This window comes from Parapedobacter defluvii, from assembly GCF_014642075.1.
Taxonomy (GTDB): domain Bacteria; phylum Bacteroidota; class Bacteroidia; order Sphingobacteriales; family Sphingobacteriaceae; genus Parapedobacter; species Parapedobacter defluvii.
Genome location: NZ_BMIK01000007.1, coordinates 57,672 through 115,342, shown reverse-complemented (window position 1 = coordinate 115,342; position 57,671 = coordinate 57,672). Strand labels below are relative to the sequence as shown.

The window sequence follows — 57,671 nt, the reverse complement described above, 5'->3', positions numbered from 1 at the left end:
GGGAAGCATCCCTACGACGTTGAATAACGGAAGTTCTTCAATCTGGTTCGTAAAGCTCACGCGAAATGACTTAGGTGCCTGGTTGGCTAATACATAGACAACCGACGGCGTAGGTTGTGAAGGTTGGCCGGGTTGGTTGATCCTGCCTTGCATCAGGAAGCCACGGTACCGTTCAAACAGAGAAGCAAAACTGGTATCCACCACGACGATGGCATCTTTTCCGCCAACGGATGCATCGCGGAAGCGCTGGGCAAAATCATCGCCGGCCTGGATCTGTATCAGCGATACTCCCGGTTCGTCGTTCCAGTTGATACCAGGGCTATTGCTTGATATAATGACATGTTCAAGGGGAATATCCGCCCCGTCAAATGCAACCTCCCAGGTTGTGGGACGGATACGGGATACATGGAACGTTTGCCGGTAGTCATCCTGCGCATAAGGTTGTAAACCGATTTTATCGAATTCTGTCGCAATGAAATCGGCTGCCCGTTCAATACCGGAAGAAAAGGCGGCCCTACCCTCCATATCATCTGCAGCCAGTGTATTCAATATCCGCTTCACTTCGGCGGTGTCAACAATCCGATCGGATGACTGGCGAACGGTACAGCCCGTCAATAGAAGTACGGCGATCCAGATGCAGTGGTTGAAAACGTTCATGGCTTATCTATTTGTATATGGCCAAACTTAGGTAAAGTTGCTTTTATATACAATACAACAATTTTCATCCTTACATTGTTCCGTTTAGTGAATAAGGCGGAAGCGAGATCGGTAAACCGCGTAAGCGCTCATGAATGCAATTGAAAACAAACCCATCATGAAATATTCGCTGTTATATTCAACGCGAATATATTGCATATAACAGCGAATTTATCTAAGTTTGGATACACAAAAGAGAATAAATTATGAAAGAGATTACGGTTGAAGAACTTAAGGATAAGATCGATAATAACGAAGATTTCCAGTTGATAGATGTTCGTGAAGAGTTTGAATACGAAACTTCCAATATAAACGGTGAGCATATCCCGTTGGCGGATGTTGTTTTGGAGCAGGATAAGATATCCCGGGATAAACCGGTGGTCATTCATTGCCGCAGCGGCAAGCGTAGTGCCCAAGCCATTATGTTGCTGGAACAGGAAGGTTTTGATAATCTGTATAACCTGCAGGGAGGAATACTGGCATGGCGTGATGCGTTTGATCCCGATATGCAGGTTTATTGATTGCTTAGGCAGTCGGCATGAAACTATATTTTCTTTATAATACGCTATTGAATATCAGTCTCATATTGATGTTGTTAGCGGTGGTAGCAGCCTATCAGAGTAGTGATTATCTTGTGCTAGCTATCTCAGTTTTGATCATTTTAATACTAGGCTACCTGAAGTATCGGCTATTGAAGCGGGTGAGACAGCGTTAGGGAAACGAGCTCGTAACCATTTAGAATCGGTATAACAGACACCTGGTCTTGTTGGAGGCAGAATGCGATGTCTTGCGTAATGTGGAGATGTTGCATCCGTTTGCTGTGCGAGGCTTTACTGAGGTATGAGGCTAAATCACCTTGTGCTTCCCGGTAAAGACTTTCTGCGGCATGGGCGGCGTCATCAAGGTCTACGTCTGCTGTTTTGAGGCGATGAACAAGTGCTCCGGCAAATACCGTATCTTCTAGGTTAAAATGGTTTTTCCAGCCTGCACATACAAGCAGAATATGGTGCGGCTGATTTTTAAGCCAATCTGTAAGGACAGTGATATTGAGAAACGATCCAAGCACGACCGCATTCGCACGGGCACATCGTTGGATAGCCCGCGTACCATTGGTGGTGGTCAACACAATCGTTTTTCCGGCTACTTTTTCCCGGGTATACGAAAAAGGAGAGTTGCCGAAATCAAATCCTGCTACGACCTGACCGTCACGCTCTGCAGCCAACAGATGTCCATTGCCCCGGTAGGAAAGACATTCCTCCAATTCTTCCACAGGAATGATGGCCCGTGCTCCGTTTGCCAGTCCATAACACATGGAGGAGGTGGCCCGGAAGATATCGATTACCACCGCAATTGTATCGTCAAGTTCGTAAAATGGGAGCAGTGCGGGGCTCAAACAGACACGGATGCTTTTCGGACTCATCAGGTGGGGTTTGCTTAGGTTACTTGACAAATGGAGGCTTCACTACAACAGCTTTTACGTTACTGTTGCGTATGTCGATGTATATTTCGGTTCCTTCCTTTGCATAGGCGATGGGTACGTATCCCAATCCGATGGATTTCTTGAGGGTCGGGGACTGTGTTCCCGATGTAACGTGCCCGATCGGATGACCATCGGCATCAACAATGGTATATCCATGGCGCGGGATTCCCCGGTCGACCATTTCGAACCCGACCAGTTTGTGTTGCGGGCCGGTCTCTTTTTGTTTTTTTAATCCCTCGGCATTCACAAAGTCTTTGGAAAATTTCGTAACCCAGCCCAAACCGGCTTCCAAGGGAGAAGTGGTGTCGTCGATATCATTTCCGTACAGGCAGAAGCCCATTTCGAGCCGTAGGGTATCACGGGCACCTAAACCGATGGGCTTGATGCCATAGGGTGCTCCTGCCTCAAAAATCGCACCCCACACGGTTTTTGCGTCTTTATTGGCTACGTATACTTCAAATCCGCCTGCTCCGGTGTAGCCCGTGGCAGACACCAGTACATTTTCTACCCCAGCAAACTTACCTTTGGCAAAGGTATAATATTCCATGGTAGGGAGATCGATCTCCGTAAGGCTGGTCAAAGCTTCCGTGGCTTTTGGTCCTTGTACGGCAAGCAGAGACGTTTCGTCCGAAATATTTTTCAACGTAACGCCAAACGTATTGTGCTGGGAAATCCAATCCCAGTCTTTTTGGATGTTTGATGCATTGACCACAAGTAAGTAGGTTTTTTCGTCAATGCGGTAGACCAAAAAATCATCGATTATCCCACCCATTTCATTGGGCATGTAAGCATATTGCACCTTGCCATCGTGGAGCTTCGAGGCATCGTTGGAGCTGATTTTCTGTACCAGATCCAGGGCATGGTCTCCCTTGAGTATAAATTCGCCCATATGGCTCACATCAAATACACCTACGTTATTGCGTACGGTCTCGTGCTCATCGTTGATGCCTGAATATTGAACCGGCATGTTGAAACCCGCAAAAGGAACCATCTTGGCACCCAAGGCCATGTGTAAGTCTGTGAGGGCGGTATGCTTGATCATGTGGCGTTTTTTATTCCGCCGCAAAGCTACTGAAACCTGCATGAATTGCCAATCAAAAAAGAATAAACAACCCGGCACGTTTTAAAACCTGCCAGGTTGGAGCAGACATCACTCGGGTTTACGGTTGAACTGAAGTATTTCATTTACGTTAACTTCCGTGACATAACGTGTTGCACCATCTTTATCCACGTACTGGCGGTTGACCAGTTTGCCTTCAATGGCGATCTCTGAGCCCTTGCTAAGGCTTTTTTGAGCAAACAATGCCTGTTTTCCCCAAAATACGAGGTTATGCCATTGGGTGTCCGTGATCCACTCACCCTGGCTGTTGCGATACCGTTCATTGGTCGCAATGGAAACACGGGCAAAGGTTTTGTTGTTACTGAATGTTTTTACCTCGGGGTCGCTACCTAAAAAGCCGGTGAGACGTACGCTGTTTTTTAATGTGTTCATAATGTGATCATTTAAGTGAGAAACATGCGATTAACGAACGATGGGCTCTTAGGACCATCGACCCTACAAAGATGAGGCGATCAAAACCGATTAGCCGGATAGTAAACGGATATAACCGTTTATAAACGGTTATAGACGATTAGCTTACCCTGGTTGGGCTCACCGATTACCGATGTTTTTCGTACCTTTGGAAAATGGGTGTAGGACAGCCTAAAGGGAAATAAAACTACATGAACGGATAATAAGGAAAAACCATGTCAATCACCAGCGAATCGGAATGGATCGGAATGCAGCGTGTCAGCGAAGTGGTAGCTACTACCTTAAAAGCGATGCGGGAATATGCCAAACCCGGCATGACCACCAAACAATTGGATGACTACGGACAGGAGCTTTTGGCAGCCAAAGGGGCACAATCTGCTCCGACGTTGACGTATGGATTTCCGGGCTGCACCTGTATTAGTCTGAATGGCGAAATTGCACATGGGATTCCCACCGATGACCGTGTCATGGAAGAAGGTGATTTGGTAAATATCGACGTCTCTGCTATGCTTAACGGCTATTGGGCGGACAACGGTGGGTCGTTTGTACTGGGCCGGGATGTCCATGGTCACCAGCGGTTAATCGACGCATCCAAAGACATTTTATGGAAGGCCATCCATCAAATCAAAGGGGGAGTGCGCATTGCAGACATCGGAAGACTGATTGAAACTGAAGCAAAGAAACGTGGATACACGGTCATTAAAAATTTAACGGGTCATGGAGTCGGCAGGAGTTTACACGAAGAACCCAGTGAAATTGCTAATTATTACGATCGGTTCAACCGGAACCGGTTTAGGAAAAATACCGTAATAGCCGTTGAAACATTTATTTCGAACCGTTCTACGCTTGCGCTTACCGCGAAAGATGGATGGACATTGGTCGGAAATAAGGGTGGTTTTGTGGCTCAACACGAGCATACCGTTGTGGTTACCGATGGCAATCCCGCCATCCTGACCCAGAACAATGAAATATGGAATTGATCAGGGGAGGGAATCAGGAGCTGTATGTTATTCAATGAAGTCGTCGGGCAGGCCGCAATCAAGCGGAGCCTCATCAATACGGTAAAAGAAAACCGCGTAAGCCATGCCCAGCTTTTCCTGGGCCCTGGAGGCAGTGGAAGTCTCGCATTGGCGGTAGCCTATGCGCAGTACATCAATTGCGAAAACAGACAACCCGATGATAGCTGCGGCGAATGTGCGTCATGCCGTAAATATAATAAACTCATCCACCCCGACCTGCATTTTTCATACCCTTTCTTTGCCAAACACAAGGAAGATACTGCGGCAACCTATGCAGAAGAATGGCGCAAAGCCTTCTTGGAGAACCCCTACCTCGGTCTTGATTATTGGCGGGGGCAGTTTGATGCCGAAAATAAACAAGCGAATATTAACATTGCCGAGGCACACCACATTATCAAAAAGTTAAGCCTGAAGGCGTTTGAAGCGGAATATAAAGTGCTGATTCTATGGTTGCCGGAATATTTGGATTCACAGGGTAATGCACTATTGAAACTCATTGAAGAGCCACCTGAGAAAACGCTTTTTCTTTTGGTATCGGAAAGCCAGGACCGGATACTCAATACGATCATTTCCCGTACCCAACTTGTCAAAATAAACCGCCTAACGGATGCCGAGGTAGCCGGGTACCTGATGGAAAGACATCAACTGGGTAAACATCAGGCAGAAGAAATTGCCTTCATCAGCGGGGGAAGCATTCAGCAGGCCATTCATTTACTGGGTGAAGATACAAAAGACCATTTTGACTTGATGATCCGATGGCTGCGCCACTGCGTGACCGATTCCGGCTCTTCGCTGATAAAGATCTGCGAAGATGAGTTATCAAAACTGGGACGTGAAAATCAAAAAAGTTTCTTACTTTACACCCTAAATATGATGCGGCAGGTGGTGTTACTGAAGGAAGATATGGGGCAATTGGTTCATCTGCCAAGCGGTGAGCTCGACTTTGTGCAGAAGTTCAGTAAGCACTACCGGATGGAGCAAATTGAAGCGGCAATCCGTCTATTCGAAGAGGCGCATTACCACATTGAGCGGAATGCAAATCCGAAAATATTATTTTTAGACGTATCTTTGCAACTAGTTTTAATTTATAAATATCAAACGTTCCGCCAGTTGGCGGACTCGACATATATCGATCATTATGGGATGTAGCAGTTGCTCATCCGGCGGAGGGTGTGGTACGACACCGGCAGGTTGCCAGAATAATGGTGCCTGCATGACGAGCGGATGTAATAAATTGGATGTATACGATTGGCTGGCCGACATGGACATGCCAACAAACTATAAACCCTTCAACATTGTGGAGGTCAGGTTTAAAGGGTCTCGAAAAGACTTTTTTATCAATCCTGAAAACCTGTACCTTGAAATGGGTGAAATGGTGGCCGTTGAGCCGAATGCAGGTGGCTATGACATTGGCCATATATCAATGACGGGTGAGTTGGTACGTCTGCAACTGAAGAAAAACAACGTGGATGCAGCAAGTGTAACCAAAAAGATCTACCGGAAAGTTACCGATGCAGACATCAAGAAATGGCAGGCTGCCAAAGATCTTGAATGGGAGACCATGCACCGTGCCCGTAAACTGGCGTTGGACCTGGGACTTTCCATGAAGATCAGTGATGTGGATTATCAGGGCGACAAGTCCAAGGCTACGTTTTACTACACCGCCGATGGAAGGGTGGACTTCAGGGAACTGATCAAGCGCATGGCCGAAGCATTCCGTATCCGGATTGAAATGCGGCAGATTGGAATGCGGCAGGAAGCGAGCAGGCTGGGTGGAATCGGTTCGTGTGGACGGGAGCTCTGTTGTTCTACCTGGCTTACCGACTTTAAGACGGTATCAACTTCTGCAGCCCGCTATCAGAACCTTTCACTCAATACCCTGAAACTGGCAGGACAATGCGGAAAACTGAAGTGCTGCCTCAACTATGAGTTGGACAGCTATATGGATGCCCTGAAAGATATTCCCAACAATATCGAACGTATCGAAACGCAGAAAGGAGTTGCTTTTCTCCAAAAAACGGATATCTTCAAGAAATTGATGTGGTTTAGCTATCCGGGAGAGGAAAACTGGATCCCGCTTACGACCGATCGGGTAAAGGAAATTTACCACTTGAATAAGGAGGGTGTGAAGCCCGCAGAAATCGGAGCCGTCATCTTAGAGGCACCGGAGGAAAAGCCTGTCATTTACGATTACGAAAACGTGGTGGGTCAGGATAGCCTCACCCGTTTGGATGACCGGAGTAAGAAGAAGCGTTCGGGTAAAAGCAAACGGAAACCCGATGGAAAAAAAGCAGCCGCAGCCCCACCGCAGGGAAAAGCAGCGGAGCCGGGAATTCCTGCAAAACAACCTGCAACGGAGAAGGAAAATAAGCCTGCTGAAGCGAAAGCACCTAAATCCAAGAAGCGCTTCCGCGGGAACAACCGGAAAGGGAAAGGCGGTGGACAACAGCAAACCGGACAAAATAGTTAATAACCGATGGGCATTAAGTGGACAACCTTACTTGGTATTTTCCTAATGACCTCCGGCGCATTGTCCTGTACGGATACTGCGGTTCTGGATCAGAATGTTGCCATCACCGATCGTGCCTGGCGCTACGAAGATCAACCTCAGCTGACCGCACATATTACCGATATTACCCGGCCGTATAATATCTACCTTAATCTGAGGCACACGCCCGGTTATAAGTACTCCAACGTATTTATCTTGTTGCATCAACGCCTGCCCAACGGGCGTGATACAACCGAAAGGTTTGAATTGGAGCTGGCCGAACCCGATGGTAGGTGGTTGGGCCGCAGCACTGGAAGTGTCTATACGCATCAGCAACTGATCAAGGAAGCTATCCGCCTTCCGGATACGGGAAATTATGTATTTACCCTAGAACAAAATATGCGTGAGAATCCCCTGCTTGAAATCACTGATGTAGGGATCCGCATCGAACCTGCCGAGTAATCCGATAATCTCAATCGATTGATTTTATTTTTTATTATTGATTACCAATAATTTATGTTTCTATATACTACTATGTATTGCATAGTACAAAATAAAACATATATCTTTGTATTATGATAGTAGATAATACGCAAACCCAAATGAGGAAGGGGATACTGGAATACTGTATCCTTTCAATTATCTCGCGGGGTGAGATTTATGCCTCAGACATCATCGGCGAGCTGAAGAAAGCGCGGTTGCTGGTGGTAGAGGGTACTTTATATCCCTTGTTAACCCGGCTTAAAAATAACGGACTGCTAAGTTACAGTTGGAAGGAATCCACCTCAGGCCCCCCTCGCAAATATTACCAGATTACACCTGCTGGTCTGGAAGTACTCAACAAATTGGATACGACCTGGGAAGAATTGGTCTTCGCCGTGAAGACATCTATGGAAGGGCGTGTGGGAAGAGAAACATCAGACGCCAGGCAGGGAACCCCGGTAGACGATAACCATCAAGATCCATCAGAAAACGAAGAATAAAAAACCACAAAAAAATGAACAGGACCATCATTATTAATATAAACGGCATTGTTTTTCACATTGAGGAAGATGCTTACGAAGTGCTCCGCACCTATATGATCGATGTAAAGCGGCACTTTGGCTATACGGCGGATAGTCACGAAATTGTGGGTGATATTGAAAACCGGATCGCCGAGATGTTCAATGAACGTATTGTACAAGGCAAAAAGGAAGTCATCACGATGCAGGATGTCAATGACGTGATCGCCCAGATGGGAAGGGTCAGTGATTTCGAAGCTGGCGATCCCGACGAAGCCTATACACCGCTCGATGACACCTACGAGATTCCGCCGGCAAGTGGACAGCGCAAGCTGATGAGGGACCCTGATGACAAAGTGTTCGGAGGCGTATGTAGCGGATTGGGCCATTATTTTGGTATCGAATCGCGGTGGGTCCGGCTTATTCTTGTGTTGATGTTTATTTTCGGGGGGGCGGGATTCCTGCTGTACATCATCCTGTGGATTGTGATGCCCTTGGCCCGCACCCGCGCCGATCGCATGGCCATGCGGGGAGAGACCCCCAATCTGCAAAACTTCAAACGCAGCTTTCAGGAGGAGATGGAGGGCCTCCGCTCAAATTTTACCGGGGCCGAGGAAGGGCTTAAGAGGGGCTTGAACTCGGCCGGAAATTTCCTGATGAGAGCCTTTATCGTCCTGGCTAAGGTAATCGGTGTATTGTTCCTGGTCGGCCTATGTGGCGGTCTGGTCGTCTTGGTCATCAGTATCGTAGCTTCCTTCGGTTTCTTTGGCAGTGATACAGACATGGCGATGTTCCCCCTCAACGTTGTCGAGCCAGCCTACCGTACGCCAATGCTAGTCAGCGCACTTTTTGTTGCGATTATTCCTTTCATTGCATTGGTGGCATTGGTTATCCGGATCGTGTTTAATAGATCGGCGATGGGACAATATACAGGCTTTACCTTGTTGGTCATCTGGCTGATCGCGGTGGGATTCACGACGGTGTATGGGGTCCGTACGGTCAACGACTTCCGGGAGGAAAGCACGGTGGTTGAGGAACGTCCGTTGGAAAGACAACCCGTATACCACCTGTCAAAAAACGATATGACGGTTATCCGGTTACAAAGTGATTCTGCCGACCGTACCTCATTTATCCGGCAACGTGCCGTCATCCGCAACCGCAATATGATGGAGTGGCAAAGCCGAATGTATATGCGCATCGTAAAAGTGGATTCCACCCAATCTCCTTCCCTTACTTACGAATATTCAGCACATGGGATAACCTATGAACTTGCTGCCGAACGTGCGGGTAGGATCAACTATCATTTCCAGCAGCAGGCAGACAGGCTGATTTTCGACAGCCATTTCAGCTTGGCGGATGACGATCTCATGCGCGACCAGCGGTTGTACCTGAAATTGAATATTCCGGTAGGGGCCCGGCTTGTTATTGACAGGGAGCTCCAGCGGCATATTTCGGATCTGCCATTTAACCAGTGTGAAGACAATTATCAGTATCCAGATGGGAGCCGGCCCGATAAAACCGAATGGATTATGCAGGAATCAGGCTTAAAGTGTGCAATGGCTATCCCATCAGTCGAGGAGCGTCCGGAACCGATGGATACGTTGCGTACGGGGAGCACTGCCGGTGCCGATACGGTTACAATCCAAAATTAATTCAGGATCGGTGCAACTTTTCGGCACATTGTGGCGTCTTATATACGAGTACAAATAACATAGTTTAACATTCTCCAATACCTAGCAAAGAACGATGCCGTATTAAAAAGCAGATTGCTTTTTGATAGCGGGGATCGCTGTGCCAAGCATACAGACATGAAATATATAAGCCTCCTCAACATGCTACTGCTTACCGTTTCGGTGTATACGAAAGTATATGCTCAGGAAGTGACCCTGAGGGGTGCCGTAGTGGATGAGCGGAATGCGCCGTTGGACCTGGCAACGGTCAACTTACTGCGGGCAAAAGATTCTACGGTCTTAAAGACGGCTTTTCCCGATGCAAGCGGCAACTATGTTTTTGTGAATGTCACACCGGGCGAGTACCGGGTTTCCGCGGTGTTGGTGGGCTATGCAGATGCAGTCAGCCAGGTGGTGAAGATTACCGCTGCTGCCGGCACCCAGGATCTCGGGGTATTGTTGCTTAAAAGTACAAATACCGTGCTGGCAGAAGTAGCGGTAACTGCCCCGCAACGGCCATTGGTAGAACGCAAGCCGGATATGTTGGTGGTCAACGTGGAAAATTCTACGCTTGCCGCCGGCAATACCGCGATGGATATCCTTGAGCGCTCTCCGGGGGTAACGGTAGACAAAGATGATAACATCAGCCTCATGGGCAAACAGGGAGTGACGGTAATGATCGATGGTAAACAAACATATCTTTCAGCGGAGCAGCTCGCCAATTTCCTGCGCAATACAGATGGTAATACAATCAAGTCCATTGAGTTGATCACCAACCCTTCTTCCAAATACGATGCTTCCGGTACGGCTGGCATGATCAATATTGTACTGAAGAAAAACCGCATGGCCGGCACCAATGGCACTTTCACCCTTGGGACGGGCTATGGTGTTGGCCATAAAGCCAATACTTCCCTCAACCTCAACCACAAGGCGGGCCGCTTCAATGTGTTCGGAACCTACAGTTACCTGAATAACCGAGGCGGGAACGAGTTTGATATTTTCCGTTCTGTCGTGCAGGATAACGGCAATACAGATTTTCAGCAATTTGCCAATTTTAACCGTTGGAATCGTAGCCACAATTACCGGGCAGGTGTTGACTACAGTACTTCAGACAGGAACGTGATTGGCGTTCTACTGAGTGGTTATATTAGCGGTAATAACAACGACAATTCAAGCAATACGTTGATTGGCCGCACGCTGGTCGCTCCGGATTCTACCCTATCCACGGCCTCGATTTTCGAAGGCAGCTATACGAGTTTTGCGGTAAATTTAAATAACCAATTTACCATTGACAGCAACGGCCGGAAACTGGTTGCAGATGTGGATGTGTCTCGGTTTTCGAATCACAACCGTGCCAACTACAACAACACATTTTACCTGCCTTCCGGAGCAATGAAAGACGATCCGCTGCTGTCGCGCAGTGACATGCCCACCATTGTTGATATCCGGGTTGCCAAGGTAGATTATACTCACCCCTTAGGCAAAAAGAATAAAATAGAAACAGGGTTGAAATACAGCAATGTTTCGTCCGACAATGACATGCGGTTCGAAAATCAGGCAAGTGGAAACTGGCAGAATGATGCAGGGAGAACCAATCACTTTCTGTATGAGGAACAGGTAGCGGCCGCTTATGTCAACTACAGCATGCAGTTGGGTAAATGGGGTGCCCAAGCGGGGCTACGCGGCGAATATACACTTTCAGACGGTAATTCCATCACCATGGCCAACCGTGTGAAACGAGACTATATTGATTTCTTCCCAAGCTTGTTTATCAATTACAACATTTCCGATGATCACCAAACAGGACTCTCATACAGCAAACGGATTAACAGGCCAAACTACGGCAACCTTAATCCCTTTGAATATTTTCTTGATCAATATACCTTCGAGCGAGGTAATCCTTACCTCAGACCGGAATATACACATGCATTTGAGGCCTCTTATACCCTGAAACAAAAATATCACCTGAGTGCGGGGTATAACCGTACAAATGATGTGATTGCGGAATCCATGAATCAAGAGCCAGTGACCAAACGTACGTGGGTAACCCATGATAACCTAGCTATGCAGGAAGTTTGGTTTGCCAACCTCAATTTACCTATCAAGATAGCCAAATACTGGAATACCACGACTAACCTGAATGCCTTCTACATGGGGTTTAAGGGACCACTGAACGGCGACTATCTGGAGCAGGGACAGTTTGCTTGGCAGCTGCGAAGCAACCATACATTTAATATTCTGAGTACATTGACAGCCGAAGCATCGGTCAATTATCAGTCGTCATTGATTTACAGCGTATATCATATCGGTGCACAATGGTCGGCCGATGCCGGGCTGAATAAATCTTTTTACAATAAGAAAGCCAATTTAAAGCTTTCTGTAAGTGACATTTTCGACACCCGCATACAGGATGTGCGGACACGTTATAACAACATGAATGCAGTTATCAATCAGAAAAACGAGACAAGGGTTGTGCGGCTTACCTTCACCTACAGTTTTGGGAATCTGAAAAACGGCGCCCGCCGTGAAACCCAGAGCGAGGAAAAAAGCCGTATAAATATGCCTTAGTGTGTTTGGGCATATAAATTTGTGGTTCGCCGCCGCTGATGTGAATCGGCGGCGGTTTTTTTGCATTCGTACATTGGCTGTTCGATACAAAATTCTTTAGTTTATTTATCTTCGTGGTATGCGCAGGAAATCTTTAATAACCACCCTGTCTGCTATGCTCTGCCTTGGCGTTATTAATGCGCAGGAAATACCGCGTATTGGTTCGCCCCTGGTACAGCAATATCCCAAAGCAGAATACAAAGCGGGCAACCAAAACTGGGCGGTGGCGGCGGGAAAAGACGGCATAATGTATATTGCCAATGCAGATGGACTGTTGGTGTTTGACGGACAATATTGGACCCTGCATTCCCTTCCCAACAAAAGTACGGTCCGGAGCGTAGCGGTGGATAGTTCAGGAAGGGTCTATACGGGTGGGCTGGCGGAGTTTGGCTATTGGGAGAATACCGGAAGCGGACAGATGCAGTATCATTCAATCAGTCGCCTGTTGAATCGGGAAGATGCCGTTTGGGATGAAATCTGGAAAATCATCATTGATGGCGACCGGGTGCTTTTTCAGTCGTTTTCCACGTTATATATCTACGAAGATAATCATTTACAGACGGTTAAAGGCAATGGACAACCTTTTCTTTTTCTGCATCACGTACGGGGAAGGACATTTATTGAGCTGATTCCCGACGGTATCCATGAATTACAAGGAAATGCACTGGTTCCGGTACGGAATAAGGATATTTTGAAAGGAGCCAATGTGCTTACCATGCTGCCCTTCGGCAGGGAAAAAGAAATCCTGATCGGTACTTCTAAATCCGGCCTGTTCCGGATGGATAGCAACGGCATCATCCATAAGTGGCAAAATGCTGCCGATGGTTTATTGCAGGCTGCACAACTTAATAACGGGTTGAAGGTATTGGATCGTTATTACGCTTTCGGTACAATTCTGCAGGGGGTTGTGATCATTGACGAATCGGGCCATATCGTACAGCATATCCATAAGGGCAATGGCTTGCAAAACAATACCGTGCTGGGTATTCATGCCGATCTTCAGCAAAATATTTGGGTAGGATTGGACAACGGAATAGACCGGATAGAAATCAATGCACCTATCTATTATTATACCGACAACAGCGGAAGTATCGGTACGGTTTATACCGCCCAGATTTTTGGTGGCAACATTTACCTGGGAACCAATCAGGGGCTTTTTTACAGCCCATGGCCAACAGATGGATACCGGCCTTTCTCATTTACGCTGATCGAGGGGTCGCAGGGACAGGTATGGGACCTGACGATTGTCGACGGTGAATTGCTTTGCGGTCATAACGACGGTACATTCCGGATATCGGGCAATCGGCTTGAACGACTGTCGCCCGTTACCGGAGGCTGGGTATTGCGGCAGTTGGCCGGTCGGCCGAATACGCTGTTGCAGGGTACATATACCGGATTGACCGTTTTCAATAAGACGGCGAAGGGATGGCAATTTGTACACCGCGTGGACGGTTACCGAGATCCAACCCAATTTATCGAACCCATTTCGGAAACCGAGGTTTGGGCAAGCGGATACAAGGGATTACGATTGGTCTTGCTGGACAGTGCACTTCGCACGGTGAAGCAGGTCCATGTGTATGATTCTGCCAATGGCTTGCCCCATAGTACATTTCTAAATGTATTTGAATTGGGTGGCAGTCCGGTTTTTGCCACGGATAGCGGATTTTACCGGCACGATGACATCACAGACCGGTTTTATCGGTACGATCAGCTCAACGAACAACTGGGGTCTTTTGCCTTTTCTAATAAAGTCATTCCTGCGGGTGCCCACCGTTATTGGTTTATTAACCGTGCGCGGATTTCATTGGTTTACTTCGGCCCAAAGGGGATGGTACACGTGGATTCCACGCAATTTGCCGTGCTCAATGGCCGGATGATGAACTACTATGAAAATGTCAATCGGATTGAAGAAGATGTATACCTGATGGGTTTGGACGACGGTTTTGCAATTTACCAGGCTGGTGATTCTGCGGTTGCCACACCCCGCTTGCCGCGCCCCCTGATCCGTACGGTTCGCAACATTACCGACAGTCTTTCGGGCAGGTGGTATAGTAAGGACACGGTTCCGGGAATACCCTTCCGGCATAATAATCTCCGTATCACCTATGCGTCGCCCTGGTATAGCTCTGTTCCCCTGCGGTATCAATTTTACCTCAAGGGGTATTCGCGAACCTGGTCTGAATGGGACGAGGCTGCACAGAAGGAATTTACCAACCTGGGACAGGGCGACTATACGTTCCGGGTACGGGCCATGGCGCCGGATGGAACCTTATCAAGCATCACCGATTTCCGGTTCACGATTTTACCGCCCTGGTATCTTTCCTGGGCGGCCTGGGTACTGTATGCCGCGGTGTTTTTCTTTCTTTTGATTGCCGGGCGTGGATGGTACCAGCATAAGATACAGAAACACCGCAGGTTGGTGCAGGAAAACATGAGCAGGCAGCAACAGGAATTGCTGAGGAAGGAGGCTGAAGCGAATGAACAGCGGCTCATCAAACTCAAAAATGAACAATTGGAGCAGGAACTGGCCAGTAAAAACCGCGAATTAGCCAATTCGGCAATGAACATTGTTTATAAAAATGAGCTATTAAACAATGTGTATGAAGAGCTGTTGGAACTGAAGGATGGTGAGGGGCGTAAGCTATCGGGAGAGCAACTACGGAGAATCAATAAAATCATTGAAGATGCCCGTAGCGACGAGCGGGATTGGAACCTATTCGAAGAAAGTTTTAATGAAGCCCATGAAAACTTTTTCAAGAAACTGAAGGCAGATTATCCGGAGCTGGTACCCAACGACCTGAAACTGTGTGCATATCTGCGCATGAGCATGAGCAGTAAAGAGATCGCTTCCTTGCTGAATATCACGACCCGGGGTGTGGAAATCAGGCGTTACCGGCTGCGGAAAAAACTGAATCTGCCGCATACGAAAAATCTTACGGAGTTTTTAATGGAGGTATAGACGGCATTGCCCGGCCTCGGATATAAAATGAAAATTAGGTTCGATGTTTGACAAGGTAATAATATCTTTGCAAGCATCTGTAGACGATACCTGTATTAAATTAAACTGAACAACGACATGAAGAAAGCATACATCTTTCCCGGACAAGGAGCCCAATTTGTTGGCATGGGCAGGGATCTTTATAACCACAGCGAAGAGACGAAGTTTCTGTTTGAACAGGCTAATGAGATTTTGGGTTTCCGTATTACAGATGTCATGTTTGAGGGCACAGATGAAGATTTGAAACAGACCCGGGTAACGCAGCCGGCTATTTTTCTCCATTCCGTGATTCTGGCAAAAGCGATGGGTAAGGCATTCCACCCACAGATGGTAGCCGGCCATTCACTGGGCGAATTTTCGGCACTGGTTTCGGCAGGCACATTGAATTTCGAAGACGGCCTTCGGCTGGTGGCAGCCCGTGCGAATGCGATGCAAAAGGCCACAGAAATCCAACCTTCGACGATGGCGGCTATCCTCGGACTTGACGATTTCACGGTGGAAGATATCTGTCAGCGGATCAGCGATGTTGTGGTGCCTGCTAATTACAACTGCCCCGGGCAGCTGGTGATTTCCGGAACGGTTTCGGGGATCGAGAAAGCGTGCGAGCTGCTGCTGGAAGCAGGTGCTAAGCGGGCACTCAAACTGAACGTGGGGGGGGCATTTCATTCTCCTTTAATGGAAGCGGCTAAGGTGGAGCTACAGGCGGCAATAGAGGCGGTTGAAATCCGGGAGTCGGTATGTCCCGTGTATCAGAATATCGATGCAAAGCCCCATACCAATCCCGATGAAATTAAACAGAACTTGATTGAGCAGCTTACCGGCCCGGTGCGATGGACACAAACCATCCTCCATATGATCGAACACGGAGCTACATCCTTTACCGAAGTGGGGCCCGGCAACGTGTTGCAAGGGCTTGTGAAGAAAATAAACCGGCAGGCCGAAACTTCCGCAGCAGTTTTATAACCCAAAAGCGGCTTTTACCTGCGCTACGTGGTCGAGTTTTTCCCAGGTGAATAATTCGACTTCCAAGGATATCGTCTCTCCGTTGCTGTTCTCGAATGTCTTGGTCACGGTGCGGGGTTCACGCCCCATGTGGCCATAAGCGGCGGTTTCTGAGTAAATGGGACTGCGTAGTTTCAGACGTGTTTCGATACCATAAGGTGTCATGTCAAACAACTCGTGGATTTTACGGGCGATTTCGCCATCTGATAATCCTACTTTGGACGTTCCATACGTGTTGACATAAATACCGATGGGATCTTTCACCCCGATAGCATAGGATATCTGAACCAACAGTTCGTCTGCCACACCCGCCGCGACGAGATTTTTGGCAATATGCCGGGTTGCATATGCAGCCGAACGGTCTACTTTGGACGGGTCTTTGCCCGAGAAGGCGCCACCACCGTGGCCGCCTTTGCCTCCGTAGGTATCTACAATGATTTTTCTTCCCGTCAATCCGGTATCACCGTGGGGACCGCCAATGACAAACTTGCCCGTAGGATTGATGTGGTATTTGATGTCATCTGTAAACAGATGTTGCAGTTCAGGTTTCAACTGGGCTTTTACCCGGGGAACCAGGACATTGACCACATCTGATTTAATCTTGGCCAGCATTGCCTCTTCGGTATCGAAGTCGTCGTGCTGGGTGGATACCACAATTGCATCGATTCGAATGGGTTTGTGGTTATCGTCATATTCCAACGTTACCTGGGCCTTGGAGTCCGGCCGGAGGTAAGTGATTTCTCTGTTTTCACGACGTAAGGCGGCAAGTTCATGCAATAGCCGATGTGCAAGATCCAATGCGAGGGGCATGAGATTTTCGGTCTCATTGTTGGCGTATCCAAACATAATGCCTTGGTCGCCTGCGCCTTGTTCCTGCTTTTCTTTGCGATCTACGCCTTGATTAATATCTGGCGACTGTTCATGGATAGCAGAAAGAATACCGCACGAGTTTGCTTCAAACATATACTCGGATTTGGTATACCCAATACGTTCGATGACTGCACGTGTAATCTTTGGAACATCCAGGTATATCTTGGATTTAACCTCGCCGGCCAATACAACTTGCCCGGTGGTAACCAGGGTCTCAATCGCCACGCGCGCATCGGAATCCCAAGCGAGGAAATTGTCGATAAGCGCATCGGAAATTTGGTCGGCAATCTTGTCGGGATGCCCTTCTGAAACAGATTCTGAAGTAAATAAATAAGGCATGTCGCTTTGTAATTTCGGCAGCAAAGCTACGATACTTTTGGCGTTTTCAAAACTGAGACTCTCTCCTTATATTAATTTTATATAAAATATTAGGGGGTCGGGTAGTTTATATGGATAATGCTAATACATTTGCGGAGATAAACGGGTGTTCATGAAGGCCGTGATAAAGAAAAAGCGTGTTTTATTTGTTGTCAATCCGATATCGGGGGGCAAGAAGAAAAAGGGTTTTGAAAAGCGAGCTCGTGAGGGCCTTGATATGGGCTTGTACGATGCTCAATTTGTCTTTACAGAATGTGCGGGCCATGCAAACCAACTGAGCAAAGAGGCTGTAAAAGATGGGGTTGATCTGGTGGTGGCAGTGGGAGGTGACGGAACCATTAACGAAATTGCATCGGCATTGAACGGTACGGAAACCGCATTGGGAATTATCCCGGAAGGATCGGGCAACGGGTTGGCACTATACCTGGGAATCCCGCTAAATGAGCGTGCGGCGGTGCGGCGGCTAAATCGGTTTGAAACCATGACCATTGATAGCGGTACGATCAACGGACTGGCTTTTTTCAACATGGCGGGCATCGGTTTTGATGCATCGGTAAGTGATCGGTTTGCCAGCGATAACATCCGTGGGCCGATCGGATACCTGAAAGCGGTGGTAAGTGAAATCAGTACATATAAGCCGAAACGTTACCTGCTGGATATCGATGGGAAGATTTTGGAGCGGGAAGCATTCATGATCAGCGTGGCCAATTCGCCACAATATGGGAATAACGCATATGTAGCGCCACAGGCCTCGGTAACAGATGGCGTGCTCGACGTGTGCATCATTCATAAGTTTCCATTATACACCATTCCGATGATGTTGTTTCACTTATTCAACAAAACAGCGGATCAATCGGAGTATGTGGAAATTATACCTGGTAAGCAGATCCGTATTGAACGTGAGCGGGCTGATGCGGTGCATGTAGATGGGGAACCCAGAGAAATGGGTACGGTATTGGATATCACGGTTAACCCCAGTACACTGCGTATTCTTTGCTGAGGTACTTATTGCTTCATTAAAACAATTTATTGATAAAATCACCGTTTAGTAAAAGATATGAAACCTGCATGAGCGGCCGCTCAGAAAAAAAGGCATATTAGATTAGCTCATGCAAGCTTCATCGCCGATAGAGAAAAAAATAGTCGATGAAAAAGAAACAGCGGTATAGCGGTATCGTATATTCTACGGATGAAACCTTTGCCTATCAGGAGGCGGATAGCGATGAGACCGAGACGCTACCCAATCATAAACAGCAACTGCGGGTGATGTTGGACCGGAAGATGCGTGGGGGGAAAACGGTCACATTGGTGACGGGCTTTGTAGGTACTTCGGACGATTTGGAAGCCTTGGGAAAAAAATTGAAACAAAAATGTGGCGTTGGCGGCAGCACGAAGGACGGAGAGATTATTGTTCAGGGGGATTTCAGGCAGCGTATCCTGCAATTACTCAGTGATGAAGGATACCGGGTAAAACTTGCCGGTGGATAATAGAAGACAATATTTCTGATTAAATTGTTGACAATTAGTTCTTTATTGAAGATTAAGGTGATGGTTGGGTAGATCAATAAATGTAGGATTGCCATTTATGCGCTGCTAAAACCTATTTATTTTGAATGTTTAATTTGCAATTACAAAAAAAAATAGTTTTCATTGTGCAGAAATTGCTTTGTGAATACAAGAGCATTGAATGTTAGGGTGTGCTGATGCTGCTGCTGCGCATCCCTTAAGCTTAAAGAGAGTTTACTAAACAATTATTGGCGGGGACATTTTGTTTTTACTTTAAAACACTATATTTGCTTTAGCCATTATGGTGGCTAGCGACTGATTAAATTGTACAAATTACTTAAAAATCATAATTAACAACATTAAAATCTAAAAATTCAAGAAGATGGCAAACGCACCAAAAACAAGCACAATTAAAAAGGAGAAGAGCAATTCAACATCCAATGTTTTTGCAAGTCTGGCAATTATCATTTGTTTCATTATCGGAGCATTGGTATGGAGATATATTATGGGTGATCCGAATAACTTCGTTGACGGGAATCCTGAAAATCGTCCGGTAGAAGGCAATTACTTAGGAATGGTTTACCACGCAGGATATGTGGTTCCTGTGTTGTTGGGGTTGTTCTTGATGGTATGGGTTTTTGCAATTGAGCGCTTTATCGTAATCAGCCGGGCTTCCGGAAAAGGTAACGTGGGTAATTTCGTGCGGAAAATCCAGTCGCTTATCGGAGGCGGTAACATTGATTCGGCCATCTCGGAATGTGACAAACAACAGGGTTCGGTAGCGAACGTAATCAAAGCAGGTTTGTTGAAATACAAAGATGTGTCAGCAAATCCGGCGCTCGACACGGAGCAGGCTACCGTAGCTATTCAGAAGGAAATTGAGGAAGCTACTGCATTGGAAATGCCGATGCTCGAGAAAAACCTGACGATTATGGCTACCTTGGTGTCCATCGGTACGTTGACGGGTCTATTGGGTACGGTAACCGGGATGATCAAGGCCTTCTCGGCACTTGCCACCGGTGGTGCGCCTGATTCAGCACAATTGGCAAACGGTATCTCCGAAGCGTTGATTAACACAGCAACGGGTATTGCTACGTCTGCTATCGCAATTGTATTCTATAACATCTTTACTTCCAAGATTGACACGTTAACCTACTCAATAGATGAGGCTGGGTTCTCCATCGTCCAAACGTATGCGGCTTCGCATAAATAGAAATAATTTCCGGCAATTTATGGAAAGCCGGTGGATGATGCATCTATAAGTAAAGATAAAACGAAACACATATGCCAAGGGTTAAAGTAAAGAGAGCAAGTACGACAATAGACATGACCGCCATGTGCGATGTGTCTTTTCTACTGCTCACGTTTTTTATATTGACAGCCACGGCCCGGGAACCTGAGCCATTGCCGGTGGATACACCGGCATCGGTTACGCAGGTAAAAGTGCCGGATGACGATTTAGGACTGATAACGGTTGGTGACGGAGGTAAAGTCTTTTTTGGCGTAGTCAATCGGAACGCACGGAGCCGGATGCTTGAACTCATGTCTGAAAAATATTCCATACCGTTTACACCGGAAGAGAAGGCTAAGTTTTCTACGATGGAAACTTTCGGTGTACCGATAGGTAACTTAAAGCAATTGATTAACATGGGGCCAAATGACCGCGTGAAGCCCGGGCTCCAACCGGGAATCCCGGTTGACTCGACCGATGCGTTAAGCAATGAGCTGTTCCATTGGATTTATTCAGCGCGTGTAGCAACCAAGGAGTTAAAAAACACCGAGATGAGGGTTTCGATTAAAGGGGATGCCGAAGAGAAATACCCTGAAATCAAAAAGGTAATCGATGTATTGCAAAGCCAAAAGGTGAACAAGTTCAGCTTGATCACCAGTCTCCGTGCCGGAGAAGGAATGTAAGGCAATACGGTCTAACAATAAAGGAAATAACAAATGGCAGAATTAAATACCGGCGGTAAGCAGCAGCCAAGAGTGGACTTGACGGCCATGGTGGATTTGGCGTTCCTCTTGATCACCTTTTTCATGCTTACCACGTCGATCAACAAGCCGAATGCCATGGATGTGGCGATGCCGGATAAGAACGAAGAAGATCCGGAAGATAGGCTGGAGGTAGCCGATACCCGGACCCTGACGCTGCTGCTCGGCAGCAACAACAAGATCGAGTGGTATCATGGCGATTACAGCAATCCTATCGAAGGGCCTGAAATTGTCGATTACGGTAAAGAGGGGATCCGGCCCATCTTGATTAAAAAGATGGAGCAGGTGAAGCAACAGACCGGGAAAGACTTGATTATTGTACTACGCCCCAGTGAAAAATCGACACACCGCAATTTGGTGGATATACTGGATGAAATGAATATCATCAAGGCACCGATTTATATGATCGGTACCATCAGCGATCCGGAAATTGAAGTATTGAAGCGGGACAACTTGTATAACGATTGATGAATAACCACAGAATATAGCTATGATAGGTTCAAAATTGGATATTTTTAGGAAAGAATGGCTCGATGTGGTATTTGACGGTCGAAACAAGGCTTATGGTGCATATGAGCTCCGTAAGTTGTCGCCCAGAGCTACTACCATCGGGTTGTTTTCGGCATCCATTGCTTTTGTGCTGCTTTTATTATCACCTGCGATTGCACGGTGGATTGGAGTAGATTTGGGTAGTAATGAGCCGACCGAGCAAATTATTGAGACCGAGGTGGTGCTCTCAGAGCCGCCACCCGTAAATGAAGAGGAACCTCCTCCCCCCCCACCCGTAGAACCTCCTCCCCCCCGGGTGGACCAGGTGCGTATGCCCGAGCCGAAGGTGGTCCCCGCAGAACAGGTACAGGATGAGGAACCTCCCACGGTTGAGCAACTTAAATTGGCAGATCCGGGATCAAAAACCATTGAAGGGGATCCGAATGCGGAAATCCGGATTGATTTGCCGGTAGGTGAAGGCGAAATAGACGCGGAAGTAACGGAAACATCAAGTGACCAGATCTTCCAATCCGTTGAAATCAATCCGGAACCACCGGGAGGAATGAAGTCGTTCATGGAATGGATTGCCAAAAATTATGATTATCCACAGGCTGCCATTGAGGCTGGTGTGAATGGTCAGGTGCAGGTGTCTTTCGTTGTGGAGCGAGATGGAAGTCTGACTGATATAAAGGTTGTTAGAGACTTGAAATACGGTACGGGAGACGCAGCGGTAAAGCTTCTTTCCAAAGCAGCAAAGTGGAGTCCGGGTATTCAGAACGGTCGTCCGGTTCGGGTAGCTTATACGTTGCCCATCCGGCTTAACCTTCAACAATAGGTAAAGCTTGGCATCGCAACCGCATCAACAAAACACAAATGGCAGACAGAAATCGCCCACCAAGCGGTTTCTGTCTGTTTTGGGACTATTTATGTTCGGCTTTTATTTTGCGTTGGGAATGGCAATTATTTTTTGGAAGGATTTTCCGCTTCAGTTGGATAGGACCCTGCGGACATTGTTTGGAGTCCTACTGGTTGTTTACTCTTTTTTTCGATTTGTGCGACTTTGGCAAAATCGGTAGTGCAAATAGTGGGGTTGAGATTTTGTAAAAAATTGGTTATTTTTTCATAACCGTGAAAAAATTAGTATTATTACGGCTCGTTTTCTTTGGGATAGTTGCTTTTTGGTCCTGTAATAACGCCGAAACAAAGCGGGCTCAGACCATTGTTAGTGGTAAAGTGGAGGTGGTAGCGGACGAGACACTGCTTCCGGTCATGGAGGAACAAGTAGCGGTATTTGAGCATTTGTATGACCGCACAAATGTGGAATTAACGAGCGCTCAGGAGAACCAGATCATCCGCAAACTGCTGAATAAGGAAGTAGAGGTGGCGGTATTGACGAGGCAATTGACCGAACAGGAAAACCAGTTCTTTAAAGCGCGTAAGTTTACACCCCGGGTGTACAAGTTTGCAACAGATGCGGTAGCTGTTATTGTCAATAAGCAGGTTTCTGATTCGGTAATCACGTTGGATCACTTGGTAAAAATCATGCGAGGTGAAAAATCGACCGGTTCGCTGAATCAGTTGGTATTTGATAATCCGAACTCTAGCACGGTGAGATTGTTGAAGGAGTTAGCGGGAGTGGATTCGTTGCCAGCGAACGGTGTATATGCATTGAAGTCGAACCTTGATGTGCTGAAGTATGTGTATGAGACACCCCAGTCAATCGGTGTGGTCGGCGTCAGTTGGATTGTAAGGCCCGATAATGGCATAAAGAAGTACGTAGAGGGGATAAAGGTATTGGGCGTGAAAGGACGTGAGGGTGAGCCGGCGGGTGGAGGATATTATAAACCTTCACAATCTAATTTAGCAGACAGTCTATATGCGTTGGCCCGGCCGGTTTATATCATTAACGCGGAACCCCGTAAGAGTTTAGGCATGGGGTTTGCAGCGTACCTGACGGGGGAGTCCGGTCAGCGGGTAATTTTGAAAGCCGGATTATTGCCGGATAGCATACCGCCAAGAGAATTGATTATCAGGAAGTAAAATAGAAGTTTAAACTAAATAGAATGAACATGATGAAAAAAGCAATGATATGGGGTATATCCCTTGCTTTTGTGGTTACCGGGGTACGTGCGCAGAGTTTGGACGATGCGAAGAAGGCAATTGATGCAGAACAGTTTGCCCAGGCGAAAGGAATGTTGGAAACGCTTGTGAAGAACAAGCCGAAAGATGGAGAGAATTATTTTTATTTAGGGCTTGTATACATACATAATGAGCACTTGGATTCAGCCTTAGCCGTTTTTGATCAGGGGATTGCAGCAGACCCGAAAGGAAACCTGAACACGGTGGGAAAAGGGATCATAGATCTGTATAAAGAAGACGCCGCCGCTGCTGCTACTAAATTTGCAGAAGCGACCGGAAAGCTCAAGCGTAAGGACTATTTGGAACTGTATCACATCGGACGTGCTTATATCGATGCGCCGAATCCGGATTACCAAAAAGCAGTGGAGTATCTGGATCAGGCAAAGGCTAAAAATCTCAAGGATCCGTTGATTCCGTTGGCATTGGGCGATGCGTATTTCGGGTTGAAAAATAACAGTATGGCCTACAAAAACTACCGGGATGCATCGGTGTTGGACAATACATTGACACGTGCCCGGGTTCAGATGCAGGTCATCACCCGTGGGTCGTATGCTTGGCAAGAGGCAATTGATGGCTTAAAGCAGATTGCAGCAGATGTGCCGGACTATGCACCGACTTACCGCGAGTTGGCAGAGACCTATCGTGCTTGGGCATTGACAGCGACCGATACGGTGGCTTACAATGCGCGCAACCGTGAAGGCGTGAACTACTACAAGCAATACATGGATAAGACCGATTATACGGTAGAATCCCGGATTCGTTATGCTGACTTCTTGGTATATGTGAAGGACTACGAAGAGCTGCAAGTACAAGCAGCGGAGTTGGCGCAGTTGGAAGATGTGAATCCGAAAGTATTGCGTTACCTCGGGTATTCAGCCTATGAAAATAAACAGTATCAGGAAAGTAAAGATGCCTTAGATAAACTGTTTACGCGGATTGAAGCTGAGCGGATCATTCAGCTCGACTATTTGCATTTGGGATTGGCGGACATCAAATTGGCTACCCAAAGCGACCCAACTGACGAAGTCCTGTTTAGTGAAGGGATTAATCAGCTGAAGAAGGCGGTAGCTGCCGACTCGTCTGTTGCTAACGATTTGAACGATGTGGGTAAAGAGCTGTTTACGGCTAAGAAATTTCTGGATGCTTCCAAAGTATTTGAAATTGCCGCTTCCACGCCTACTTCCAGGAATTTCATTTACGACAACTTCTATTTGGGGTATTCCGCTTACTATGCCGTAGCTACCAAACCGGTAGCCCAACGGGGAGAGGCAGAAACCGCCCTGTTGCATAAAGCTGATACAGCCTTCGGTGTGGTAATTGAACAGGCGCCTACTACACAGGATGCTTATTTGTTCCGTGCGAACGTAAATAATTTGTTGGATGATACCGAAAATCCGAAGGGCCTGGCTGAACCTTATTTTCTGAAATATATTGAAATGGTCAAAGAAAAAGGGGATGCTGAAATCCAGAAAAATAAGAGCAAACTTATTGATGCGTACAGCACAATTGCTGTAGTTAGTGTAAAGCGCGGCGAGTACCAAAAGGGCCGGGATTTGATCGGCGAGGTTCTGAAGCTTGATCCTGGAAATACCTGGGCGAAACAAACCTTGCAGTATTTGGAACAAGAGTCTGCAGCGTCGACAGGTGCAGCTTCCGGTCAGTAGAAAAACTTCTGTTTTTATAGATTCAATAGAGCGCTAATTTTAGAATTAGCGCTTTATTTTTTAGCTTTGGCGCATCTTAGGATTATGCATATGGAATCAGAAGTATTGAGCACACCTGCGGATTATTTACCCATTCTTATTCAATTTGGTGTAGCCACATTATTTTCGGTGGGTGTGATTTTGTTGACCCATTTCATCGGCCCCAAAGTAAAGACGGCCACCAAACTGGGGTCGTTCGAGTCGGGGGTGGAAGTTATCGGGAATGCCAGGCAACCTTTCTCCATCAAATACTTTATTGTTGCCATATTGTTTGTGATTTTTGACATCGAAGTCATTTTTATGTACCCCTGGGCGGTTAACTTCCGGGAGTTCGGTTTATCAGGACTGATCGAAATGTTTGTATTTATGGCTTTACTGCTTTTGGGCTTTATTTATGTCATCAAAAAAAGGGCATTAGATTGGGAATAGCTATTTGTTAGAACGTTTCTAAATAATATAAATAGCCGGATTAAAGGGCAATATATTGTAGATTTGCACTCATCAGTTTGTAACTGATGGGTTTTTGTTTTTAGATAGGTAAGGGGTTAGTAATGAGTGATATAAAATTAGCGGAAGCTCCCCCGGGGATTCAAGGGTCCGGTTTTTTTGCGACATCATTGGATAAGGCAATCGGTTTGGCACGAGCCAACTCGTTGTGGCCGTTACCATTTGCGACTTCCTGCTGCGGCATTGAGTTTATGGCTACCATGGCTGCAACATACGATGCTGGCCGTTTCGGGATGGAGCGTAATAGTTTCTCACCCCGGCAGGCCGATATGCTCATGGTGATGGGTACCATTGCCAAGAAGATGGGACCGGTACTCCGGCAGGTCTATTCACAGATGGCAGAACCTAGGTGGGTAATTGCTGTCGGAGCCTGTGCATCCAGTGGGGGGATATTTGATACCTATTCCGTGTTACAGGGAATTGATGAAATTATTCCGGTGGATGTATATGTGCCCGGGTGCCCTCCGAGGCCGGAGGCAATTCTTGACGGTGTGATGCGTTTACAGGAAATTGTAAAAAACGAATCATTAAACAGAAGGCAAACGCCGGAGTATAAAGCATTGCTGGAGAAATACGGATTCACTACCCATGGCTAAGCTGAGTAACGAAAGTATCATTGCGCGCCTTAACTCCCGGTTTGAAGGGCGGTTCAATCCATTGGAAGAATCCTATGGTTTGTTGACCCTGGAAACCGGTAAGGAGGATATCTTAGACGTCCTTGAATTTTTAAAAACAAATGGGGAATTGCAGTTTGGTTATCTAACCGATATCACGGCAGTTCATTACCCCCATCTCCCGAAAGAATTTGCAGTGGTGTATCACCTGCACAGCTTGGTGAATGGCGTACGTATCCGGATTAAGGTCTTTTTAGAAGGCAGTTATCCGGCGATCCCGACGGCAACTGTGCTTTGGAATGGCGCTAACTGGATGGAACGTGAAACATACGATTTCTTCGGAATCCAGTTTGTAGGACATCCTGACCTGCGCAGAATATTGAACGTAGACGATATGGAAGTATTCCCCATGCGTAAAGAATATCCTCTGGAAGATCCCAATCGCATGGATAAAAAGGACTACTTCTTTGGAAGGTAAGCGGTATGTAATATGAGCGAATCAATCAGTAAGATTACGAGCAATAAACCGGTTTTTGTGGACAACGATCCGCAGGAGGAATTGTTTACCCTCAATCTCGGCCCGACCCACCCCGCCACACACGGGGTGTTCCAAAATGTATTGCAGGTAGATGGAGAACGCATCGTCAGTGGTGTGTCTACCATTGGGTATATTCACCGCGCTTTTGAGAAGATATCCGAGCACCGTGCTTATTATCAGATCACCACACTGACCGACCGGCTCAACTATTGTTCATCACCCATCAATAACATGGGGTGGCACATGACGGTCGAGAAGCTGCTGGATATTGAACTTCCGAAACGGGTACAGTACATGCGGGTGATTATCATGGAACTGTCCCGCATCGCAGACCATATTATTTGCAATGGTATATTGGGCGTGGATACGGGAACGTTTGCAGGGTTCATTCCCATGATGGTAAAGCGGGAGTTTATCTATGAAATTTTTGAGGAAATCTGCGGAGCACGCCTGACGACAAATATTGGCCGGATTGGGGGATTTGAAAGAGATTTCAACGAAACGGCTTTTTCGAAAATCAAGCAGTTTGTAAAAGAATTTCCGGCGGTACTGAAAGAATTTGAAGCGTTGCTCGAACGTAACCGGATCTTTATTGAGCGGACCGCAGGCGTGGCGGCTGTTGATCCTGAAACGGCCCTTAACTACAGTTGGAGCGGTCCTATTTTGAGGGCTACAGGGGTGGACTATGACGTGAGGGCAAATGAACCGTATTCCTCCTATGAGGAATTTGATTTTGAAGTACCCGTAGGTACGAACGGCGACGTATACGATCGCTTTCTCGTTCGCAACAGTGAGATGTGGCAAAGTTTGCGAATGATTGAGCAGGCGCTGGCAAAGATTGAAAAAGAGCCCAAAGGCATATTTCACGCAGATGTGCCGGATTTCTACCTGCCTCCAAAGGAGCAGGTGTATAATAATATGGAAGCGTTGATTTACCATTTTAAGATTGTAATGGGCGAAATAGACGCACCTAAAAAGGAATTATATCATTGTGTGGAAGGTGCTAACGGCGAGTTGGGCTTTTACCTGATCAGTGATGGAGGTAGGTCGCCCTACCGGTTGCATTTCCGTAGACCTTCGTTTATAAACTATCAGATGTATGCGCCTATGAGCAGTGGGATGTTGCTTTCGGATGCCATCATCAATATGAGTAGTCTAAATGTTATAGCAGGAGAACTGGATGCTTAGTGTGAAACACAACGACCCCGTGGAATTCACGGATGAATTGCTCGGCAAGTTTGCCGAAATTGTGGCGCGTTACCCGGAAGGTCGGCAAAAATCGGCGCTATTGCCCATATTGCATGAAGTACAGGCCGTCTATGGGTGGCTGAGTGTTCCGGCAATGGACAGGGTAGCTGCGTATCTTGGGATTGAACCCATTGAAGTATATGAGGTAGCGACGTTTTATACCATGTTTTTCCTGCGGCCTCCCGGTAAATATGCGTTGGAAGTATGCCGCACCGGCCCGTGTTGCCTGGTAGGAGCTGAACGGATCATGAAGCATATCGAAACCCGTTTGGGCGTAAAAGAAGGGGAGGTGACACCCGATGGACTGTTCAGCTGGCGGGGAGTGGAATGCCTGGCTGCGTGCGGTTATGGCCCTGTATTGCAGATTGGCCCCGAGTATACGTTTTACGAAAACCTTACTGAGGAAAGCGTAGACAAATTAATTGATGAATTAAAAGAAAAAGCGGCGGCTATAGGCTAACAGCCCATAGCCGGCAGCTGATAGCAGACTGTTATGGCTCGTAAGTTACTATTGACACATATCAACGTTCCGGGAATCCGTACGTTTGACGTATACCGCCAAAAAGGCGGGTACCGGGCGGTGGAAAAAGCGTTGAAGACGCTTAGCCCCGATGATGTGGTGGAAGAAGTGAAGAAGTCGGGTCTCCGGGGTCGCGGTGGGGCCGGTTTTCCCACGGGAATGAAGTGGAGCTTTTTGGCCAAACCTGAAGGGGTACCGCGTTATCTGGTGTGTAATGCCGATGAGTCGGAGCCGGGAACGTTCAAAGACCGCTACCTGATGACCCATATTCCCCATGCGCTGATCGAAGGAATGATTGTAGCCAGCTATGCGCTGGGTGCAAACACTTCGTATATCTATGTACGTGGAGAGATGATGCCCCAAGTACGTATCCTGGAAAGGGCAATTGCTGAAGCTAAGCAAGCGGGATTTCTGGGCAAGAATATACTGGCAACAGGTTATGACCTGGAGTTATACGTACAGCCCGGTGGCGGTGCCTATATCTGTGGTGAAGAAACGGCGCTTTTGGAATCCCTAGAAGGCAAGCGGGGTAATCCGCGAATTAAACCCCCATTCCCCGCGGTGTCAGGACTGTATAATTGCCCTACGGTGGTTAACAACGTTGAGTCCATAGCAGCCACGGTCCCCATCATTAACGATGGCGGTGAAGAATATGCAAAGATTGGTATTGAACGCAGTACCGGAACCAAGCTCATTTCTGCAGGAGGTAATTTAAATAAGCCCGGTGTATATGAAATCGAATTGGGATTACCTGTGGAAGAATTTATCTATTCAGAGGAGTATTGCGGTGGCGTTGCGAATGGCAAGCGATTGAAGGCGGTGGTGGCCGGTGGATCTTCGGTTCCCATTCTGCCCGCTAATTTGATTCTGAAAACGCTGAAAGGCGAATCGCGTTTAATGACGTATGAATCATTGGCCGATGGCGGGTTCCAAAGCGGAACGATGTTGGGATCGGGTGGATTTATTGCCTTTGATGAAGATCAATGCATTGTACGTAACACGTGGAATTTTACCCGTTTCTATCATCACGAAAGCTGTGGCCAATGTTCTCCCTGTCGCGAGGGAACGGGGTGGATGGAAAAAGTGTTGCATAAAATCGAACATGGACATGGCACATTCAGTGACATCGATCTGTTGGTGGATGTTGCCAAGAAGATCGAAGGGAATACCATTTGTCCGCTTGGCGATGCGGCTGCATGGCCGGTGGCCAGTGCGATCCGGCATTTCAGGGATGAGTTTGAGTGGCATGTAACCAACGGTCAGGAAGCACAGACACGGAATTATGGATTGGCACACTATGCGGATCCACTGGAGCCGGTGATGTGAGGTACGAAGTACGAGGTTAGAGGTACGAGGTTAGAAAACAAGGCTGAATGCCGAAAGCTGACAGCCGATAGCTAAAAAAAGATGGCGGAAGACGTAAAATTTAAGGTAAGCATCGATGGGATTCCGGTGGAAGTGCCGCCGGGAACAACCATATTGAATGCCGCCCGTCAGATCGGTGGCGATATCGTGCCCCCAGCTATGTGCTATTATTCCAAGTTGGAGGGCAGTGGAGGAAAGTGCCGGACCTGTCTTGTGAAAGTGAGCAAGGGGTCTGAAAAGGACCCGCGTCCTATGCCTAAACTGGTGGCGTCGTGCCGTACAACCGTAATGGACGGCATGGAAGTACAGAACATTACGTCTCCTGAAGTGCTGGAGGCGCGTAAAGGGGTGGTGGAAATGTTGCTCATCAACCACCCGTTGGATTGCCCGATCTGCGATCAGGCAGGTGAGTGCCATTTGCAGGATCTGAGTTATCAGCATGGCTTAGCCAGTACGCGGTATGAGTTTGAACGGAGGACGTTTGATAAGATCGATATCGGGGACAAAGTGCAGCTGCACATGACCCGCTGTATCCTCTGCTACCGGTGTGTATTTGTGGCCGATCAGCTTACCCCGAAGCGGGTGCATGGGGTATTGGGTCGCGGCGACGCCGCTGAGATATCCACATACATCAAGAACGCGATTGATAACGAATTTTCGGGGAATGTCATTGATGTTTGTCCCGTGGGTGCGTTGACAGACAAGACCTTCCGTTTCAAAAACCGGGTGTGGTTTACCAAACCGGTGGAAGCACATCGCGATTGCCCTACATGCAGTGGCAAAGTGACGTTGTGGTATAAAGGTGAGGAAGTATTGCGGGTAACTGCCCGGAAAGATGAATACGGTGAAGTGGAAGAATTTATCTGCAACACCTGCCGGTTTGATAAGAAGGCTACCTCGGATTGGGTGATCGAAGGCCCCCGTAACGTAAAGCCTACATCGGTCATTTCATTGAATCATTACGATGAGTTGAACCCGCCTCCGGTGGTGAAAAAGAACCTCTTGTTGCAGGAAACGAATAAAGAACAGTTTGAACGTGCTAAGGAACTGCTTTAGCCATTTTTAGAAGCGATGGAATCAGCTTTATTGTTAGAAAAAACGATTTTGGTGGTGGCGGTATTTGCTATCACGCTGTTTATTGCGATGTATTCCACACTGGTGGAACGCAAAGTGGCTGGCTTTATGCAGGCGCGGTTCGGCCCGGATCGTGCGGGCCCTTTCGGCCTGCTGCAACCACTCGCCGACGGGGGCAAGTTTTTCTTTAAGGAGGAAATCATTCCTGCAGGAGCACATAAGGCTCTTTTTATCGCCGGCCCCACCATTGCGATGTTTACCGCGTGCATCAGTAGTGCGGTGATACCCTGGGGGCAGGAGCTGACCATCGGTGACAGGGTGATCACCTTGCAGGTTGCCGATATCAACGTGGGGGTCCTTTATATATTTGGCGTGGTGGCATTGGGTGTATACGGTATTATGATTGGTGGATGGGCTTCGAACAACAAATATGCTTTGATGGGAGCCGTGCGTGCCGCTTCGCAGAGTATCAGTTACGAAATTGGCATGGGGCTTTCCCTAATTGCCCTACTGATGGTAACCGGCACGCTTTCGTTGAAGGAAATCGTTGCCCAGCAGGAAGGATTTGTCAACTGGAATATATGGGTACAACCGCTCGGCTTTCTGATTTTTATCGTCTGTGCATTTGCCGAATGTAACCGGGTGCCTTTTGACCTCGCAGAGTGCGAAACGGAGTTGATAGGGGGGTATAACGTGGAATACTCTTCCATGAAGCTGGCCTTTTATATGTTTGCCGAGTATATTAATATGTTTGTGTCATCATCGCTGATGGCCGCTTTGTACTTTGGCGGATATAATTTTCCATTTATGTATGACCTGGGGCTATCCCAGAATTGGATTACCATCATTGGCGTGTTGGTGTTCTTTGCGAAAATTCTTGCTTTCATCTTTTTCTTCATGTGGATCCGATGGACAGTTCCCCGTTTCCGGTATGATCAATTGATGCGGTTGGGATGGAAGATTTTAATACCTTTGGCGGTGGCTAATATCGTGTTGACGGGTATCGTAACCATTGTAAAAGACACCTATTTTTAATTTGGATTGGGGGAAGAGACTATGCAATCACTCAGTAATCGGAAAAAAGTGTTGGAGCAAAAGCCCATGAATTTTTGGGAGCGGATGTATTTACCCGCTATTGCCCGGGGGCTCAGCATTACGATCAAGTATTTTTTCCAACCCAAGGCTACGTATAAGTATCCGGAAGTGCAGCGTCCGTATTCTAAGAACTTCCGTGGCCAACATTCACTTAAACGTGACGAGGAAGGACGCGAACGGTGTACCGCATGTGGGCTGTGTGCACTCTCCTGTCCTGCAGAGGCCATTACCATGATTTCCGCAGAACGGCAAAAAGGGGAAGAACACCTTTACCGCGAGGAGAAATATGCAGCGGTATATGAAATCAATATGTTGCGCTGTATATTTTGCGGACTTTGCGAGGAAGCCTGCCCCAAGGAAGCTATTTTCTTGGATGGCTCACATGTGCCGCCGGAGCAATTGCGTAAGGACTTTATTTATGGCAAAGACAAATTGGTGGAACCCCGGTTTGATTATAAAAAGGAGCAAGAAACGATAGCCTGATGAGTATTTTTTATTTTGTAGCCTTTCTGTCGATTTTTTTTGCGCTGATGACCATCTTTGCCAAAAATCCGGTACACAGCGTATTATACTTGGTCATTACTTTTTTCACCTTTACCATACATTATATTCTGTTGAATGCCCAATTTCTTGCGATCGTCAATTTCATTGTGTACATGGGTGCAATCATGGTACTTTTCCTATTCGTACTGATGTTGCTTAACCTGAACAAGGATACGGAACCACTTAAATCCAATTTGGTGAAAGTGATGGGAGTGATCGCCGGGATGTGCTTGTTGGTAACGTTGGCAGGCTCCTTCCGGGTGCTCCAGGCTACCGGTGTGGATATCGTGGAAAATACAGAGATTGGCCTGGTGGGCAATCTCGGAAAAGTGCTGTTCAGTGAATTTTTACTTCCATTCGAAATTTCCTCAATTTTATTGTTGACCGCTATGGTAGGTGCGGTATTATTGGCTAAAAACGATCCAAAAAACGCGTAAATGGAGACTATCGTACAAGAAATACAGGGTGTTCCGCTCAATCACTATATCCTGTTTTGCAGTCTAATTTTTACCATTGGAGTCATTGGCGTGCTGATTCGCCGTAATGTCATCATTATCATGATGTCTATCGAATTAATGCTTAATTCGGTGAATTTGCTATTGACGGCTTTTTCCGCGCATAGCGGTGATCCATCGGGACAAGTGTTCGTGTTTTTCATTATGGCATTGGCTGCGGCGGAAGTGGCGGTTGGCTTAGCCATTATTGTGATGGTTTATCGCAATACACGATCGGTTGATATCAATGCATTGAATCGGCTGCGGGGCTAATGTGATGACGGAATTGTTGAATTTGAAGATTTGAACTACTAAATAGCATGATAGATTTAATTTGGTTGATTCCATTGCTGCCATTGATCGGGTTTTTGGTCAATGGACTTGGTAGGAATGTGTTGCCAAAGTCATTGGTCGGTGTTGTCGGGTGCGGCGTTGTATTAATTTCGTTCCTGTTGAGCTGTGGCGTGTTTTCCACCATTTATACCTTAAGGCAAGCTGGAGAGAGCGCAACATTTACGCAGCCGGTTTTTGACTGGATCGGTGCGGGTAGCGCCCAGGTTTCACTCTCTTTTCTGGTAGACCCATTGAGTGCCGCCATGCTGCTTATTGTTACCGGCATCGGTTTCCTGATTCACGTGTATTCCATCGGATACATGCAGCACGATGCGGGGTTTGCCAAATTCTTCGCCTACCTTAACCTGTTCATTTTCTTCATGCTGCTATTGGTATTGGGTTCCAATTACATCGTGATGTTTATCGGTTGGGAAGGTGTGGGCCTTTGCTCCTATCTCCTGATCGGATTTTGGTTTAAAAACTCATCGTATGCCAGCGCAGCCAAGAAAGCATTTGTGATGAACCGCATCGGTGATTTGGGATTCCTCATTGCGGTGTTTGCGATATTTGCCACGTTCGGTACGTTTGAATTTGCCGGGATATTTCCGCAGGCAGCCAATATGACTATGGGCGATACCACGCTCCTGCTGATTACGCTCCTGCTGTTTGTTGCTGCAACGGGAAAATCCGCGCAGATTCCGTTATTTACGTGGTTGCCCGATGCAATGGCAGGTCCGACTCCGGTGTCTGCATTGATCCACGCGGCAACCATGGTGACGGCAGGTATCTACATGATTGCCCGTTCTAATATCCTCTTTACCTTGTCGCCGATTACCTTACAGATAGTGGCCGCCATTGGCATCTGTACGGCGTTGCTGGCAGCGGCTATTGCTGTCACACAGAATGACATCAAGAAGGTATTGGCATATTCTACGGTGTCTCAATTGGGTTACATGTTTCTGGGGCTCGGGGTTGGCGCGTTTACCGGTGCGTTTTTCCATGTAATTACCCATGCATTTTTCAAGGCATTGTTGTTCCTGGGCGCTGGTTCAGTCATCCATGCAATGAGTGATGAACAGGATATGCGGAATATGGGTGGACTGAAAAAGCACCTGCCGGTGACGTACCTGACCATGCTGATCGGTACCGTTGCCATTGCCGGTATCCCGCCGCTTTCAGGCTTTTTTTCAAAGGACGAAATCCTGGCCCATGCCTTTGCACACAGCAAGGTGCTGTGGGTGCTTGGTTTCATGGGGGCACTGTTTACGGCCTTTTATATGTTCCGGATGCTATTTCTTACTTTTTTCGGCCAATTCAGGGGAACTTCTGCGCAGGCGAGTCACCTGCATGAATCGCCTCCAACGATGACGGTTCCCTTGGTGGTGTTGGCGGTATTGGCAGCCCTTGGAGGCTTCCTGAATGTACCGGCTGCTTTGGGCGGGCAACATGCACTGGCCAACTTCCTGGCTCCGGTATTTGCAGAAAGCGTTGAAAAAGTGGGAGAGGCTCATCTGGAACATAGTACCGAATATGTGTTGATGGGTATTTCTGCGTTGGCGGCCATCGTGATGGCTGTAGTAGCCTATCGTCAGTATGTATCAAAAGCAGTGGTACCGGTTGCGGATGATGTACCCCGCAGTGGCTTGTCTCGCCTATCATACCGCAAATTTTATGTTGACGAGTTATATGATACCTTGATCGTACGTCCGTTGAATGCACTGTCCGTATTTTTCTACCGTAAGGTAGACCGGGGAGGAATTGACGGGGTGGTCAATGGGCTTGGAAGTGCTACAGGCAAATCGGGCAAGGGAATCCGTTTGCTGCAAAGTGGCAATGTAGGATTCTATATTTTTATGATGGTCATTGCGGTGGTGGCGCTGTTGGCCTACGGTGTTTTTAACGGTTAATCGAGACGAAGTTATATCGCGTACATGGACAATCTATTTATACTTTTATTACTTCCGGTCCTTGGAGCAATCGCGCTCGCTTTTGTAAAACAGGCAAAGGCCGCACGGCAGTTGGCGTTGCTGGTATCTTTGGTGTCACTCGGACTGACGATCCCGTTTTTATCGGGTTTTGTGCCCGATGACAGTATCCAATTTGAACAGCAATTCGCGTGGATACCTGCTTTGGGTATCCATTTCCATATCGGTATCGACGGCATTAGTTTGCCGTTGGTATTGCTGACCAATGGGTTGGTTCCGTTGATTATTCTATCGGCATTCAGCTATGATTATAAAGGCGGCTTTTATGCACTTGTATTATTTATGCAGGCCGGCTTGTTACTGGTTTTTACGGCCCTGGATGCTTTTGCATTTTATGTAGGATGGGAGATCGCGTTGATACCGATTTACTTCATCTGTGCCCTGTGGGGCGGAGAGAACCGGATTCGTGTAAACCTTAAATTCTTCATCTACACGTTTTTGGGAAGCTTATTGATGCTGATTGCCATCATCTACTTACACCTTCAGGTGCCGTCGGGTGATTACGAGTTGACTTCATTTTATCAACTTGCATTGGATTCGAGTACGCAGCGTTGGATTTTTTGGGCGTTTTTCCTTGCATTTGCCATCAAGATGCCCATTTTCCCATTCCATACCTGGCAGCCAGATACCTATACGGAGGCGCCAACCGCTGGTACCATGTTGCTGGCAGGTATTATGCTTAAAATGGGAGTATATGGGTTAATCCGTTGGTTAATTCCGGTTGCTCCCCTGGGTTTTGCGGCGTATGGGCACCTGGCCCTGGTACTTTGTATAATTGGTGTCGTGTATGGTTCCATCATCGCATTTAAACAACAGGACGTAAAGCGTTTGGTAGCTTATTCTTCGATTGCACACGTGGGGCTTATTGGTGCCGGGATTTTTGCCTGGAATGTACAAGGTGTGCAGGGAGCAATGATCCAGATGGTTAATCACGGCATCAGCGTAGTAGGGTTGTTTTTTGTGCTGGATATCGTTACCAGAAGGTTGGGTACACGTGAGATGAGCGACATGGGAGGAATTGCCAAGGCTGCACCTGCCCTCGCCATCCTATTTTTGGTAATTGTAATGGGAGCTGTAGGATTACCGTTGACCAACGGGTTCGTCGGAGAATTTTTGTTGTTGATGGGGATATATCAGTATGGTATTTGGTATTCGGTTTTCGGAGGGCTTACGTTGATATTGGGTGCGGTTTATTTACTACGGATGTATCAGAAAGTGATGCTTGGAGACGCAAATGCAAAGACTTCGGATTTTGCAGACGTGAGGGGGACAGAGTGGTTGGTATTGGCAATTATTGCAGTGTTGGTGATCGGTATCGGAATATATCCCAAGCCGCTATTGCATATTTCCGAAGCCGCCGTTACGGAGTTGATTGGAAAGGTAAGTTTGATTAATAACTAGTAAGCATAATCAGTCCTACGGTTGTTAAACCGGACGGAAGTTAAGATAAACAAAATATGAGTGCAATCATTACGCTGTCTTTATTGGCCATATTGGTGCTGTATTTGGGATTATTCAAGGCCCGGAATGCACTGCTGCCGGTATCTTTATTGGGATTGGTAAGCACCCTGGTGCTGTTTGTGATCCAATGGGAAGGACAAGCTGTGCCTTTATACAGTGGAATGGTGCTTTTTGACCATTATGCGATTGCGTTTTCGGTATTGTGTGTGTTGTTGACGATACTGGTTTTATTGTTGTCAAAAAACTATTTTGATGCAGGAAGCACACATATTGCGGAATATTATGCACTAATTCTTTTCTCCCTGACCGGAGCATTATTGGTGACGTCCTTCCACAACCTAGCCATGTTGTTCATCGGGATAGAAATCATGTCGGTAGCGCTGTATATCCTTGCAGGTATCCGGAAGAAAGATTTTGCATCCAACGAGGCAGCGTTGAAGTATTTCTTGATGGGGGCATTTTCTACCGGGTTTTTGCTGTTTGGTGTGGCGTTGCTGTATGGTGCAAGCGGATCTTTTGACCTAGCGGAAATCAAGGATTACGTGGTATCCAATCCCCAAGCAGTTTCTCCGCTCTTCTACGGTGGCATCTTATTGCTACTGGTAGGGCTGGCTTTTAAGGTGGGCGCAGCTCCTTTTCATTTCTGGGCACCCGATGTTTACGACGGCGCACCCATACTGATTACGACGTTTATGATTACGGTCGTTAAGACGGCCGCATTTGCCGGCTTTCTTCGGTTGTTTTATTTCTGCTTCGTTCCGTTACAGGACTTTTGGATGCCAGCATTGCTGGTCATGACGGTCGTTACGTTGTTCATTGGAAACATCACAGCGCTTGTACAGTCAAGTTTTAAACGTATGCTGGCCTATTCGAGCATTTCACATGCCGGGTATATGCTTTTTGCCATCGTAGCGGTCGGTCCCTCTTCCTCAGAAGCGGTATTGATATATGCGGCGGCTTACTCGCTGGCATCTGTTGTCGCTTTCGGTACCCTCATCTTGGTTAAGCGAGCTACGGGAAGCGATCATTTTGAGGCATTCAATGGCCTCGCTAAGAAGAACCCATACCTTTCTTTAGCGCTTACGGTCGCTATGCTGTCGTTGGCAGGGATTCCGCTCACGGCTGGTTTTATCGGCAAATTTATGATGTTTTCAGGGGTATTGGCTGATTACCAGATTTTATTGGTCGTTTTGGCAGTTTTGAACGCAGCAATAGGTATTTTCTACTATTTCCGCGTTATTGTGGCGATGTATTTCCGACCGCTTGATCGAGACCAGCTAGTGGTGAACGGATATTACAAAACCGTATTGGTAGTGGCTATCCTCGCCACGTTATTACTGGGGATATATCCGGCTTGGATAACCGGCTTGGTGTAAGCATTACTGCTGTTGGGTGCTGATGTGATCCGAAGCTTCGATCGCATGTGAAAACGGAAACATCGGTTCCTGTTTTACGTCGTTGGTACCCTCAAAGACGTGACCGTCTTCATAACCTACCGATACATATACGGACAAATGTTGTTCGGCATTCCCTCTGAATGTCCCTTTTACGGGGCTGCAATCATTAAAATCCCGGCCGATGGCAAGTTTAACGTGTGTGTTGGTTACCCATACATTGTTTGTGGGATCGATGCCTGCCCATCCATAACCTGGAATATAGGCTTCCACCCAGGCATGGGTGGCACCTTCTCCGCGCATACCATTTTTATTGGGACAGATATACCCGCTTACATAACGGCTCGGAACACCGATGGTACGCAATATTTGTAACATGAGGTGCGCAAAATCTTGACAAACGCCGGATTGGTGATCCAATATCTCGTCTACCGTGGTTTCGATGGTTGTAATGCCTTTTACATATTTGAATCGTTTAAAAATATATTCGCAGCATTGTTCCACGAGCATTGCCACGCTGTTGGTATTTTCCGTCAACTGCATTGCTATTTTATCAATAGTTTCCTGGTTTTTAACGGGCTCAAAATAGGATAGTTCAATCAACGATAGGTTATTGCGTTTTTCCTCCTGCAATTGTTGGAAATCACTGTGGAAATCAATTTTTAATTGATTGGACTGGGTAGTTCGTATAACAGCTTTGCTTTCGATGGCAAGCGTCTTGTGGGGAATGAGTAACGAAAACAAACCACATCGGTTGCCCCAGTAATCCTGGAATAGCTGCACGTCTGGCGAAAAGGATATATTCAGTTCCATTTGCAGTACTTCTTGTTCGGGGCAGGAATACGGAAAGACCTTTATTTCGTTGACACTGTCTACGACCGGGCTGTCATACTGATAGTTGGTTATATGGTGGATTTTAAATATTGCCATTGGATGGTTTCAACTTGCTAATACGAGAAAAATACTTTTTCCAGCTGATTGTGGACGGTTAATAGATCGTTGCGCAACTCCTTGAAGAAGGCTTGTAGATCCATAGTCTCCAAACTTTTTGGTTCCATGTATTTCATCTTGCTGTATAACCGGCCAAAAGTACGGATTAATGCCTGCTTTTCGGGAGTTTCGTTTTCTTTGGTCACATCGCGTAAATAGCGATCGATTCGGGTTAGGGAAAAGATAACAGAATGGGGATAATCTTCATTGAGCAGCATCTGGTGCAGGATGCTGTTGTTATGTTTGAATGACCGGTACGTTTTTAAGTATACTTCATATCCGGCCAGGGACATCAGCAAAAATCGCCAATGCGCAACATCGCGTTCCTGCTGAAGATCGTACCCAAATAGTTGACACTGCTTATCGGTAATCACAATGGTCTCCATGCTACGCTCGATGTATTTGCCTAACTTCATAAAATCCCACCCGGTACCTCGTTGCATAGTGATGTCTGCAATACCGGCGTAAAGCACACTTTGGCGCATAAATTGGTCAACTGCTTCCAGGGCATCAGGGCCGGAGAGTTTTGAACTGAGTTGTGACTTATTGGTTAGGTGATACATCGAATTAACTGCTTCCCAAAGTTCCTTGGTGATGTGATTTTGCACGCCGCGTGCATTCTCCCTTGCCTTTGCCACAATGGTCTTGATCGAATTGGGATTGTTGTTGTCGATAATAATTTTTTTTAAAACAGCCCCCGGCAACTTTTCAATTTGTGCAATCTCAGCGTCGGGCAATTGAGCAAAAATTTCTAAAATGGGTTTCCAGGTTGTGCTTCCGATGGTATCGTTATCTAAGGAAATGATATAATGACTATGAACCACCCTCAGAATGCTTTGGGTACGTTCCATGTATCGGTTCAACCAAAAGAGAGAATCAGCTATTCTACTAAGCATGTGTATAATTATGTTAGATAATCCGGATCGTCAATAACCCATGTGTCCTTACTGCCTCCGCCCTGGGAGGAGTTAACTACCAACGACCCTTCTTTGAGTGCTACACGGGTGAGCCCGCCGGGTACAAGCTGTATACCCTTAGGGCCACACAACGCATAAGGTCTTAGGTCCACATGACGGGGCACAACTTTGCCATCGATGAAACAGGGAACGGTGGAAAGAGCGACGATCGGCTGGGCGATATAATTTCTTGGATTGTTTTCAATAATAACCTTGGCTTTCAACCAGTCCTTTTCCGTAATGGTATTGCCCATAACCATCCCGTATCCTCCGGATTGGTTGGTGCTTTTAATGACCATATTTTGATGGTTTTCCATGACATATTTCCGGGCATCGGGATCACTCAATTGGTAAGTCGGCACGTTTTCAAGAATGGGGGTTTCGTGCAGGTAATACTTGATCAATTCAGGCACGTATGCGTAAACAGCTTTGTCGTCTGCTACCCCATTGCCCACTGCGTTGACGATGGCAACATTACCCTTTCGGTATGCACCGATGAGGCCAGGAACGCCGATTGCGCTGTTTTTGAGGAACACCAATGGATCTAGGTATTCGTCGTCTATACGTCGGTAAATGACGTGTACCTGTTCTAATCCCTTCGTTGTTTTCATGTAAACTTTGTGATTTTCAACGACTAGGTCTCTCCCTTCTGCGAGGTCGATGCCCATTTGGCGGGCTAGAAAGGAATGTTCGTAATAAGCCGAATTGTATATCCCGGGTGTAAGCAACACAACACGGGGATTGGATATCTGCGTAGAAGCCAGTTCCAGTAATATTTCATGTAGGATAACCGGATAACTGCTGATCCGCCGAACGTTATTCGCAGCTAACATGTCTGGAAAAATCCGTTTGGTTACCTCGCGGTTTTCCAACATATAGCTTACACCCGATGGCGTCCGGAGGTTATCCTCCAATACGTAAAATTTGCCGTCGTTTCCGCGGATCAGGTCGATTCCCGAGATGTGGACGTAGATGTCATGAGGCACTTTAATTCCGAAAATTTCACGTTTGTAATGCGGACATGTAGCAATGAGACTTGCGGGGATAATTCCGTCATGAATGACCTGTTGTTCATTATAAATATCTTTAATAAATAGGTTCAACGCCTTTAGCCGTTGGGCAATACCGCGTTCAATTTGCTCCCATTCGCTTCCGGTGATGATTCGGGGGATGATATCAAATGGAAATATTCGCTCGATTCCTTCTTCATTATTATACACAGTGAATGTGATGCCCTGATTCATGAACAATTCACTCGCAATATTGTGTTTGCTGATCAATGTGTCAATATTCAGTTGCTGTAGGTTGGAAAAAACGGATAAATAGGGCTTTCTGATGGATTTTGAATCGCGCATTTCATCCCAATTGGTTGAATTGGATATATAATGTTTAAAAAAATGATCATTTGTCATTAAATATCATGTTTTTATTTTAATAAGTGTATTTTTTTACTAAAATAATATATTTTTACTATAAATAATCATATAATTAATCAATATAATGATAAATTATTAAGTTTATCGATATTATTTGCATGTAATTTTTTGTTTTTAGTTAAAAAAAACAAAAAAAATGATGTTTTTTGCTGAGAATATATTGCTTTCGGAGTATTTTTTCGAGTTTGTGGTGTAGGTCATTCGGGCGGAAAGGTTTACCAAGGTAGTCGTCAAATCCAAGTGCTTTGATGTTTGCAATGATGTCATCGGAAACCGAAGCCGTTAATGCAAGGATGTAAACTTTGGATTTTAAGGGATTTTCCATAGAGCGTATGTGCTGGGTTGCTTCGATGCCGTTCATCACAGGCATGTGCAGATCCATCAAAATAACATCATAAGCTTCTTGGTCGAGCTTATCGATGGTTTCCTGGCCGTTCATCGCGATATCCGGTTCAATCTCCCATTTTGCGAATAACTTTCGCATAAACAGGACGCTCATTTGATTATCCTCTGCCAGGAGGACGCGAAGGCCCTTTAAACTTTCCTTGCTGATTACGCGGTTACTTGATGTCGAACTGGGGGGCTGGGAGGTTAAATGTCGGTGGTATTTTTTATAAGTAATATCAAAATAGAATACCGATCCTACATTTTGTGTGCTTTTCAGGTGAATGGTGCCTCCATGAAGGTTAACCAAGTGTTTTGCGATGGACAGTCCCAACCCGGTTCCCCCAAATTTTCGCGAAATATTTCTGGATGCCTGGATAAAAGGTTCAAATATGACCGCCTGCTGATCGGCGGCTATTCCAATGCCGGTGTCTTCAATCGAAAAATGTACAGTGGCCTTATCGTCGTAATCGTTTATAAGTTGGCAAGAAACCTTAACCCCCCCGGTTTCGGTAAACTTAATCGCATTGCTGGCTAGATTGAACAGTATCTGGGTCAAGCGTGTAGGATCTCCGATTGCCTCAAAGGTTAATAGCCGTGGGTCACTATGGACTTCAAAAAAGAGATTCTTTTCCGAAGCCTTGGTTCTCAGGCTTCCGCAGGCGTCTTCCAGTAAATCGGACAGATTAAAAGGGATTAATTCCAGCTCCAGCTTGTGGGAATCCATTTTCTGAAAGTCTAGGATATCATTGATGAGCAGCAGCAGGCTTTCCGCAGAGAAGCGTAGGTTTCTTAAATCTTCATTCTGTGACGTATCCCGGTTTGCATCAATAAGGAGATTAGTAATGCCGATCACCGAATTTAATGGGGTACGCAATTCATGTGACATCGTAGACAGAAAATCCGTTTTGGCGTCAAGCAGTTTATTTAGCTGCTTATTTAACGCTGTTTTTTCCTCGGAGGTTTTTACGATGGCTCGCTGATAGGCATAAAGGCTAAAAATAGCCAATACAAAATTAGTGACAACAACAAAGATAGCCGTCCAAAACGGAATATTCGGCGGTAAGAGATAAATGGTTGTGAGGGCCTGATTGGAATAGACCAGAAAGACCACGGCCATCCCGATTGTTAACCCCGCATATAAAATGCCCCAACGTATTCCGAGCCCGAAGAATGCCCAGATAATCACAAGATAAAACTCCTGTAAGGTTGAAATATTGATTCCTTTGCTAAGCAAAAATATACTGATAGCCAGGTAGCCAACGTAAACCATCAGGCCAAAGTGGTAATACCGTCTTATCAGGTGGGGGGTCTTCGCCGCCCTCGCACAGAGAAAGACAGCTGCCGCCGAGACTACGGCAAAGACAACAATACGGAGCGCGTCGTTCGAGAAATGAGGAAGAATAACGATTATTTTAAGAATCGTTAATGATACGCTTAATAAACAAGTGATAGCCAAAGCCCGGGTAATCGGATCTTTGATATGAGGTAGAAAATAACTCGCTGGTATCGTCTCTTTTCGTAAAGAATCTTCCATTGGCTACTGCGTTCCGCAAATTTAGTAAAATGTGGGATGCTCCGTTTAAATTATCGCACAGATATCCTTATTTTGATTTATCTGGAAATGCCGGTATTTTCGGTACACCTATGGCACTGCCGTCCGCCAATTTTTCGAGAAGTACCGCTACTCCACGGGCTAGTTGGGCATCGTTTTGCTGATATTCGTCATACGGATCGTTCGTTACTTCGATATCCGGATGTACGCCTTCACCTTCAATAATGAAAGAAGAGCCATCTGCTGCGAAGTGTGCAAATTCAGGTTTGCGCATATCTCCACCATCGATGAAGGGGAGCGTTCCGCTGATACCAACGACGCCGCCCCAGGTGCGTTGTCCAATTAAAGGTCCGATGCCGTAATAGCGGAACTGCCAGGGGAACAAATCTCCGTCAGACGCCGAGTACTGATCAATAAGACACACTTTGGGGCCTACATGAGCATCGGGTTTGATGGAGGCCGTTTTATTGTTACGACGCATAGTACCTAAACCTGGTTTGCGGATCAACCGTTCGATAATCATTGGCGAGACATTGCCGCCGCCATTGCCGCGGTCGTCAATGATGAGCGCTTCCTTGTCAAGTTGAGGGTAGAAATAACGGGCAAATTGGTTAAGTCCGTCCGGTCCCATATCGGGTATATGTATGTAACCAATCCGGCCGTTACTGGCCGCCGTTACCTTGGCGATGTTTTGCTGCACCCACTCGTGATAATAGAGAGCCGATTCGTCCGCTATCGGCTTTACCAGGACTTTCCGGGCACCCTTTGCGGTTGGTGAACCATTGATTTCGATTTCCACCAGCTGACCTGCTTTTCCAATCAGCGTTTGGTAAAGATTCTCTACGTCTTTCATCGAGGTACCGTTGATTGCCGTAATGTACTCACCCCTCTTGGCTGCTACTCCCGGCGCTCGTAGCGGGGATGCCAGCGTAGTGTTCCAGCTTTGGCCCGAGAGGATACTATCTATCCGATAATAACCACTTGGATCGCGGCTGAAAATGGCCCCCAGTAATCCCATAGGGATGCGTTCGGGGGAGGGACGGTCCCCGCTGTTCACATAAGCATGGCCTACATTGAGTTCACCGATTAATTCACCTATGAGGTAAGTGAGGTCATCACGGTGGTTGACATACGGCAATAGGGGCGCATACTTATCATGCATCGCCTTCCAGTCAACTCCATGCATATCGGGGTCATAAAAATAGTCCCGCATCTGTCGCCAGCTCTCATCATAGATTTGCTTCCATTCTGCTTTCAGATCTACGGTCACTTTCATGCCCACCATATTTACTTTGTTGGAGGGAGCGCTTATTTTAGATTTACCCAAATCTTCGATGAAAAAATCCCCGTCGCTTCGAATCAGTATCTTCTTCCGATCCGGGCTGGTTGCATAGCCACTGAAATTTCCGATTTCGGTTTCCTTTTTGTCAGCGAGGCTGAAAAATTTAAAGCTACGGTTTCCCTGGCTTCCTCCGGTGTAATACAGTCCATCTGTCGTGGCAACGAGGCCAAAATAAGAGCCGGGAGATACAGGTAGGCTTTCAATACGGTCTGCTAGCCCTTCTTCATCTACCGTGATGGTGATTTCGTTTTGGGTTTCTTTTTTTGAATCGTCTTTTTGGGTGCGCTCTTCTTCCGGGTAGACTGACGAGGTGGTTACTTCGTCGCTTTCTTCAGCAAAAGGTGACTTGGTAGCGGTGTTTAACCGGACCAGGTACGGGCGACTCATATTGTTGTATACATGGTTCCACTCGGTGCTTCCGTAGGTAGGGTTAAAGTCGCGCTCCGAAACAAAATAAAGTAGCTTGCCATCTGGGCTGAATTCAGGTTGGCTGCTATTGTACCATGTATCGGTGACCTGGATGATGCGTTTTGTATCGAGGTGGTATAGGTTGATAACCGTAAACTCACGTGCTTTACCGGGTAACGAATAGGCAATCCATTTACTATCCGGACCGAACGTGTACGAGGTTATGGTGCCGTCATCGCAATGCGTTACCAGCTGTTTAGCACCCGACGGGATTTCCACCACATAGAGATCCTGGTTGCGGTCGCCGTAAAGCAGTTTTTTGCTGTCAGGGCTCCAGACCGGGTTGAATTTATAGGCACCCCCTCCTTTGGTTAATTGGAGGGCAGGTTCTGTGCCGTCTTGTTTCTGGATGTATAGCTCATCTTCTCCCGTCCGGTCTGAAATATAGCTGATCCATTGTCCATCGGGGCTCCAACCTACATTACGGTCGTGTGCCCCACTGCTTTGTGTCAGGTTTCGGGTAACACCTGTTTTGGCTGGTACGGTAAAGACATCTCCTCTTGCACCGAATACTGCCCGCTTGCCATCGGGAGAAATATCAGCACTGTATACAAATGTGGACGCATCAACCTGTCTGTTCCGGCCTGATGCAAAATCTTCGGCGATGATAATACGGAGTTTTTGAGTTTGTCCGCTTATTAGGTCATGGTGATAAATATAACCACCGTTTTCAAATACAATGGCGTGATCTCCCAAAGAAGGGAATTTGACGTCGTACTCGGTGAAATTGGTTACTTTTTGCGTCTGTTTGCTTTGGGTATCGTATACAAAAAGGTTCGCTGTACGATCACGGTCGCTCACAAAGTAGATTTTGTCCTGATAATACATTGGAAATACATCTTGGGCGGGATGGTTGGTCACATTCTCTGTGTCACCAGACTTGGGATCAACCAGCCAGATGTCATCGGCCATTCCTCCACGATAGTATTTCCACGTCCTGAATTCACGGAACACGCGATTCATGGCGAGCTTAGACCCATCTGCATTGTAGGAGGCCCAGGATGCAACCGAAAAAGGTAATTCCAGGCTGAGATCGCCATTCAAGGGGGCTAAATACAGTTTGCCCTTAAAGGGATTGAATGAGGTGCCACGGCCCCGATAAATGACATGTTGGTCATCCGGTGTCCATCCCATCACAATGTTATTAGGGCCCATACGATCCGCTAGGTCGTCGCGGCTGAGCGTAGGTGTATAGGTAATCCGCTTAGGTATTCCTCCCGTTGCCGGAATGATAAAAACTTCTGTATTGCCATCGTATTGTCCGGTAAAAGCAATGTACTTACCATCGTGACTGAAACGGGGGAACAGTTCGTGCCCTAGATGGCTGGTTATGCGCCGCGCTACACCTCCGCTTGCCGGTACAATGTACAGGTCGCCGGCGTAAGTAAAGGCTACCTGGTCACCGTGTACGGTGGGGAAACGTAGTAATCGGGCTTCATCCTGTGCGTTGGCGCCCCAAATAGCGCACATCGTCAGTAAAATTAGCATTATCTTTTTCATGGACGGATGTTACTTGGAAATATGTCGGTACGAAGGTAAGGGAAATAGAGGGCATAAAAAAACCGTCCCGGCATAAACCGGGACGGCCGCCCCAATGGGGTTAGGGGCTATCAACCTAAACCTATCCATCATTAGCGAAAACGATGCCAAAGTTTTGGTATAGCCACTAATTTTGATGTTTTTTTTAAAACTTTTAGTGTAGGGTTATTGAAGTGTTCTGCTTTTATATTGGTGTGCAGTGAGTTGTGGCTTTGCATGGAAGTGTAAAGGAAAAAATCACTTCGCTAGTTGAAGTACTCTCCAATGCGATGCTGCCGTTGTGACGTTTAATGATTTCGGCACAGATGTAAAGTCCCAGCCCCATACCGGAATGATTAGGCATTTCGGTATTGCTGATCCGAAAGAAACGATCAAATACTTTTCCCACATATTTGTGGTAAATACCCACTCCCATGTTGTGTACGGTAACTTTTACAGAATCGGTACTCTCTTTCGCTGTGCTGACCACAATGGCTCCTTCAGTTTCTGTATATTTAATGGCATTGGAAATGATGTTGGTCAATACCTGAGCAATACGTTTTTGATCAGCCAGAATCGGCGGCACACTTGTCAGTTTTAAGGTCAGTGTACGTTTGGGCGCAATGGGGTGCAACTGGGAAATGCAGGCTACGATCAGTTCATTGAGATCAAACCATTTTTTAGTGAGGACAAGTTCCCCGCGAGATAAATTGGTAGTTTCCAAAAGATTATTTACAAGATTGGCGAGCCGGTTTACCTGTTTGTTCAACTTATTGACCAACGTAAGCAAATCTCCATTTGGAGTTGGTTTTTGTAATTGCCGTTTTAGCAGGTCCGTATAACCTTTAATACCGGTGAGCGGAGTACGCAGTTCGTGGCTGGCGATGCTGATAAAATCGTCCTTCAATTGATCAACAGTTTTTCGACCGTCTATATCCTTAAATAGGATCGCTACTTGCCGCTGTTCCGGATCGCCTGTGCGGAATGCATACACTTCATACCAGTGATTGAGTTGTTTTGCTTGGTTTTCAAAACGTACCGGTTCACCCGTTGCTGCAACCTTTCCATAGATTTCAAACCAATGCTCTTCATGCAAAGGGGCAATTTCACGCATGCACCGTCCGGTTGGATTTACGATACCTGTTTGCCGTTCAAATGCGGCATTGACCTCAAGGAAGCGATAGTCCACAGGCCGTTCATTCGGATCAAAAATCACTTCGATAATGCAGAATCCCTCATCGATGGAGTCAAACAGGGCCTTATACTTTTGTTCGGTTCTTATCAATGCCCTCTCAATCGGGTGGGTTTTGAAATCTGTATCGAAGTCCTGTATCTCTTTCAGAAAGAAGGGCGAGGAAGGTTTAAAGGATTGCGGGTGCAATTGTGGAGAGGTGTCACTGGTATATAATTGTTTCATAGACTGGCGCATGTACATGAAAATAAACTGATTTCACAGAAAAAACACCGCAACCCTTAATTTTGTTTGTACTTGTGATGAAATTGCTGTAAACCGGTTCGGTCCCTGAAATCTTAAATCTCGTCAGGCGAAAGAGGAACCGATCGTGGAGTACTACCAGAAAATCAAAGAAATGGCAACTTATTCAATTAATTTGGAAATAAGGTTGAATCAACTACCTTTGCTCTATTAAGAATTATTCTTAATAACAGAAAAAAGATAAGTTATGCCCAGTGTTCCGAAATGGCTTGGAGATACCCTTGAAAAACTGTCCAGCAAATATTATCATGCGGTAACGGTAACAGATGTTACCTATTTGAATGAATCGTTAAAGAAAGTCCGCTTTGAAGGAGATATAAAATCGATTGCTTTTACGCCGGGTCAAGTTGTTGAATTTCGGGTAACCGATACGGATTATCGACATTATACACCGTCGGTTTTTGATACAAAACAGAAAGCCTGTGAGGTGATTTTTTACTTGCATGGCCGCGGGATCGGGAGCATGTGGGCGGAAGCCTTGGAAGAAGGGCAGCAGCTCAAACTAATTGGTCCCGGAGGTAAATTAGCATACCGGAGCGAATTTCCAGTACACTTGGTTTTCGGTGATGAGACATCCGTTGGCTTGGCCCACTGCATTGCAAATGAGTGCGAGCGCAGCGGTAGTCAATTTAAAGGCTTATTGGAATTTGCACCCGAAAATATTTCATGGGAAATTGGCACGGATGATCGAACCACGGTTGTCCGCGCATCCATGGATTCTCCCGCTAAACGGGCCTTGGAGGTATTAGAATCTTGGCAGGATATATACGGGGACAAGGTAGGTTTCTATCTTACAGGAAGAGCCAAGTCTATTCAGCGGGTGCGCGGTTATTTGTTGGAAAAGGGCGTGCCCCGGAAGCATATCCAAACTGAACCCTATTGGGCCGAAGGGAAAAGGGGACTGTAGTAGCCTATAAAAGAATTTACCTAAGTTTGCATAAATTCTCATCGTATGATTTTTAGGATAATCTTTCTTGCCGGATTGGCTATAAGTGCATTGAGTTCTGCCTCTGCCCAAGCACAAAGCATATTTGATAGCTTAAAAGAAGCGGTAAAGGGAAGTCAGGGCGACAAAAGCGCTGAAAACAAAAAAAATGTGGATTTAACCGGAATATCTACCAGTGAAATGTCCACCGCGTTGAAAGAAGCACTAAACATTGGCGTTAAAGAAGGTATAGCTAAGCTGGGTGCCGAAGACGGGTTTTTTAGAAATGAATTGGTTAAAATTCTTCTTCCCGAAAAACTCCGGAAGGTGGATGCTACACTGCGCGGAATCGGGTTAGGCAATTTAGCCGATCAGGGCCTGCTGCTGCTCAACCGAGCTGCTGAGAATGCCGTTCAGGAAGGCGCTCCCATCTTTGCCAAAGCTATTACGTCTATGACGTTTGACGATGCAAAAAATATTCTCTTGGGCGACAGCACTGCCGCAACGGATTACCTAAAGGGAAAGACAACCGAACAGCTTTTTACAGCTTTCAAACCCAAAGTGGAAGGATCGCTTGGCAAAGTTGGAGCAGATAAAGTATGGGCGCAGATCATCAGTAAATACAATGGCATTACCCGTCAGGATATCGAAACGGACTTGAATAGCTATGTGACCCAGGAAACGGTCAATGGTGTCTTCAAGATGGTTGCTGAAAAGGAAAGCAACATCCGGAATAATCCGGTATTCCGGACTACTTCGCTGCTGAAAAAAGTCTTCGGTGCAGTAGATTAACCATTCCCTCACATCAGCCTTTTTGCCGCTATGTATACGCTATCCTATCGCTAAGGTATCGCTTTTTCGTTTATTTTGCGTATATATAGCGGCGGATATGCGACGCAGGGGCGGATAGGGGGCGGCGGAAGGGTGTCTTGAGACAGGGAATTTGCTATCTTAGTATGGGAAGTAATTCCGCGGCGATAACCCGATAACCCTTATCCGAGGGGTGCAGTCCATCGTATGTCATATCAATCGCCTTTACAGGATATGGATATTCATCCGTTTCAGGATTGAACGGGATTCCCGTATAGGCAGGGTAGCGATATTTGCGATATTTGCCCGTAGCCGGATCTTTGAGCCATTTGAATTTCACCAGCTTTTCAAGTCTTAATTTGGGATGGTGATAGAGATCGACAACTTTGAACCCTTCCTTTAGGCCAATGGCTTGGATCGTATCTGCAAAGGCTTCAAGTGTCTGTCCGTTTTTGTTGGGTTTATAAGAACCCCAGGCATTGTTTTTATAGTCGTTGATATATACAAAGTCCGATCGTTGCATGGGTGTGATGAAGACAATCTCCGCATCCGGATTTAAGCTGCGAAATTTATCGACAATGATCCGGAAAGCGCCGCTTGTCGTACCGCTGCCGGTGTTGCCACGGAAGTCGGCCGTTGAACCCAAAGGCAATCCCGCCCACCAATCGTTTGTACCCAGAAAAACCGTATAATAATCCGCTTTCTCAATCCCAAGTTTCTCAATCTGTTCGGCAATACCTACAGCTGTCCAGCCGTTATGCCCTTGATTAACGTACTGAATATTCGGCCGTTTTTCGGTAATAAGTGTCATATATCCCTTGCTAACGCGATGCCCGGTTTCATCGGGATGCTCATTCAGGTAAGTAATGGAATCACCGAGGGCCAGCCAAGTCTGCTGTTTTTGGCCGAAAGAGCAGGAAAGCAGAAGGATCCATGTGTACAGAAGAGCATATTTCATTGCGCGTTGAGTGAATGTCATAAATACCTAACAAACCTAATAAAAATTGGATATATTTCTATTGGGATTGTCTGCCTGGGTTTCATTACAGGTAGTTGTTTCGCGTTGCTGCCATGATCAGCTCTGCAACGTTCTTCACATCAAATTTGTGCATCAGGTTACGGCGATGGGTGATGATGGTGAGCGGGCTGATGTGCAATTCATCGGCAATTGCAGCACTCGTTTTACCGTCGGCCAACAATTTCAATATTTCCTTTTCGCGCTTGGTGAGCTGGGGTATTCCCTGTATGTTACTCTCGGCGGGCCTGACCATGATTTTCTTCACTTCATCGCTGAATGTCACCTGGCCATCTATCGCTTCGTGTATACAGGTTGTCAGCTCTAAAAGGGAAGTGTTTTTTAGCAGGTATCCGCTGGCCCCGTTTTGTACCGCTTGCACGATAAAGCTCCGTTCGGCATGGTTACTCAAGATCAACACGACGATATCGGGATAAAGACGCTTGATTTCAAGGCAAAAATCCACGCCATTACCATCGGGCAAAATGATGTCGAGCAACATGACGTCTACTGGGTTGCTTTCCAAAAAAGATAGCAGCGCTAAGCCCGAAGAGAAAGTGCTCACAATCGTGAAGTTAGGCTCTTCTTCCAGTGCTGTCTTTAGGCCTTGTATTACAACGGGATGATCATCCACCAATACGATCCGGATAGTATCCTTCCTCATGGTCATGTAGTTCAATATGAACGGTAGTTCCTTCCCCGGGTGAGGTGATCAGCTCCATTTCACCCTTGTAATAGGAAACGCGGCTCTTGATATTTGAAAGGCCGATTCCATTTTTCTGTTTCCCTATCGTTTTATCAAAACCCATACCATTGTCTTCGACAGCGATGAGAAAATCACTGCCGCTCTGACTGCATTGCACCACAATATTGGTCGCCTTTCCGTGCCGGACAGCGTTGGAGAGCAGTTCCTGCACGATGCGATAAACCGTAATCTGAAACGCAAGTGAGTTTGTATTGCTCAATTCAAACGGTTGGAAATCGATGTGTATCCCAGCGGTGGTATAAAATTCACATTGGTCGCGCAGTGCTGTCTCAAGGCCGAATTTGAAGAGCGCTTCGGGCATCATATTCCGCGCGATTCTCCTGAGCTCGGTTACTGAGCTGTCCAATTGGCTAATTACTTTATAGAACGAGTTATGCTGCGGTGCTTCGAGGTTGTTGGCTGCCCATCCCGAGAGGTTGATCTTAACGCCTGCAAGCATGCCGCCCAAGCCATCGTGCAGGTCACGCGCAACGCGCTGCCGCTCCCGTTCTTCGCCCTCCAGTATAGCCTTTGTGACGGCCAATTGCTGATGCTGTTCCAGCTCCTTTACCTGCTGTTGATGGTTGATTGCCATTTGTTTGCCGAGTTGCTTTTGTTCGCGGTAGTAAATGATCGAAAAGGTAGCGACCAGTAGGAGGACAAAGCAGCTTAACCCCAGTACCCAGGCGAATAGGCGGCTATTTTTTGCTTCCAATTCTGCTTCTGATTTTTGTGCTTTTAGCGATGCAATTTCATGTCTCGATTCCGCGTTTTGGAATTTTGCCTCTAACTGGACGATCTTCTCCTTCAAACGGGCCTGGTTGAGACTGTCGGCGATGGTGCTATACGGCTTTAACCATCGGTAGGCTTGTTCGAAATCGCCCAGTTTTTCATACACCTCGCTTAAGTTCTGATAAAAAATCATTTTAGTACCCATAAATGGGGTAACGGGAGACTCCGCAAGGCCCACCAAAATATCTTTTGCTTCCCGGTATTGTCCCAGCGAATAAAGCACCTTGAATTTTTCGTGAAGAAAGGATTCCCGCTGGAGCGAATCGTCGAGGCGTGTGGAAAGCGCAATCCCCTGATTTATTACAAGTAAGGCGTCGTCGTATAATTTTTGCTTGATGAAGTAGGCGGTTTCATTCAATAGATAGGCTAGGTAATAGGGTGTTTCGCGATAGTTTTGGAGCAACTCCTTTACCTGGTTTTGGTACTTCCTCGCTTCGGCAAACTTTTCCCGTGAGAGCAAGTTGCCTACGGCCGCGGAGTAGATGTTCGCTTGCAGCTCAGGTTCCACATCCACGGTATCCAACATCGCCAGCGATTGGTCGAAATATAATCCGGCTCGCTCGTAATCCAGTTCATTATCAAAGAGCTGCCCGACCGCTAAATACATCCTGGGTAATTCATTTTGCAAACCTGCCAAACGGGTGTAGGGAATAACCTTTTCAAGAAATATTTTGATAACCCCCTCCGTGTCATCTTTCAATTGTCGCAATACCCCATAGTTGTACCAAATCGCTGCGCGTAAGGTATATGCATTCTTGAATGTAAGGCGGTTTACTGCTAGGATCGAATCAGCCTTGAGGAATGCAAATTCGCTTTTGGCCGAATCGGTTGAGAGATAAAACTTACCGACATAATATTGATAGCTCGCTTGCATGTAGACCGAGTTGCCGGCCAATTTCCTTCCCTTTTCCAGATAGGGCCTTGCCTTGTTGGTATCTTGCTTTGCCCAGAACTCAGCCAGATGATATGCAGCCCGTGCCTTTAGGCTGTCTGATGGATGGTGGGCGAGTGCGTCCTCCAAGCTGTCGACAAACCGTTTGCTTTCGAAAGGCATTTTTTGGGCCAATGCCACCTGCATGTAAGCGAATGTGGCAAGCAAATACATAAATCCCTTCATGAATACAATGATACAAACAACGTTTCGCAGTTTTCGGAAAAGTTGATAATCTACTCAAAAATGAGGAGTGTAAAAATCCTAAAATCAGGTGATTGTGTGGAATAGGAGGCCACAGTACTTTTGTGAAAAACGATAAAGTTGACGAAAAGCGATATAAAAAAGTCAAGATTAGTACTGGTGATGCGGGTGCTCTTAGTGTTTGTTTATACGTTGAATAACAAAGCCCTGACCTTTGTGACAAAGGCGACATCCTAGACCGGTATGATGTATACGTTTGAAGGGACGCGGCAATAGTCTGCACATGTTGAAAAAAGGGAAACGCGGCAGAACGCCGCGTTTTTTTATGGACCTGGATTTATGTTATCACCTATTTGTTTCCTTCCTATTTATTCCCTATCCTTGGACCGGACAAAAAATCACTCCAATCATGCAGGATACAAAACACCATTTTCAGGTGCTCGATGGGCTACGTGGTATCGCCGCATTAGCCATTGTTATCTTTCATTTTATGGAGATTGTCCAGACAGACTACACGAAGAATTTCATGGGGCATGGATTTCTGGCAGTTGATTTTTTCTTCTGTCTTTCCGGCTTCGTCATTGCCTATGCGTACGATGACCGAATCCGGGAGATGGGTAGGCTTACCTTTTTCAAACGCAGGATCATTCGCCTGCACCCACTGGTTGTTATAGGGTCGGTTTTGGGACTGCTGGCATTTCTTTTTGACCCATATAGCGATGCTTCCGATAATTATTCTCCATGGCAAATCTTATTGATTTTCCTTGCCTCTATTTTTATGGTTCCCTACCCGGTCATGGAAGACCGCTACTTTAATCTATTCGGTTTAAATGCGCCTGCGTGGTCTTTATTTTGGGAATATATGGCCAGTCTGCTCTATGCACTCGTATTATACCGCATCAGTAAGCGATGGTTAGCGATGGGGGTTGTATTCATGGCATCGGCGCTGGCGATGGTCGCCTATCGGTCCGATTTGTTGGTGGGCGGTTGGAATGGCGATACCTTTTGGGACGGTGGCATCCGCATTGGCTTTTCGTTTCTTATGGGGATGTTGATCTACCGGGCAAAGTGGACCGTTAAAAACCGACTGGGATTCCTGGGTTTGTCTTTATTGCTGGCAGCAGCGCTGCTTATGCCCTTTTTTGCCCATAATTGGCTGATGGAACTGTTGGTTGTATTGTTTTTCTTTCCCTGTATCATCGCATTGGGAAGTGCTACCCGATTGGAAAGCAGCCTGACCGGCGTTTGCCGGCTGTTCGGTAACATTTCTTATCCGCTGTACATGACGCATTATGCAATCATGTGGATATTTGCCGGTTATTTTAGTAGCGGACCGGGTGAGGGACAGTTGTTTGCCGTTATCTTGTTTGGCACACTTGCGCTGCTGGCTTTTGCCTATGTGGTGATGAAAGGCTTCGATATCCCCATCCGTAACTACCTGAATAAACAATTTGCCGGAAACCGGGAGGCCAGGCAGTATCATTGATCTTCCGGAAATAAGTTAGTCCGGATAACATCGTATCTGGGATCTTTTGTTTAAAAAATCTATCTTCGCCGGTACTTACTATCGAACTGGTGCAAAATGAATGAAACATTACGCGTGCGAAGCGGAAACAAATGTGAATTATGCGGTAAGGAAGCCGAATTGGCGGTATATACGGTAGGTCCTGATAGCCGTACGGATAATGAGGTGGCTATCTGCCAATCCCTGATCGGTCAGATCGAGGGAACCGAACCACTCAATCCCGAAGCGTGGCGCTTTCTTCCCGATGCGATGTGGAGTGAGGTACCTGCCGTGCAGGTACTGGCATGGCGCATGCTCAACCGGTTAAAAGGGGAAAGCTGGGCAGCAGATGCCTTGGATATCCTTTACCTGGATGATGAAACATTGGAATGGGCCAAGGCTGTGGATGCACCGGAAGAACCCACCGAGGCAATTGTCCATAAGGATGCATTTGGTAACACGCTCCAAAATGGTGATTCCGTGGTATTAACGAAGACCCTCGACGTAAAAGGCAGCAGTCTGAGTGCCAAATTGGGAACAGTGGTCAGGAACATCCGTTTGGTAGAAGATAACCCCCAACAAATCGAAGGCCGGGTAGAGGGACAGCTTATTGTTATTCTTACAAAGTACCTGAAGAAACAAAACTAACGGTGATTCCCCGTTATTCATCCCTCAACGAGTCCACAGGGTTAGCTGTCGCCGCACGGAACGCTTTAATGCCGATGGTCAGCATAGCGAGCAGTAAGGCAATCGCCACTACCGAAAGAAATAACCCGATGCCCAGCTCTATGTGGAAAACGAAATTATTCAGCCAATCAGCCATGAAATAATAGGCCACTGGAGCTGCCATGCAAAATGCGATAGCTACTAAGTAAATAAACTCTTTCGAAAACAGGTAAACGATACTTGCCACGCTAGCTCCCAATACTTTCCGGATGCCGATCTCTTTTACTTTCTGTCCTAGCATAAAGGAAATCATGCCATAGAGTCCAATACCTGATATCACCAAAGACAACAGTGCAAACAGTTGGTAAGCAGTCGCCATCTTCTCTTCCTGTTCATAAAAGCGTGCGATGCTTTCGTCTAAAAAGCCTGCCTGAAAATAATGTTCGGGATAGAGCTGTTCAAAGTGATTTTTGATTTCATCCAGTGTACCCTTTCCGGTTCCGGGACGGAGTTTGACTCCGGCTACGTAGTAATTTTGCTTTAGGGCGGTGATGACCATGGGACCGGTTTCTTCCCGCAATGAATTGGGAGTAAAATCTTTCACTACTCCAACAACGGTCATCCAGGTATCCATAAATCCGATCCGGATCCGTTTTCCTACCGCGTCTTCTGCGCTTGTCAACCGCAATTTATGCACCATGGTCTCGTTGATAACAGCTTCTTTGGCCGTATCGCTTTCTGCATAAGCTTTACCCGCCGCAAAACGCAACGTGTAGTTGTCAAAATAATCGGCATCAGCAAATTTCATCGCAGTCGGAAACCTGATTTCATCGCCTGATTCCGTACCATCGAAATAGAAATTTGACTGCCATTTGTTGTCCGATGAAGGAACATCACTTGCCAGACTCACCGATTGGACCTGTGGCAGTTGCAATAGCCGTTGCTTGAAGACAGACACCCGTTGGCTTACGCTATCGTCGGTAGGTACCTGCACCACATAAACGGCTTCTTTGTCAAATCCCAGATCCGCATTCCGGATAAAGGCCATTTGCCTTACGGCTACCAGTGTACCGATCATCAGTAATTGGGCAATGGCAAATTGCACCACCACCAGGCCCTTCCGTATGGGCACACCGCCCAGCTGAGCAGTGCTGATTTTGTTTTTGAGGGCTACTGCTGGTTTAAAACCCGATAA

Annotated in this window: 52 protein-coding genes (2 of these 52 cut by a window edge); 37 read left to right on the top strand and 15 right to left on the bottom strand. The window is 46.6% G+C overall.

Annotated features, from left to right (window positions below):
* Nucleotides 1-657: the 5' portion of a M20/M25/M40 family metallo-hydrolase gene (locus IEX60_RS11960; protein WP_188750897.1), read on the bottom strand. The gene continues 651 nt to the left of window position 1, outside the view; 657 of the gene's 1,308 nt are visible here — the first part of the coding sequence; the start codon lies at nt 655-657; its stop codon lies off the left edge, out of view.
* Nucleotides 658-902: 245 nt separating this feature from the next.
* On the opposite strand from IEX60_RS11960, the gene IEX60_RS11955 reads away from it, so the two are divergent.
* A complete protein-coding gene (locus IEX60_RS11955; protein ID WP_188750895.1) occupies nt 903-1,217 on the top strand; it encodes a rhodanese-like domain-containing protein in 315 nt (104 codons plus the stop codon).
* Nucleotides 1,218-1,234: 17 nt separating this feature from the next.
* On the top strand, nt 1,235-1,411 hold the full coding sequence (locus tag IEX60_RS25145; protein WP_353195039.1) for a DUF6358 family protein: 177 nt from the start codon (nt 1,235-1,237) through the stop codon (nt 1,409-1,411).
* On the opposite strand, the gene IEX60_RS11950 is transcribed toward IEX60_RS25145, so the two are convergent.
* From IEX60_RS11950 to IEX60_RS11940, 3 genes are all read right to left on the bottom strand, one after another.
* Entirely contained in the window at nt 1,385-2,116 is a 732-nt protein-coding gene (locus IEX60_RS11950; protein WP_188750893.1) for a 2-phosphosulfolactate phosphatase, read from the bottom strand. The genes IEX60_RS25145 and IEX60_RS11950 overlap by 27 nt on opposite strands.
* Before the next feature lie 19 nt (nt 2,117-2,135).
* Nucleotides 2,136-3,215, bottom strand: a complete 1,080-nt coding sequence (gene gcvT, locus IEX60_RS11945) for a glycine cleavage system aminomethyltransferase GcvT (RefSeq protein WP_188751097.1) — start codon at nt 3,213-3,215, stop codon at nt 2,136-2,138.
* Between the two features lie 111 nt (nt 3,216-3,326).
* Entirely contained in the window at nt 3,327-3,668 is a 342-nt protein-coding gene (locus IEX60_RS11940) for a single-stranded DNA-binding protein (protein ID WP_188750891.1), read from the bottom strand.
* A 254-nt stretch (nt 3,669-3,922) separates the two neighbouring features.
* Here IEX60_RS11940 and map point away from each other — a divergent pair, with 254 nt between their 5' ends.
* The 9 genes from map (at nt 3,923) to fabD (ending at nt 16,453) form a co-directional block, all read left to right on the top strand.
* Nucleotides 3,923-4,687 (top strand): type I methionyl aminopeptidase, encoded by a 765-nt coding sequence (gene map, locus IEX60_RS11935; RefSeq protein ID WP_188750889.1) that lies wholly within the window; start codon nt 3,923-3,925, stop codon nt 4,685-4,687.
* Nucleotides 4,688-4,711: 24 nt separating this feature from the next.
* Nucleotides 4,712-5,875: a DNA polymerase III subunit gene (locus tag IEX60_RS11930; RefSeq protein WP_188750887.1), complete on the top strand. Its 1,164-nt coding sequence runs from the start codon at nt 4,712-4,714 to the stop codon at nt 5,873-5,875.
* Nucleotides 5,865-7,196, top strand: a complete 1,332-nt coding sequence (locus IEX60_RS11925; RefSeq protein WP_188750886.1) for a PSP1 domain-containing protein — start codon at nt 5,865-5,867, stop codon at nt 7,194-7,196. Before IEX60_RS11930 ends, IEX60_RS11925 begins: the two co-directional genes overlap by 11 nt.
* 6 nt (nt 7,197-7,202) lie before the next feature.
* Entirely contained in the window at nt 7,203-7,676 is a 474-nt protein-coding gene (locus tag IEX60_RS11920; protein WP_188750883.1) for a gliding motility lipoprotein GldH, read from the top strand.
* Between the two features lie 113 nt (nt 7,677-7,789).
* Nucleotides 7,790-8,197, top strand: coding sequence for a PadR family transcriptional regulator (locus IEX60_RS11915; RefSeq protein ID WP_188750882.1), 408 nt, complete (start codon nt 7,790-7,792; stop codon nt 8,195-8,197).
* Nucleotides 8,198-8,211: 14 nt separating this feature from the next.
* Complete coding sequence (locus IEX60_RS11910; protein WP_188750879.1) at nt 8,212-9,867, top strand: PspC domain-containing protein; 1,656 nt, start codon at nt 8,212-8,214, stop codon at nt 9,865-9,867.
* 156 nt (nt 9,868-10,023) lie between these two features.
* Nucleotides 10,024-12,453, top strand: a complete 2,430-nt coding sequence (locus IEX60_RS11905) for a TonB-dependent receptor (protein WP_188750877.1) — start codon at nt 10,024-10,026, stop codon at nt 12,451-12,453.
* 118 nt (nt 12,454-12,571) lie between these two features.
* Nucleotides 12,572-15,451: a ligand-binding sensor domain-containing protein gene (locus IEX60_RS11900; protein WP_188750875.1), complete on the top strand. Its 2,880-nt coding sequence runs from the start codon at nt 12,572-12,574 to the stop codon at nt 15,449-15,451.
* 117 nt (nt 15,452-15,568) lie between these two features.
* Nucleotides 15,569-16,453, top strand: a complete 885-nt coding sequence (fabD, locus tag IEX60_RS11895; RefSeq protein WP_188750873.1) for an ACP S-malonyltransferase — start codon at nt 15,569-15,571, stop codon at nt 16,451-16,453.
* On the opposite strand, the gene metK is transcribed toward fabD, so the two are convergent.
* Entirely contained in the window at nt 16,448-17,701 is a 1,254-nt protein-coding gene (metK, locus tag IEX60_RS11890; RefSeq protein ID WP_188750870.1) for a methionine adenosyltransferase, read from the bottom strand. The two genes, fabD and metK, sit on opposite strands and share 6 nt — an antisense overlap.
* Nucleotides 17,702-17,852: 151 nt before the next feature.
* Here metK and IEX60_RS11885 point away from each other — a divergent pair, with 151 nt between their 5' ends.
* From IEX60_RS11885 to IEX60_RS11780, 22 genes are all read left to right on the top strand, one after another.
* The gene (locus tag IEX60_RS11885) at nt 17,853-18,740 is read left to right on the top strand and encodes a diacylglycerol/lipid kinase family protein (RefSeq protein WP_229717544.1); all 888 of its coding nucleotides are present in this window, start codon (nt 17,853-17,855) and stop codon (nt 18,738-18,740) included.
* Nucleotides 18,741-18,886: 146 nt separating this feature from the next.
* Complete coding sequence (locus IEX60_RS11880; protein ID WP_188750868.1) at nt 18,887-19,228, top strand: translation initiation factor; 342 nt, start codon at nt 18,887-18,889, stop codon at nt 19,226-19,228.
* 400 nt (nt 19,229-19,628) lie between these two features.
* Nucleotides 19,629-20,459 carry a MotA/TolQ/ExbB proton channel family protein gene (locus IEX60_RS11875; RefSeq protein WP_188750865.1) on the top strand — a complete coding sequence of 277 codons (831 nt, stop codon included), beginning with the start codon at nt 19,629-19,631 and terminating at the stop codon, nt 20,457-20,459.
* 71 nt (nt 20,460-20,530) lie between these two features.
* Entirely contained in the window at nt 20,531-21,160 is a 630-nt protein-coding gene (locus IEX60_RS11870) for an ExbD/TolR family protein (RefSeq protein ID WP_188750864.1), read from the top strand.
* Between the two features lie 33 nt (nt 21,161-21,193).
* Complete coding sequence (locus IEX60_RS11865; RefSeq protein ID WP_188750862.1) at nt 21,194-21,706, top strand: ExbD/TolR family protein; 513 nt, start codon at nt 21,194-21,196, stop codon at nt 21,704-21,706.
* Nucleotides 21,707-21,728: 22 nt separating this feature from the next.
* Nucleotides 21,729-22,562 carry an energy transducer TonB gene (locus tag IEX60_RS11860; RefSeq protein ID WP_188750860.1) on the top strand — a complete coding sequence of 278 codons (834 nt, stop codon included), beginning with the start codon at nt 21,729-21,731 and terminating at the stop codon, nt 22,560-22,562.
* Nucleotides 22,563-22,855: 293 nt separating this feature from the next.
* Nucleotides 22,856-23,767 (top strand): PstS family phosphate ABC transporter substrate-binding protein, encoded by a 912-nt coding sequence (locus IEX60_RS11855; protein WP_188750857.1) that lies wholly within the window; start codon nt 22,856-22,858, stop codon nt 23,765-23,767.
* 29 nt (nt 23,768-23,796) lie between these two features.
* On the top strand, nt 23,797-25,530 hold the full coding sequence (locus IEX60_RS11850; RefSeq protein ID WP_188750856.1) for a tetratricopeptide repeat protein: 1,734 nt from the start codon (nt 23,797-23,799) through the stop codon (nt 25,528-25,530).
* A gap of 90 nt (nt 25,531-25,620) precedes the next feature.
* Entirely contained in the window at nt 25,621-25,998 is a 378-nt protein-coding gene (locus IEX60_RS11845) for an NADH-quinone oxidoreductase subunit A (RefSeq protein WP_188750854.1), read from the top strand.
* Nucleotides 25,999-26,120: 122 nt separating this feature from the next.
* Nucleotides 26,121-26,672, top strand: coding sequence for an NADH-quinone oxidoreductase subunit B (locus IEX60_RS11840; RefSeq protein WP_188750852.1), 552 nt, complete (start codon nt 26,121-26,123; stop codon nt 26,670-26,672).
* Nucleotides 26,665-27,168: an NADH-quinone oxidoreductase subunit C gene (locus IEX60_RS11835; RefSeq protein WP_188750850.1), complete on the top strand. Its 504-nt coding sequence runs from the start codon at nt 26,665-26,667 to the stop codon at nt 27,166-27,168. Before IEX60_RS11840 ends, IEX60_RS11835 begins: the two co-directional genes overlap by 8 nt.
* Nucleotides 27,169-27,180: 12 nt before the next feature.
* Nucleotides 27,181-28,416: an NADH-quinone oxidoreductase subunit D gene (locus IEX60_RS11830; protein WP_188750848.1), complete on the top strand. Its 1,236-nt coding sequence runs from the start codon at nt 27,181-27,183 to the stop codon at nt 28,414-28,416.
* Nucleotides 28,409-28,936, top strand: coding sequence for an NADH-quinone oxidoreductase subunit NuoE family protein (locus IEX60_RS11825; protein ID WP_188750846.1), 528 nt, complete (start codon nt 28,409-28,411; stop codon nt 28,934-28,936). The genes IEX60_RS11830 and IEX60_RS11825 overlap by 8 nt, the downstream gene beginning before the upstream one ends.
* Before the next feature lie 33 nt (nt 28,937-28,969).
* Entirely contained in the window at nt 28,970-30,322 is a 1,353-nt protein-coding gene (nuoF, locus tag IEX60_RS11820; protein WP_188750844.1) for an NADH-quinone oxidoreductase subunit NuoF, read from the top strand.
* A gap of 81 nt (nt 30,323-30,403) precedes the next feature.
* Entirely contained in the window at nt 30,404-31,417 is a 1,014-nt protein-coding gene (locus IEX60_RS11815) for an NADH-quinone oxidoreductase subunit G (RefSeq protein WP_188750841.1), read from the top strand.
* Between the two features lie 15 nt (nt 31,418-31,432).
* A complete protein-coding gene (gene nuoH / locus IEX60_RS11810) occupies nt 31,433-32,470 on the top strand; it encodes an NADH-quinone oxidoreductase subunit NuoH (protein WP_188750839.1) in 1,038 nt (345 codons plus the stop codon).
* A gap of 21 nt (nt 32,471-32,491) precedes the next feature.
* Nucleotides 32,492-33,013 (top strand): NuoI/complex I 23 kDa subunit family protein, encoded by a 522-nt coding sequence (locus IEX60_RS11805; protein ID WP_188750838.1) that lies wholly within the window; start codon nt 32,492-32,494, stop codon nt 33,011-33,013.
* Entirely contained in the window at nt 33,013-33,510 is a 498-nt protein-coding gene (locus tag IEX60_RS11800; RefSeq protein ID WP_188750836.1) for an NADH-quinone oxidoreductase subunit J family protein, read from the top strand. The genes IEX60_RS11805 and IEX60_RS11800 overlap by 1 nt, the downstream gene beginning before the upstream one ends.
* Nucleotides 33,511-33,840, top strand: coding sequence for an NADH-quinone oxidoreductase subunit NuoK (nuoK, locus tag IEX60_RS11795; protein ID WP_188750834.1), 330 nt, complete (start codon nt 33,511-33,513; stop codon nt 33,838-33,840).
* Between the two features lie 47 nt (nt 33,841-33,887).
* Nucleotides 33,888-35,807: an NADH-quinone oxidoreductase subunit L gene (gene nuoL / locus IEX60_RS11790; RefSeq protein ID WP_188750832.1), complete on the top strand. Its 1,920-nt coding sequence runs from the start codon at nt 33,888-33,890 to the stop codon at nt 35,805-35,807.
* A gap of 24 nt (nt 35,808-35,831) precedes the next feature.
* The gene (locus tag IEX60_RS11785) at nt 35,832-37,286 is read left to right on the top strand and encodes a complex I subunit 4 family protein (protein ID WP_188750830.1); all 1,455 of its coding nucleotides are present in this window, start codon (nt 35,832-35,834) and stop codon (nt 37,284-37,286) included.
* A 56-nt stretch (nt 37,287-37,342) separates the two neighbouring features.
* Entirely contained in the window at nt 37,343-38,722 is a 1,380-nt protein-coding gene (locus IEX60_RS11780; protein WP_188750828.1) for an NADH-quinone oxidoreductase subunit N, read from the top strand.
* Between the two features lie 3 nt (nt 38,723-38,725).
* On the opposite strand, the gene IEX60_RS11775 is transcribed toward IEX60_RS11780, so the two are convergent.
* The 6 genes from IEX60_RS11775 to IEX60_RS11750 form a co-directional block, all read right to left on the bottom strand.
* The gene (locus IEX60_RS11775) at nt 38,726-39,670 is read right to left on the bottom strand and encodes a transglutaminase family protein (protein WP_188750826.1); all 945 of its coding nucleotides are present in this window, start codon (nt 39,668-39,670) and stop codon (nt 38,726-38,728) included.
* 17 nt (nt 39,671-39,687) lie between these two features.
* Nucleotides 39,688-40,626 carry an alpha-E domain-containing protein gene (locus tag IEX60_RS11770; protein WP_188750825.1) on the bottom strand — a complete coding sequence of 313 codons (939 nt, stop codon included), beginning with the start codon at nt 40,624-40,626 and terminating at the stop codon, nt 39,688-39,690.
* An 8-nt stretch (nt 40,627-40,634) separates the two neighbouring features.
* On the bottom strand, nt 40,635-42,098 hold the full coding sequence (locus IEX60_RS11765) for a circularly permuted type 2 ATP-grasp protein (protein ID WP_188750823.1): 1,464 nt from the start codon (nt 42,096-42,098) through the stop codon (nt 40,635-40,637).
* A 142-nt stretch (nt 42,099-42,240) separates the two neighbouring features.
* Nucleotides 42,241-44,043 carry a hybrid sensor histidine kinase/response regulator gene (locus IEX60_RS11760; protein WP_188750821.1) on the bottom strand — a complete coding sequence of 601 codons (1,803 nt, stop codon included), beginning with the start codon at nt 44,041-44,043 and terminating at the stop codon, nt 42,241-42,243.
* Nucleotides 44,044-44,110: 67 nt separating this feature from the next.
* Complete coding sequence (locus tag IEX60_RS11755) at nt 44,111-47,371, bottom strand: S41 family peptidase (protein WP_188750819.1); 3,261 nt, start codon at nt 47,369-47,371, stop codon at nt 44,111-44,113.
* Between the two features lie 223 nt (nt 47,372-47,594).
* Nucleotides 47,595-48,806: a PAS domain-containing sensor histidine kinase gene (locus IEX60_RS11750; protein WP_229717543.1), complete on the bottom strand. Its 1,212-nt coding sequence runs from the start codon at nt 48,804-48,806 to the stop codon at nt 47,595-47,597.
* Between the two features lie 265 nt (nt 48,807-49,071).
* Here IEX60_RS11750 and IEX60_RS11745 point away from each other — a divergent pair, with 265 nt between their 5' ends.
* Nucleotides 49,072-49,791, top strand: a complete 720-nt coding sequence (locus tag IEX60_RS11745; protein WP_188750815.1) for a siderophore-interacting protein — start codon at nt 49,072-49,074, stop codon at nt 49,789-49,791.
* 45 nt (nt 49,792-49,836) lie between these two features.
* The gene (locus IEX60_RS11740; protein ID WP_188750813.1) at nt 49,837-50,601 is read left to right on the top strand and encodes a DUF4197 domain-containing protein; all 765 of its coding nucleotides are present in this window, start codon (nt 49,837-49,839) and stop codon (nt 50,599-50,601) included.
* A gap of 154 nt (nt 50,602-50,755) precedes the next feature.
* Here IEX60_RS11740 and IEX60_RS11735 read toward each other — a convergent pair whose 3' ends face one another.
* From IEX60_RS11735 to IEX60_RS11725, 3 genes are all read right to left on the bottom strand, one after another.
* Entirely contained in the window at nt 50,756-51,577 is an 822-nt protein-coding gene (locus tag IEX60_RS11735; protein WP_188750811.1) for an SGNH/GDSL hydrolase family protein, read from the bottom strand.
* An 85-nt stretch (nt 51,578-51,662) separates the two neighbouring features.
* Complete coding sequence (locus IEX60_RS11730) at nt 51,663-52,298, bottom strand: response regulator (RefSeq protein WP_188750809.1); 636 nt, start codon at nt 52,296-52,298, stop codon at nt 51,663-51,665.
* Entirely contained in the window at nt 52,261-54,288 is a 2,028-nt protein-coding gene (locus tag IEX60_RS11725) for a tetratricopeptide repeat-containing sensor histidine kinase (protein ID WP_188750807.1), read from the bottom strand. The genes IEX60_RS11730 and IEX60_RS11725 overlap by 38 nt, the downstream gene beginning before the upstream one ends.
* Before the next feature lie 427 nt (nt 54,289-54,715).
* Here IEX60_RS11725 and IEX60_RS11720 point away from each other — a divergent pair, with 427 nt between their 5' ends.
* Nucleotides 54,716-55,792, top strand: coding sequence for an acyltransferase family protein (locus IEX60_RS11720; RefSeq protein WP_188750805.1), 1,077 nt, complete (start codon nt 54,716-54,718; stop codon nt 55,790-55,792).
* 96 nt (nt 55,793-55,888) lie between these two features.
* Nucleotides 55,889-56,458 (top strand): PhnA domain-containing protein, encoded by a 570-nt coding sequence (locus IEX60_RS11715; protein ID WP_188750801.1) that lies wholly within the window; start codon nt 55,889-55,891, stop codon nt 56,456-56,458.
* 13 nt (nt 56,459-56,471) lie between these two features.
* On the opposite strand, the gene IEX60_RS11710 is transcribed toward IEX60_RS11715, so the two are convergent.
* Nucleotides 56,472-57,671: the end of an ABC transporter permease gene (locus IEX60_RS11710; protein ID WP_188750798.1), read on the bottom strand. Its footprint extends 1,221 nt past the window's final position; 1,200 of the gene's 2,421 nt are visible here — the last part of the coding sequence; the start codon falls outside the window, past its right edge — the gene reads right to left on this strand; the stop codon is at nt 56,472-56,474.

Excerpts from the sequence above, each read along its gene's own strand:
- nuoF (WP_188750844.1), top strand. The coding sequence starts at position 28,970 with ATGGCTCGTAAGTTACTATTGACACATATCAACGTTCCGGGAATCCGT.
- IEX60_RS11755 (WP_188750819.1), bottom strand. The coding sequence starts at position 47,371 with ATGAAAAAGATAATGCTAATTTTACTGACGATGTGCGCTATTTGGGGC.
- IEX60_RS11815 (WP_188750841.1), top strand. The coding sequence starts at position 30,404 with ATGGCGGAAGACGTAAAATTTAAGGTAAGCATCGATGGGATTCCGGTG.
- IEX60_RS11730 (WP_188750809.1), bottom strand. The coding sequence starts at position 52,298 with ATGAGGAAGGATACTATCCGGATCGTATTGGTGGATGATCATCCCGTT.
- IEX60_RS11910 (WP_188750879.1), top strand. The coding sequence starts at position 8,212 with ATGAACAGGACCATCATTATTAATATAAACGGCATTGTTTTTCACATT.
- metK (WP_188750870.1), bottom strand. The coding sequence starts at position 17,701 with ATGCCTTATTTATTTACTTCAGAATCTGTTTCAGAAGGGCATCCCGAC.
- IEX60_RS11780 (WP_188750828.1), top strand. The coding sequence starts at position 37,343 with ATGAGTGCAATCATTACGCTGTCTTTATTGGCCATATTGGTGCTGTAT.
- nuoL (WP_188750832.1), top strand. The coding sequence starts at position 33,888 with ATGATAGATTTAATTTGGTTGATTCCATTGCTGCCATTGATCGGGTTT.
- map (WP_188750889.1), top strand. The coding sequence starts at position 3,923 with ATGTCAATCACCAGCGAATCGGAATGGATCGGAATGCAGCGTGTCAGC.
- IEX60_RS11845 (WP_188750854.1), top strand. The coding sequence starts at position 25,621 with ATGGAATCAGAAGTATTGAGCACACCTGCGGATTATTTACCCATTCTT.
- nuoH (WP_188750839.1), top strand. The coding sequence starts at position 31,433 with ATGGAATCAGCTTTATTGTTAGAAAAAACGATTTTGGTGGTGGCGGTA.
- nuoK (WP_188750834.1), top strand. The coding sequence starts at position 33,511 with ATGGAGACTATCGTACAAGAAATACAGGGTGTTCCGCTCAATCACTAT.
- IEX60_RS11850 (WP_188750856.1), top strand. The coding sequence starts at position 23,797 with ATGATGAAAAAAGCAATGATATGGGGTATATCCCTTGCTTTTGTGGTT.
- IEX60_RS11920 (WP_188750883.1), top strand. The coding sequence starts at position 7,203 with ATGGGCATTAAGTGGACAACCTTACTTGGTATTTTCCTAATGACCTCC.
- IEX60_RS11770 (WP_188750825.1), bottom strand. The coding sequence starts at position 40,626 with ATGCTTAGTAGAATAGCTGATTCTCTCTTTTGGTTGAACCGATACATG.
- IEX60_RS11860 (WP_188750860.1), top strand. The coding sequence starts at position 21,729 with ATGATAGGTTCAAAATTGGATATTTTTAGGAAAGAATGGCTCGATGTG.
- IEX60_RS11720 (WP_188750805.1), top strand. The coding sequence starts at position 54,716 with ATGCAGGATACAAAACACCATTTTCAGGTGCTCGATGGGCTACGTGGT.
- fabD (WP_188750873.1), top strand. The coding sequence starts at position 15,569 with ATGAAGAAAGCATACATCTTTCCCGGACAAGGAGCCCAATTTGTTGGC.
- IEX60_RS11725 (WP_188750807.1), bottom strand. The coding sequence starts at position 54,288 with ATGAAGGGATTTATGTATTTGCTTGCCACATTCGCTTACATGCAGGTG.
- IEX60_RS11840 (WP_188750852.1), top strand. The coding sequence starts at position 26,121 with ATGAGTGATATAAAATTAGCGGAAGCTCCCCCGGGGATTCAAGGGTCC.
- IEX60_RS11805 (WP_188750838.1), top strand. The coding sequence starts at position 32,492 with ATGCAATCACTCAGTAATCGGAAAAAAGTGTTGGAGCAAAAGCCCATG.
- IEX60_RS11915 (WP_188750882.1), top strand. The coding sequence starts at position 7,790 with ATGATAGTAGATAATACGCAAACCCAAATGAGGAAGGGGATACTGGAA.
- IEX60_RS11885 (WP_229717544.1), top strand. The coding sequence starts at position 17,853 with ATGAAGGCCGTGATAAAGAAAAAGCGTGTTTTATTTGTTGTCAATCCG.
- IEX60_RS11740 (WP_188750813.1), top strand. The coding sequence starts at position 49,837 with ATGATTTTTAGGATAATCTTTCTTGCCGGATTGGCTATAAGTGCATTG.
- IEX60_RS11870 (WP_188750864.1), top strand. The coding sequence starts at position 20,531 with ATGCCAAGGGTTAAAGTAAAGAGAGCAAGTACGACAATAGACATGACC.
- IEX60_RS11925 (WP_188750886.1), top strand. The coding sequence starts at position 5,865 with ATGGGATGTAGCAGTTGCTCATCCGGCGGAGGGTGTGGTACGACACCG.
- IEX60_RS11825 (WP_188750846.1), top strand. The coding sequence starts at position 28,409 with ATGCTTAGTGTGAAACACAACGACCCCGTGGAATTCACGGATGAATTG.
- IEX60_RS11950 (WP_188750893.1), bottom strand. The coding sequence starts at position 2,116 with ATGAGTCCGAAAAGCATCCGTGTCTGTTTGAGCCCCGCACTGCTCCCA.
- IEX60_RS11955 (WP_188750895.1), top strand. The coding sequence starts at position 903 with ATGAAAGAGATTACGGTTGAAGAACTTAAGGATAAGATCGATAATAAC.
- IEX60_RS11765 (WP_188750823.1), bottom strand. The coding sequence starts at position 42,098 with ATGACAAATGATCATTTTTTTAAACATTATATATCCAATTCAACCAAT.
- IEX60_RS11745 (WP_188750815.1), top strand. The coding sequence starts at position 49,072 with ATGCCCAGTGTTCCGAAATGGCTTGGAGATACCCTTGAAAAACTGTCC.
- IEX60_RS25145 (WP_353195039.1), top strand. The coding sequence starts at position 1,235 with ATGAAACTATATTTTCTTTATAATACGCTATTGAATATCAGTCTCATA.
- IEX60_RS11735 (WP_188750811.1), bottom strand. The coding sequence starts at position 51,577 with ATGAAATATGCTCTTCTGTACACATGGATCCTTCTGCTTTCCTGCTCT.
- IEX60_RS11785 (WP_188750830.1), top strand. The coding sequence starts at position 35,832 with ATGGACAATCTATTTATACTTTTATTACTTCCGGTCCTTGGAGCAATC.
- IEX60_RS11930 (WP_188750887.1), top strand. The coding sequence starts at position 4,712 with ATGTTATTCAATGAAGTCGTCGGGCAGGCCGCAATCAAGCGGAGCCTC.
- IEX60_RS11775 (WP_188750826.1), bottom strand. The coding sequence starts at position 39,670 with ATGGCAATATTTAAAATCCACCATATAACCAACTATCAGTATGACAGC.
- IEX60_RS11880 (WP_188750868.1), top strand. The coding sequence starts at position 18,887 with ATGAAAAAGAAACAGCGGTATAGCGGTATCGTATATTCTACGGATGAA.
- IEX60_RS11875 (WP_188750865.1), top strand. The coding sequence starts at position 19,629 with ATGGCAAACGCACCAAAAACAAGCACAATTAAAAAGGAGAAGAGCAAT.
- IEX60_RS11900 (WP_188750875.1), top strand. The coding sequence starts at position 12,572 with ATGCGCAGGAAATCTTTAATAACCACCCTGTCTGCTATGCTCTGCCTT.
- IEX60_RS11760 (WP_188750821.1), bottom strand. The coding sequence starts at position 44,043 with ATGGAAGATTCTTTACGAAAAGAGACGATACCAGCGAGTTATTTTCTA.
- IEX60_RS11830 (WP_188750848.1), top strand. The coding sequence starts at position 27,181 with ATGAGCGAATCAATCAGTAAGATTACGAGCAATAAACCGGTTTTTGTG.
- IEX60_RS11750 (WP_229717543.1), bottom strand. The coding sequence starts at position 48,806 with ATGAAACAATTATATACCAGTGACACCTCTCCACAATTGCACCCGCAA.
- IEX60_RS11905 (WP_188750877.1), top strand. The coding sequence starts at position 10,024 with ATGAAATATATAAGCCTCCTCAACATGCTACTGCTTACCGTTTCGGTG.
- IEX60_RS11835 (WP_188750850.1), top strand. The coding sequence starts at position 26,665 with ATGGCTAAGCTGAGTAACGAAAGTATCATTGCGCGCCTTAACTCCCGG.
- IEX60_RS11865 (WP_188750862.1), top strand. The coding sequence starts at position 21,194 with ATGGCAGAATTAAATACCGGCGGTAAGCAGCAGCCAAGAGTGGACTTG.
- IEX60_RS11715 (WP_188750801.1), top strand. The coding sequence starts at position 55,889 with ATGAATGAAACATTACGCGTGCGAAGCGGAAACAAATGTGAATTATGC.
- IEX60_RS11940 (WP_188750891.1), bottom strand. The coding sequence starts at position 3,668 with ATGAACACATTAAAAAACAGCGTACGTCTCACCGGCTTTTTAGGTAGC.
- IEX60_RS11800 (WP_188750836.1), top strand. The coding sequence starts at position 33,013 with ATGAGTATTTTTTATTTTGTAGCCTTTCTGTCGATTTTTTTTGCGCTG.